The 56459-nt window shown below is 71.3% G+C and carries 53 protein-coding genes, 5 tRNA genes and 1 pseudogene (1 of these 59 running past the window's edge); 42 read left to right on the plus strand and 17 right to left on the minus strand.

Annotated elements, in window-relative coordinates:
• Positions 1-153: 153 nt before the first annotated feature.
• The gene (locus tag ACGFRF_RS30670) at positions 154-438 is read right to left on the minus strand and encodes a hypothetical protein (RefSeq protein ID WP_393745499.1); all 285 of its coding nucleotides are present in this window, start codon (positions 436-438) and stop codon (positions 154-156) included.
• Between the two features lie 40 nt (positions 439-478).
• Here ACGFRF_RS30670 and ACGFRF_RS30675 point away from each other — a divergent pair, with 40 nt between their 5' ends.
• From ACGFRF_RS30675 to ACGFRF_RS30700, 6 genes are all read left to right on the plus strand, one after another.
• Positions 479-1210, plus strand: coding sequence for an HAD family hydrolase (locus ACGFRF_RS30675; protein WP_393745501.1), 732 nt, complete (start codon positions 479-481; stop codon positions 1208-1210).
• Positions 1211-1301: 91 nt separating this feature from the next.
• Positions 1302-1373: transfer RNA gene (locus tag ACGFRF_RS30680), tRNA-Gln, on the plus strand.
• A gap of 21 nt (positions 1374-1394) precedes the next feature.
• Positions 1395-1467, plus strand: a tRNA-Glu gene (locus ACGFRF_RS30685).
• Positions 1468-1496: 29 nt separating this feature from the next.
• Positions 1497-1569 (plus strand) — tRNA-Glu (locus ACGFRF_RS30690).
• Between the two features lie 21 nt (positions 1570-1590).
• A tRNA-Gln gene (locus ACGFRF_RS30695) sits at positions 1591-1662 on the plus strand.
• Positions 1663-1690: 28 nt separating this feature from the next.
• Positions 1691-1766: transfer RNA gene (locus ACGFRF_RS30700), tRNA-Glu, on the plus strand.
• A gap of 50 nt (positions 1767-1816) precedes the next feature.
• Here the strand turns inward: ACGFRF_RS30700 and ACGFRF_RS30705 are convergent.
• Positions 1817-2461 (minus strand): MerR family transcriptional regulator, encoded by a 645-nt coding sequence (locus ACGFRF_RS30705; RefSeq protein ID WP_393745503.1) that lies wholly within the window; start codon positions 2459-2461, stop codon positions 1817-1819.
• Between the two features lie 80 nt (positions 2462-2541).
• Between ACGFRF_RS30705 and ACGFRF_RS30710 the strand changes: the two genes are divergently transcribed.
• A complete protein-coding gene (locus ACGFRF_RS30710) occupies positions 2542-3051 on the plus strand; it encodes a DUF4188 domain-containing protein (protein ID WP_393745505.1) in 510 nt (169 codons plus the stop codon).
• A 78-nt stretch (positions 3052-3129) separates the two neighbouring features.
• Here the strand turns inward: ACGFRF_RS30710 and ndgR are convergent, their stop codons facing one another.
• Entirely contained in the window at positions 3130-3846 is a 717-nt protein-coding gene (ndgR, locus tag ACGFRF_RS30715; protein ID WP_009320373.1) for an IclR family transcriptional regulator NdgR, read from the minus strand.
• 207 nt (positions 3847-4053) lie between these two features.
• Here ndgR and leuC point away from each other — a divergent pair, with 207 nt between their 5' ends.
• The 4 genes from leuC (at position 4054) to ACGFRF_RS30735 (ending at position 7366) form a co-directional block, all read left to right on the plus strand.
• On the plus strand, positions 4054-5478 hold the full coding sequence (gene leuC, locus ACGFRF_RS30720) for a 3-isopropylmalate dehydratase large subunit (RefSeq protein ID WP_393745507.1): 1425 nt from the start codon (positions 4054-4056) through the stop codon (positions 5476-5478).
• Positions 5479-5483: 5 nt separating this feature from the next.
• On the plus strand, positions 5484-6077 hold the full coding sequence (gene leuD, locus ACGFRF_RS30725) for a 3-isopropylmalate dehydratase small subunit (protein ID WP_393745509.1): 594 nt from the start codon (positions 5484-5486) through the stop codon (positions 6075-6077).
• Positions 6078-6342: 265 nt separating this feature from the next.
• Entirely contained in the window at positions 6343-6573 is a 231-nt protein-coding gene (locus ACGFRF_RS30730) for a hypothetical protein (protein ID WP_393745510.1), read from the plus strand.
• Between the two features lie 136 nt (positions 6574-6709).
• Positions 6710-7366 carry an HU family DNA-binding protein gene (locus ACGFRF_RS30735; protein ID WP_393745512.1) on the plus strand — a complete coding sequence of 219 codons (657 nt, stop codon included), beginning with the start codon at positions 6710-6712 and terminating at the stop codon, positions 7364-7366.
• A 71-nt stretch (positions 7367-7437) separates the two neighbouring features.
• On the opposite strand, the gene ACGFRF_RS30740 is transcribed toward ACGFRF_RS30735, so the two are convergent.
• Together ACGFRF_RS30740 and cofC are read right to left on the minus strand one after the other, a co-directional pair.
• Entirely contained in the window at positions 7438-7641 is a 204-nt protein-coding gene (locus tag ACGFRF_RS30740) for a hypothetical protein (protein WP_393745514.1), read from the minus strand.
• 135 nt (positions 7642-7776) lie between these two features.
• Positions 7777-8415 carry a 2-phospho-L-lactate guanylyltransferase gene (gene cofC / locus ACGFRF_RS30745; protein ID WP_393745516.1) on the minus strand — a complete coding sequence of 213 codons (639 nt, stop codon included), beginning with the start codon at positions 8413-8415 and terminating at the stop codon, positions 7777-7779.
• A gap of 154 nt (positions 8416-8569) precedes the next feature.
• Here cofC and ACGFRF_RS30750 point away from each other — a divergent pair, with 154 nt between their 5' ends.
• The 3 genes from ACGFRF_RS30750 (at position 8570) to ACGFRF_RS30760 (ending at position 11593) form a co-directional block, all read left to right on the plus strand.
• Positions 8570-9358, plus strand: a complete 789-nt coding sequence (locus ACGFRF_RS30750) for a lysophospholipid acyltransferase family protein (RefSeq protein WP_393745518.1) — start codon at positions 8570-8572, stop codon at positions 9356-9358.
• On the plus strand, positions 9355-10365 hold the full coding sequence (locus ACGFRF_RS30755; protein ID WP_393745520.1) for an NAD(P)H-dependent glycerol-3-phosphate dehydrogenase: 1011 nt from the start codon (positions 9355-9357) through the stop codon (positions 10363-10365). The genes ACGFRF_RS30750 and ACGFRF_RS30755 overlap by 4 nt, the downstream gene beginning before the upstream one ends.
• 70 nt (positions 10366-10435) lie before the next feature.
• Positions 10436-11593 carry a D-alanine--D-alanine ligase family protein gene (locus ACGFRF_RS30760; RefSeq protein WP_393745522.1) on the plus strand — a complete coding sequence of 386 codons (1158 nt, stop codon included), beginning with the start codon at positions 10436-10438 and terminating at the stop codon, positions 11591-11593.
• A 16-nt stretch (positions 11594-11609) separates the two neighbouring features.
• Here the strand turns inward: ACGFRF_RS30760 and ACGFRF_RS30765 are convergent, their stop codons facing one another.
• Positions 11610-12128 (minus strand): DUF3515 domain-containing protein, encoded by a 519-nt coding sequence (locus ACGFRF_RS30765; RefSeq protein WP_393745524.1) that lies wholly within the window; start codon positions 12126-12128, stop codon positions 11610-11612.
• A gap of 20 nt (positions 12129-12148) precedes the next feature.
• Positions 12149-12382, minus strand: a complete 234-nt coding sequence (locus tag ACGFRF_RS30770; RefSeq protein WP_003997603.1) for an Lrp/AsnC family transcriptional regulator — start codon at positions 12380-12382, stop codon at positions 12149-12151.
• A 248-nt stretch (positions 12383-12630) separates the two neighbouring features.
• Between ACGFRF_RS30770 and ACGFRF_RS30775 the strand changes: the two genes are divergently transcribed.
• Both ACGFRF_RS30775 and thiD read left to right on the plus strand, forming a co-directional pair.
• A complete protein-coding gene (locus tag ACGFRF_RS30775; protein ID WP_393745526.1) occupies positions 12631-13596 on the plus strand; it encodes a thiamine-phosphate kinase in 966 nt (321 codons plus the stop codon).
• Positions 13593-14384 (plus strand): bifunctional hydroxymethylpyrimidine kinase/phosphomethylpyrimidine kinase, encoded by a 792-nt coding sequence (thiD, locus tag ACGFRF_RS30780; protein WP_393745528.1) that lies wholly within the window; start codon positions 13593-13595, stop codon positions 14382-14384. Before ACGFRF_RS30775 ends, thiD begins: the two co-directional genes overlap by 4 nt.
• A 214-nt stretch (positions 14385-14598) precedes the next feature.
• Here the strand turns inward: thiD and rpmB are convergent, their stop codons facing one another.
• Positions 14599-14784: a 50S ribosomal protein L28 gene (gene rpmB / locus ACGFRF_RS30785; protein WP_003993230.1), complete on the minus strand. Its 186-nt coding sequence runs from the start codon at positions 14782-14784 to the stop codon at positions 14599-14601.
• A 259-nt stretch (positions 14785-15043) separates the two neighbouring features.
• On the opposite strand from rpmB, the gene ACGFRF_RS30790 reads away from it, so the two are divergent.
• Positions 15044-16846 (plus strand): DAK2 domain-containing protein, encoded by a 1803-nt coding sequence (locus tag ACGFRF_RS30790; protein ID WP_393745530.1) that lies wholly within the window; start codon positions 15044-15046, stop codon positions 16844-16846.
• Positions 16847-17268: 422 nt separating this feature from the next.
• On the opposite strand, the gene ACGFRF_RS30795 is transcribed toward ACGFRF_RS30790, so the two are convergent.
• Positions 17269-20190, minus strand: a complete 2922-nt coding sequence (locus ACGFRF_RS30795; protein WP_393745532.1) for a tetratricopeptide repeat protein — start codon at positions 20188-20190, stop codon at positions 17269-17271.
• The gene (locus tag ACGFRF_RS30800; protein WP_393745534.1) at positions 20190-22025 is read right to left on the minus strand and encodes an HSP90 family protein; all 1836 of its coding nucleotides are present in this window, start codon (positions 22023-22025) and stop codon (positions 20190-20192) included. The genes ACGFRF_RS30795 and ACGFRF_RS30800 overlap by 1 nt, the downstream gene beginning before the upstream one ends.
• Positions 22026-22247: 222 nt before the next feature.
• Here ACGFRF_RS30800 and recG point away from each other — a divergent pair, with 222 nt between their 5' ends.
• The 8 genes from recG to mutM all read left to right on the plus strand — a co-directional run bounded on the left by recG (position 22248) and on the right by mutM (position 29580).
• A complete protein-coding gene (recG, locus tag ACGFRF_RS30805; RefSeq protein WP_393745536.1) occupies positions 22248-24467 on the plus strand; it encodes an ATP-dependent DNA helicase RecG in 2220 nt (739 codons plus the stop codon).
• A gap of 104 nt (positions 24468-24571) precedes the next feature.
• Positions 24572-25159 carry a 16S rRNA (guanine(966)-N(2))-methyltransferase RsmD gene (gene rsmD / locus ACGFRF_RS30810; protein ID WP_393745538.1) on the plus strand — a complete coding sequence of 196 codons (588 nt, stop codon included), beginning with the start codon at positions 24572-24574 and terminating at the stop codon, positions 25157-25159.
• Positions 25160-25185: 26 nt separating this feature from the next.
• Complete coding sequence (coaD, locus tag ACGFRF_RS30815) at positions 25186-25665, plus strand: pantetheine-phosphate adenylyltransferase (RefSeq protein ID WP_393745540.1); 480 nt, start codon at positions 25186-25188, stop codon at positions 25663-25665.
• 57 nt (positions 25666-25722) lie between these two features.
• Positions 25723-26808, plus strand: a complete 1086-nt coding sequence (locus ACGFRF_RS30820; RefSeq protein ID WP_393745542.1) for a cell division initiation protein — start codon at positions 25723-25725, stop codon at positions 26806-26808.
• Positions 26809-26950: 142 nt separating this feature from the next.
• Positions 26951-27595 (plus strand): YceD family protein, encoded by a 645-nt coding sequence (locus tag ACGFRF_RS30825; protein ID WP_393745543.1) that lies wholly within the window; start codon positions 26951-26953, stop codon positions 27593-27595.
• Between the two features lie 2 nt (positions 27596-27597).
• On the plus strand, positions 27598-27771 hold the full coding sequence (gene rpmF, locus ACGFRF_RS30830; RefSeq protein WP_003951102.1) for a 50S ribosomal protein L32: 174 nt from the start codon (positions 27598-27600) through the stop codon (positions 27769-27771).
• 8 nt (positions 27772-27779) lie between these two features.
• Complete coding sequence (gene rnc, locus ACGFRF_RS30835) at positions 27780-28628, plus strand: ribonuclease III (protein WP_393745545.1); 849 nt, start codon at positions 27780-27782, stop codon at positions 28626-28628.
• 91 nt (positions 28629-28719) lie between these two features.
• Positions 28720-29580 carry a bifunctional DNA-formamidopyrimidine glycosylase/DNA-(apurinic or apyrimidinic site) lyase gene (mutM, locus tag ACGFRF_RS30840; RefSeq protein WP_393745547.1) on the plus strand — a complete coding sequence of 287 codons (861 nt, stop codon included), beginning with the start codon at positions 28720-28722 and terminating at the stop codon, positions 29578-29580.
• On the opposite strand, the gene ACGFRF_RS30845 is transcribed toward mutM, so the two are convergent.
• The 3 genes from ACGFRF_RS30845 to ACGFRF_RS30855 form a co-directional block, all read right to left on the minus strand.
• On the minus strand, positions 29553-29948 hold the full coding sequence (locus tag ACGFRF_RS30845) for a winged helix-turn-helix transcriptional regulator (protein WP_393745549.1): 396 nt from the start codon (positions 29946-29948) through the stop codon (positions 29553-29555). The two genes, mutM and ACGFRF_RS30845, sit on opposite strands and share 28 nt — an antisense overlap.
• Positions 29949-30087: 139 nt before the next feature.
• Positions 30088-30555 (minus strand): hypothetical protein, encoded by a 468-nt coding sequence (locus ACGFRF_RS30850; RefSeq protein WP_393745551.1) that lies wholly within the window; start codon positions 30553-30555, stop codon positions 30088-30090.
• Between the two features lie 74 nt (positions 30556-30629).
• Positions 30630-31757: a CAP domain-containing protein gene (locus ACGFRF_RS30855; RefSeq protein WP_393745791.1), complete on the minus strand. Its 1128-nt coding sequence runs from the start codon at positions 31755-31757 to the stop codon at positions 30630-30632.
• Between the two features lie 181 nt (positions 31758-31938).
• Between ACGFRF_RS30855 and ACGFRF_RS30860 the strand changes: the two genes are divergently transcribed.
• The 4 genes from ACGFRF_RS30860 to ACGFRF_RS30875 all read left to right on the plus strand — a co-directional run bounded on the left by ACGFRF_RS30860 (position 31939) and on the right by ACGFRF_RS30875 (position 38303).
• Positions 31939-32220, plus strand: a complete 282-nt coding sequence (locus tag ACGFRF_RS30860) for an acylphosphatase (protein ID WP_393745553.1) — start codon at positions 31939-31941, stop codon at positions 32218-32220.
• A 382-nt stretch (positions 32221-32602) separates the two neighbouring features.
• Positions 32603-32806: a hypothetical protein gene (locus ACGFRF_RS30865; protein WP_031167290.1), complete on the plus strand. Its 204-nt coding sequence runs from the start codon at positions 32603-32605 to the stop codon at positions 32804-32806.
• A 245-nt stretch (positions 32807-33051) separates the two neighbouring features.
• The gene (smc, locus tag ACGFRF_RS30870; protein ID WP_393745555.1) at positions 33052-36660 is read left to right on the plus strand and encodes a chromosome segregation protein SMC; all 3609 of its coding nucleotides are present in this window, start codon (positions 33052-33054) and stop codon (positions 36658-36660) included.
• Between the two features lie 224 nt (positions 36661-36884).
• Positions 36885-38303 carry a sugar porter family MFS transporter gene (locus ACGFRF_RS30875; RefSeq protein ID WP_393745557.1) on the plus strand — a complete coding sequence of 473 codons (1419 nt, stop codon included), beginning with the start codon at positions 36885-36887 and terminating at the stop codon, positions 38301-38303.
• Positions 38304-38483: 180 nt separating this feature from the next.
• Here the strand turns inward: ACGFRF_RS30875 and ACGFRF_RS30880 are convergent.
• Both ACGFRF_RS30880 and ACGFRF_RS30885 read right to left on the minus strand, forming a co-directional pair.
• A pseudogene (locus ACGFRF_RS30880) lies at positions 38484-39389 on the minus strand (LLM class flavin-dependent oxidoreductase); the annotation flags it as partial.
• 61 nt (positions 39390-39450) lie between these two features.
• Positions 39451-40914 (minus strand): cytosine permease, encoded by a 1464-nt coding sequence (locus tag ACGFRF_RS30885; RefSeq protein WP_393745559.1) that lies wholly within the window; start codon positions 40912-40914, stop codon positions 39451-39453.
• 171 nt (positions 40915-41085) lie between these two features.
• Between ACGFRF_RS30885 and ftsY the strand changes: the two genes are divergently transcribed.
• Positions 41086-42288 carry a signal recognition particle-docking protein FtsY gene (ftsY, locus tag ACGFRF_RS30890; RefSeq protein WP_393745561.1) on the plus strand — a complete coding sequence of 401 codons (1203 nt, stop codon included), beginning with the start codon at positions 41086-41088 and terminating at the stop codon, positions 42286-42288.
• 141 nt (positions 42289-42429) lie between these two features.
• On the opposite strand, the gene ACGFRF_RS30895 is transcribed toward ftsY, so the two are convergent.
• Entirely contained in the window at positions 42430-43092 is a 663-nt protein-coding gene (locus ACGFRF_RS30895; RefSeq protein WP_393745563.1) for a bifunctional DNA primase/polymerase, read from the minus strand.
• A gap of 458 nt (positions 43093-43550) precedes the next feature.
• Between ACGFRF_RS30895 and ACGFRF_RS30900 the strand changes: the two genes are divergently transcribed.
• The 5 genes from ACGFRF_RS30900 (at position 43551) to ffh (ending at position 51156) form a co-directional block, all read left to right on the plus strand.
• A complete protein-coding gene (locus ACGFRF_RS30900) occupies positions 43551-45026 on the plus strand; it encodes a hypothetical protein (RefSeq protein WP_393745565.1) in 1476 nt (491 codons plus the stop codon).
• Positions 45027-45368: 342 nt separating this feature from the next.
• Entirely contained in the window at positions 45369-46709 is a 1341-nt protein-coding gene (locus ACGFRF_RS30905; protein WP_393745567.1) for an ammonium transporter, read from the plus strand.
• Positions 46706-47044, plus strand: a complete 339-nt coding sequence (locus tag ACGFRF_RS30910) for a P-II family nitrogen regulator (RefSeq protein ID WP_030990174.1) — start codon at positions 46706-46708, stop codon at positions 47042-47044. The genes ACGFRF_RS30905 and ACGFRF_RS30910 overlap by 4 nt, the downstream gene beginning before the upstream one ends.
• Before the next feature lie 26 nt (positions 47045-47070).
• Positions 47071-49521 carry a [protein-PII] uridylyltransferase gene (locus tag ACGFRF_RS30915; RefSeq protein ID WP_393745569.1) on the plus strand — a complete coding sequence of 817 codons (2451 nt, stop codon included), beginning with the start codon at positions 47071-47073 and terminating at the stop codon, positions 49519-49521.
• Between the two features lie 84 nt (positions 49522-49605).
• Positions 49606-51156, plus strand: coding sequence for a signal recognition particle protein (ffh, locus tag ACGFRF_RS30920; RefSeq protein WP_393745571.1), 1551 nt, complete (start codon positions 49606-49608; stop codon positions 51154-51156).
• 238 nt (positions 51157-51394) lie between these two features.
• On the opposite strand, the gene ACGFRF_RS30925 is transcribed toward ffh, so the two are convergent.
• Positions 51395-52219 (minus strand): class I SAM-dependent methyltransferase, encoded by an 825-nt coding sequence (locus ACGFRF_RS30925; RefSeq protein ID WP_393745573.1) that lies wholly within the window; start codon positions 52217-52219, stop codon positions 51395-51397.
• 577 nt (positions 52220-52796) lie between these two features.
• Here ACGFRF_RS30925 and ACGFRF_RS30930 point away from each other — a divergent pair.
• The 7 genes from ACGFRF_RS30930 to lepB all read left to right on the plus strand — a co-directional run.
• Entirely contained in the window at positions 52797-53393 is a 597-nt protein-coding gene (locus ACGFRF_RS30930; RefSeq protein WP_393745575.1) for a hypothetical protein, read from the plus strand.
• Positions 53394-53725: 332 nt separating this feature from the next.
• Positions 53726-54145, plus strand: coding sequence for a 30S ribosomal protein S16 (gene rpsP, locus ACGFRF_RS30935; RefSeq protein ID WP_030785131.1), 420 nt, complete (start codon positions 53726-53728; stop codon positions 54143-54145).
• A 5-nt stretch (positions 54146-54150) separates the two neighbouring features.
• Complete coding sequence (locus ACGFRF_RS30940; RefSeq protein ID WP_005479813.1) at positions 54151-54390, plus strand: RNA-binding protein; 240 nt, start codon at positions 54151-54153, stop codon at positions 54388-54390.
• An 82-nt stretch (positions 54391-54472) separates the two neighbouring features.
• Positions 54473-55018: a ribosome maturation factor RimM gene (gene rimM / locus ACGFRF_RS30945; RefSeq protein ID WP_393745577.1), complete on the plus strand. Its 546-nt coding sequence runs from the start codon at positions 54473-54475 to the stop codon at positions 55016-55018.
• Positions 55015-55848: a tRNA (guanosine(37)-N1)-methyltransferase TrmD gene (gene trmD, locus ACGFRF_RS30950; RefSeq protein ID WP_393745579.1), complete on the plus strand. Its 834-nt coding sequence runs from the start codon at positions 55015-55017 to the stop codon at positions 55846-55848. The genes rimM and trmD overlap by 4 nt, the downstream gene beginning before the upstream one ends.
• A 135-nt stretch (positions 55849-55983) precedes the next feature.
• A complete protein-coding gene (gene rplS, locus ACGFRF_RS30955; protein ID WP_393745581.1) occupies positions 55984-56334 on the plus strand; it encodes a 50S ribosomal protein L19 in 351 nt (116 codons plus the stop codon).
• Between the two features lie 45 nt (positions 56335-56379).
• Positions 56380-56459 carry the beginning of a signal peptidase I gene (lepB, locus tag ACGFRF_RS30960; RefSeq protein WP_393745583.1) on the plus strand. 622 nt of this gene lie beyond the right edge of the window, so the window shows 80 of its 702 coding nt (coding positions 1-80); the start codon lies at positions 56380-56382; the stop codon falls past the right edge of the window.

Below are 56459 nucleotides of genomic sequence, written 5' to 3' on the forward strand. Positions count from 1 at the left end.
CAACGGCTCGATCCGGTCCCACATCGCATCAGTGATCACTAATCGGACAGGCATATCCGATCAACTGACTTACCGACCAAAGAGACACGCGCTAGTCGACCCATGCGTGAGGGGCGGCACCCGGGATCCTGGGTGCCGCCCCTCACGCATGGGTCACTGGGCGTCGGGTTCGTCGATCAGGTAGTGGTTCTCGTCGAAGATCTCCAGGACGACGATGACCATGATCGCGCCGGCCACCATGTACTCCAGCATCACGCCGGGGGCCACGTACGCCTTGCGCAGGTGCTCGTCCGGGCCGAGCTGGGCAGTCGAGTTCTTCCGGAACGGGTCGCGCGCCAGTACGCGTACCGCCCTGTCCAACTGCGCTCGGCGTTCCGCGGGCAGGGCGTCGTAGGTCGCACGGGCCTCGACGGTGAACTGGACGCGGTACTCGCTCATGGCCCCAGTCTGCCAGCCGTCCGGCGGTACCGTCGGTGTCATGACGATCAGAGCAGTGGTCTGGGACGTGGACGACACCCTGTTCGACTACACGACCGCGGACCGTGAGGGCATGCGGGCGCACCTGGTGACCGAGGGGCTGCTCGCCGGGTACGACAGCCCCGAGCAGGCCCTGGTGCGGTGGCGCGAGATCACCGACCGGCAGTGGGCGCGGTACGCGGCGGGGGAGTGCTCCTTCCAGGACCAGCGGCGTGACCGCGTCCGCGTGTTCCTCGGCGCGGAACCGACCGACGACGAGTGCGACGCCTGGTTCCAGCGTTACATCGGTCACTACGAGGCCGCCTGGAGCCTCTTCCCGGACGTCCTGCCCGCCCTGGAGGCCCTGGCCGCCAGCCACCGGCACGCGGTGCTGTCCAACTCCAGCATCACCGTCCAGGAACACAAGCTGCGCACCCTCGGCCTGCTCGACCGCTTCGAGGTCGTACTGTGCGCCGCCGAGCTGGGCGTCTCCAAGCCGGCGGCCCGCGCCTTCCTCGCGGCCTGCGAGGCGCTGGGCCTGCCACCGCACGAGGTGGCGTACGTCGGCGACCACCCGGAGATCGACGGACGGGGCGCCGCCGAGGCCGGGCTGCTGTCCGTGTGGATCGACCGCGGCGCCGCCTACGCGCGGGCCGTCGGGCAGGTGGTCGCGCACCGGATCTCGACCCTCGCCGAACTCCCGGCGCTCGTCCGCGCGGATACCCGTTTTGGAGCCCCGTCCACCTTCGGGTAATGTTCTTCCTGCGCCGAGGGGAGCAGGCCGGAAGGTCGGAGCCCCGAGGAGCAGACTAGAACGAGATCCCCGCAGCGGGCTTGAGTTCCAGTGGCCTATGGTGTAATTGGCAGCACGACTGATTCTGGTTCAGTTAGTCTTGGTTCGAGTCCAGGTAGGCCAGCTCGCAGAGCTTATCTGCAAAGCCCCCGTTGTGTAGCGGCCTAGCACGCTGCCCTCTCAAGGCAGTAGCGCCGGTTCGAATCCGGTCGGGGGTACTGATCCTGATCCGTTCGGGATCGCTAGGGCCCCCGTTGTGTAGCGGCCTAGCACGCCGCCCTCTCAAGGCGGTAGCGCCGGTTCGAATCCGGTCGGGGGTACTGACTGGTCTAAACCATCATTGGTCTATGGTGTAATTGGCAGCACGACTGATTCTGGTTCAGTTAGTCTTGGTTCGAGTCCAGGTAGACCAGCTCGGACCTGCGGAAACGCAGTGTCCATGCCCCCGTTGTGTAGCGGCCTAGCACGCCGCCCTCTCAAGGCGGTAGCGCCGGTTCGAATCCGGTCGGGGGTACCACAGGAAGGCCCTTCGCTTCGGCGGAGGGCCTTCGTCGTGCCCGGCGCCGGCTACCCGAAGCCGTACCGCCGCGTCGACTCCTCCTCCTGGGCCAGCCGGTGCAGCGCCTGCAGCAGTGGCTCGTTGAGGATCGCCCCCAGGATCGCGAACTCGATCCGCTCCGCCTCCGACGGGTGCGTCTCCATGTTGTCCAGGTCGAGGACGGCTGTCCGGTGCATCAACTCGGCGTAGGGCGCGAGTTGTTCGGCGCCCCAGCCGTAGCCGATCCGGCGGAACGCGGCCACCGCCACCACCAGCGAGCGGTACGCGGGGGAGATGCTCGAGAGCAGCTTGGCGTTCTGCCAGCCGAGCCGGTCCAGGAGCGCGGCGACCTCCTGGTGCGCGGCCCGGATGCACTCGTCGTCCTCGTCCGGCTCCGGCACCTGCGGCAGCGCCCACAGTGCCGCGCCCAGGCGCATCGAGCGGCCCAGGGACTCGTCGTCGACGTGCCCCAGCACCTCCCGGACCGTGGCCACCGGAATCCGGCCGACCTGGATCATCGCGCGCACCAGCCGCAGCCTGCGCAGGTGCTCCTCGTCGTACTCGGCGGTCGTCTGGTTGATCTGGCGGCCCGGCGGCAACAGCCCCTCGCGCAGGTAGTACTTGATCGTCGCGGTGGACACACCACTGCGCTCGCTCAGTTCGGCCAGCCGCATCTCTTGCGCTCCTTCTTGGATAACGGCACTATCCAAACACCGGGAGTTGGATAGCGCCGCTCACCTACGAGGGGGATCTCATGGTGTCCCGTACGACCGCCGACGCGCAGGGTGACGTCGTCGTCCTGCTGATCGGCATGCGCATCAACCGTTTCCGGGCCGTGCGCCTGTGGCTGCCCGTGATGCTCGCGATGGTCCGCATGCTGCGGGAGCTGGAGAAGGACCCCGCCCGAGGGCTGCGCGCCAAGGTGCTGCTGACGGCCTCGCCGCGCACGTACTACGTCGTGCAGTACTGGGAGTCCAAGGAGAAGCTCTACGCCTACGCGACCGCGCCGGACGCGTTCCACCACCGGGCGTGGGCCACGATCAACCGCAAGGAGCGCAGCGGCACGCTGCGCGGGCAGGTCGGGATCTGGCACGAGACGTACGTCGTGCCGGAGGGGTCGTACGAGTCGATCTACGCGGACATGCCGGCGTTCGGTCTGGCTGCCGCACACGGCCAGGTACCGCTGGAGAAGCGGGGCCGGTACGCCAAGGACCGGTTCGCCCACCGGTCGCGGCAGGCGCCGGTCACCGAGAAGACCGGCTGACACGGGGGACGGGGGAGCGAGGAGGGCCTGCCGCGGCGTTGGGGCAGGCCCTCCTCAATGTTCCGGACGGTGCGGGGCTCAGCCCGAGCGGCGCAGGGCCTCGGACAGGCGGGCCGCGGCGTCGATGACCGCCTGGGCGTGCATCCGGCCCGGGTGGCGCGTCAGGCGCTCGATGGGGCCGGAGACGGACACGGCGGCCACCACACGGTTGGAGGGGCCGCGTACCGGCGCCGAGACGGACGCGACGCCCGGCTCGCGCTCGCCGATGGACTGGGCCCAGCCGCGCCGCCGTACGCCCGACAGGGCCGTCGCCGTGAAGCGGGCGCCCTGGAGGCCGCGGTGCAGGCGCTCGGGCTCCTCCCAGGCCATCAGGATCTGCGCCGAGGAGCCGGCCTTCATCGTGAGGGTGGAGCCGACCGGGACGGTGTCCCGCAGGCCGGACAGGCGCTCCGCCGCGGCCACACAGATCCGCATGTCACCCTGGCGCCGGTACAGCTGTGCACTCTCGCCGGTGACATCGCGGAGGTGGGTGAGCACGGGGCCCGCCGTCGCGAGCAGGCGGTCCTCGCCCGCCGCCGCCGCAAGCTCCGCGAGGCGCGGTCCGAGGATGAACCGGCCCTGCATGTCGCGTGCCACCATGCGGTGGTGTTCCAAGGCCACGGCCAGGCGGTGGGCCGTGGGTCGTGCCAGTCCGGTGGCCCCGACCAGACCCGCGAGGGTGGCCGGACCGGACTCCAGGGCGCTCAGGACGAGGGCCGCCTTGTCCAGAACGCCGACGCCGCTACTGTTGTCCATGCAACGATACTCACGTCTCACTCTGTGAAACGCAAGTTCAATTTTCCGTGGAACGCGCCACCCTGGAACCACACAGCGGCCCGCAGACCAACGGGCCTGGCGGTGGGCGCCCGGAATCACGACTTCAGGGGCCCCGAAAAGGGCAGCCGCCGCTTCCTCAAGATCTCTAGTTGGGCCGGTGGACGTTTGCCGGCCGGAGGGAAAGCGATGGGTAGGACACTCGCGGAGAAGGTCTGGGACGACCATGTCGTCCGGCGCGCCGAGGGCGAGCCCGACCTCCTCTACATCGATCTGCACCTGCTGCACGAGGTGACCAGCCCGCAGGCCTTCGACGGGCTGCGCAAGAACGGCCGTCAGGTGCGCCGCCTCGACCTCACCATCGCGACCGAGGACCACAACACCCCCACCCTCGACATCGACAAGCCCATCGCCGACCCGGTCTCCCGGGCCCAGCTGGAGACGCTGCGCAAGAACTGCGCCGAGTTCGGGGTGCGCCTGCACCCGCTGGGCGACGTCGAGCAGGGCGTCGTGCACGTCGTCGGCCCGCAGCTGGGTCTGACCCAGCCCGGCACGACCGTCGTCTGCGGTGACTCGCACACCTCCACGCACGGTGCCTTCGGCGCGCTGGCGTTCGGCATCGGCACCTCCCAGGTCGAGCACGTGCTGGCCACCCAGACGCTGCCGCTGGCCCGCCCCAAGACCATGGCGATCACCGTCGAGGGCGAGCTGCCCGACGGCGTCACCGCCAAGGACCTGATCCTGGCGATCATCGCGAAGATCGGTACGGGCGGCGGCCAGGGCTACATCCTGGAGTACCGCGGCTCCGCCATCGAGAAGCTCTCGATGGAGGCCCGGATGACCATCTGCAACATGTCGATCGAGGCCGGTGCCCGCGCGGGCATGATCGCCCCCGACGAGACCACCTTCGCCTACCTCCAGGGCCGCCCGCACGCCCCCGAGGGCGCCGACTGGGACGCGGCGGTCGCGTACTGGAAGACACTGAGGACGGACGAGGACGCGGTCTTCGACGCCGAGGTCGTCATCAACGCCGACGAGCTGTCCCCGTTCGTCACCTGGGGCACCAACCCCGGCCAGGGCGCGCCGCTTTCGGCGGACGTCCCCGATCCGGCTTCGTACGAAGACGCTTCGGAGCGCCTCGCCGCCGAAAAGGCCCTGGAATACATGGGGTTGGAGGCCGGACAGCCGCTGCGCTCCATCAAGGTGGACACCGTCTTCGTAGGCTCCTGCACCAACGGCCGCATCGAGGACCTGCGCGCCGCCGCCGGGATCCTGAAGGACCGCAAAGTCGCCGACGGCGTACGGATGCTGGTCGTCCCGGGCTCCGCGCGGGTCGGTCTGCAGGCCGTCTCCGAGGGCCTGGACGTGGTCTTCAAGGAGGCCGGCGCCGAATGGCGGCACGCGGGCTGCTCGATGTGCCTCGGCATGAACCCCGACCAGCTGGCCCCGGGCGAGCGCTCCGCGTCCACCTCCAACCGCAACTTCGAGGGCCGGCAGGGCAAGGGCGGTCGTACGCACCTGGTGTCGCCGCAGGTCGCGGCGGCCACCGCCGTCCTGGGCCACCTGGCCTCCCCGGCCGACCTGACCGACGTCCCCGCGCCCGCTGGAGTCTGAGAACCATGGAAGCCTTCACCACCCACACCGGCCGGGCCGTGCCGCTGCGCCGCAGCAACGTCGACACCGACCAGATCATCCCTGCTCACTGGCTCAAGAAGGTCACCCGGGACGGCTTCGAGGACGGGCTGTTCGAGGCCTGGCGCAAGGACCCGGAGTTCATCCTCAACCGCCCCGAGCGGCAGGGCGCCACGGTCCTGGTCGCCGGTCCCGACTTCGGCACCGGCTCCTCCCGCGAGCACGCCGTCTGGGCGCTGCAGAACTACGGCTTCAAGGCCGTGATCTCCTCCCGCTTCGCGGACATCTTCCGGGGCAACTCGCTGAAGAACGGCCTGCTCACGGTGGTCCTGGACCAGAAGATCGTGGACGCGCTGTGGGAACTGACCGAGAAGGACGCGACTGCTGAGGTCACTGTGGACCTCGAGGCGCGTGAGGTGCGGGCCGAGGGCATCACCGCCTCCTTCGAGCTGGACGAGAACTCCCGCTGGCGGCTGCTGAACGGCCTGGACGACATCTCCCTCACCCTCCGGAACGAGGATGAGATCGCCGCCTTCGAGGCCAAGCGTCCCGCCTACAAGCCGCGGACGCTGCAGGTCTGATCCACCCGCCCTGAGCGGGTCGGGTTTCGGCCACCTCAACACCCCCTCTGTACCCCCGGTCGCCACGATTGGGGGTACAGCCGTGTCTGCACCCGAACGGCCCTGCCCGGCTCCGGCAGCTCGCTCAACTCCCCACGTTAAGAGGGATGTTGTGCGGGTACGTGAGTGCTGTGTTCGCGTTCTCCGCAAGTGCCTAAAAGGCCGTTTGCGGCGGCAGTTGCACCCTGCGCAGGCGACAACTCGCCCCAGATGGCACAATCTGTGCATGGAACACGACGGCCAACTCCAGCTCTATACGGCGGTCGCGAACCAGCTCAAGGAAGCACACCGAAGGGTGCGCGCACTGCAAGTCCCGGAGGGCGTACGGATGGCGCTGACCCGGAAGCTGCTGGTCATTACGGCCGCGGCCAAGCACGATCTCGCCGACGCGGCAAGGCGGCTCGAGCGGTTCACCGCGGACCTCGACGCGGGTCGGATCCCCGACGAGGACCGCTGAACCGTCCGAGGCGGCCGAGTCCGTTGCGGCACAAGGGTGATTAGCCCGTTTCGTGTTTGATTTGCGGTATATATCTGCCTAACGTGCGAAAAAGCTTGAACACTTTCGTTCTGGCGATGTCTCCGAAGGGGAAGACGTGAACAAGGCGCAGCTCGTAGAAGCGATTGCCGACAAGGTGGGTGGCCGCCAGCAGGCCGCCGACGCTGTCGATCATGTCCTGGACGCCATCGTCCGCGCGGTCGTCGCGGGCGAGCGGGTCTCGGTCACCGGCTTCGGGTCCTTCGAGAAGGTGGACCGCCCCGCCCGTTACGCCCGTAACCCTCAGACGGGCGAGCGGGTTCGGGTCAAGAAGACCTCCGTTCCCCGCTTCCGCGCCGGTCAGGGCTTCAAGGACCTGGTGAGCGGGTCGAAGAAGCTGCCGCGCGGCGGCGAGGTCGCCGTCAAGAAGGCGCCCAAGGGCAGCCTGTCCGGCCCGCCGCCCACCATCGCCAAGGCTGCCGGCAAGAAGGCCGCCGCCAAGAAGACGGCGGGTGCGGCGAAGAAGACCACGGCGAAGAAGGCGGCGGCCAAGAAGACCACCGCCACCGCCAAGAAGACGACGGCGCAGAAGGCGCCCGCCAAGAAGACGACGGCGACCGCCAAGACCACCGCGGCGAAGAAGACCACCGCCAAGAAGGCGACGGCCCAGAAGGCCCCGGCGAAGAAGGTCACCGCCAAGAAGGCCCCGGCCAAGAAGTCGACGGCCCGCAAGACCACCGCCAAGAAGACCACCGCCCGCAAGGCGACGTCGTAAGGCCGCCAGGGCATTCACGCGCCGGGCCGGACTCCCCTCGGGAGCCCGGCCCGCGGCGTGTGTAAGGGCAGTTACAGGGTCTGAAGGGTTACGAGGGTGATCCGCAGGCCCTCAGCGGCACCCTCGGTCTCGATCCGCACACGCTGACCGGGCCGCAGCAGCCTGAGCCCGCCGGCGTCGAACGCGGCGGAGTCGTACGGCACGGGGGTTCCGTCGTCGAGGAGCACCTGTCCGCTGCGGGTCTCGGGGTCGTAGGTGTATGCGGTGGCCTGCATGGCGGCCAGCGTAGTGCCTCCGCCGGATCGCCGCCGGGCCGCGGGCCGTCCGCGGGCTGCCGCTGCGTACCGCGTGCTCGCGCCGTGTACCGCGCCCCCGGGGCAACCGCCTGGCCGGCACCCGTATCGGGCGCCTCAGGACCCAGGAATCAGCAACCCCGCCGACACCGCCGCCGTATGGGGCCCCACCCCCAGCGCCAGCGCCGCTCGCAGATCCGCGCCGGTGTCCACGTCCTGCCGTACCGAATCGACATCCGCCAGCACGAGTTCGGCCGCACCCGAGGTCCGGTGCCGGGAACGGGAATCAATGCCGAACGCCGGTCGCAATTCCCGGCCCGGGCCCGCGGCCAGCAGAGTCGTACCCAGCGCCGCCGCATCCGCGAGAAAGGCCCGCGGGAATTCAGCCGCGGCATCCAGCACCCGCCCCAGTTCCAGCGGTCGCAGCGCCGGCAGATCGGCGTTCAGGGTCGCGACCGCCGCGAAGGGGCGCTTTTCCCGTACGACGGAGGCGCCGTGCGCCAGAGCGGCGTTCAGGCCGCCCGCGGGGGTGTCCGGGACGATCCGCGCGCCCAGGGCCGCCAGCTCGCGGGCGGCCAGCCCGTCGTCCGTGACGACCGCCACATCCGCCACCGCCGTACAGGCCAGCGCGGCGGCCACCGTGTCCTGTGCGAACGCGAGGGCCAGCCCCGGGCGAACCCCGTCCGCAGCGGTGTCCGCGAGCCTGCTCTTGGCCCGCGTGAGGGGCTTCAGGGGGATGACCAAGGTCCACTGCACCGGCGTACCGTCCCTCTCTTGTCCGGCCCATTGTCACCTGGGGCATCTGGCGGTCCGGGTGTCGGGGCGTACGGTGTCCTCGACAGACCGGCGGCCCGGGGCCACACTTGTGCGGCCCCCCGCCGGGGTGGCGTCCCTAGAGGAAGGTGTCCTTGTGCCCCGCCGCAGAATCGGCTTCTGGTACCGCTTTGCCGCGGTGATCTGCAAACCGCCGCTGGTGATTCTGATCAAGCGGGACTGGCGTGGAATGGAGAACATTCCGGCCGAGGGCGGATTTATCACCGTGGTGAACCACAATTCCCACGTGGACCCCTTCGCGTACGCGCACTATCAGTACAACACCGGACGGGTTCCGCGATTCCTGGCGAAGAGCGGGCTTTTCAAGAAGGGATTCGTCGGCGCCGCCATGCGCGGCACCGGGCAGATCCCCGTCTACCGCGAGAGCACGGACGCGCTCAGCGCCTTCCGGGCCGCGATCGACGCCGTGCAACGCGGCGAGTGCGTCGCCTTCTACCCCGAGGGCACCCTCACCCGCGACCCGAACGGCTGGCCCATGACCGGCAAGACCGGCGCCGCCCGCGTGGCCCTGCAGACCAAGTGCCCGGTGATTCCGGTCGCCCAGTGGGGCGCCAACGAACTGCTGCCGCCGTACGCCAAGAAGCCCAACCTCTTCCCGCGCAAGACCCACCACGTGCTGGCGGGCCCGCCCGTGGACCTCTCCCGCTTCTACGACAAGGAGATGACCCCGGACCTGCTGAAGGAGGCGACCGAGGTCATCATGGCGGCCATCACCCGCCAGCTGGAGCAGATCCGCGGCGAGAAGGCCCCGAAGACGCCCTACGATCCGCGCCGGGAGCGGATCGAGCAGCGGCGCCGCACCCAGGCGCAGACCAGGGAACGCACCGAGGCGCCGACCGGCAAGGAACAGGAGACCGGCACGTGAGCAAGCCTGTCCGGGCGGCCGTCATGGGCACCGGCTCATGGGGCACCGCCTTCGGCATGGTCCTCGCCGACGCGGGCTGCGAGGTGACCCTGTGGGCCCGCCGGCCCGAGCTGGCCGAGGCGGTCAACTCCACCCGGACCAACCCCGACTACCTGCCCGGCGTGGAACTCCCGGAGAACCTGCGCGCCACCTCCGACGCGGCCGAGGCACTCGGGGACGCGGACTTCACCGTCCTCGCGATCCCCTCCCAGACCCTGCGCGCCAACCTCGCCGAGTGGGCCCCGCTGCTCGCGCCCGGCACCGTGCTCGTCTCCCTGATGAAGGGCGTCGAACTCGGCTCCGCCATGCGCATGAGCGAGGTGATCGACGACGTCGCCAAGGTCGGCGCCGACCGGATCGCGGTGGTCACCGGACCCAACCTGGCCCGCGAGATCGCCGCCCGCATGCCCGCCGCCGCGGTGGTGGCCTGTACCGACGAGTCCGTCGCCCAGCGCCTCCAGGCCGCCTGCCACACGCCGTACTTCCGGCCGTACACGGAAACCGACGTGGTGGGCTGCGAGCTGGGCGGTGCCGTGAAGAACGTGATCGGGCTCGCCGTCGGTATCGCGGACGGCATGGGGCTCGGCGACAACGCCAAGGGCTCGCTCATCACCCGGGGCCTGGCCGAGACCGCGCGGCTCGGTGTCGTGCTCGGCGCCGACCCGCTGACCTTCTCCGGACTCGCGGGCCTGGGCGACCTGGTGGCCACCTGTTCCTCGCCGCTGTCCCGCAACCACACCTTCGGCACCAACCTCGGCAAGGGCATGACCCTGGAGGAGACCATCGCGGTCACCAAGCAGACCGCCGAGGGCGTCAAGTCCTGCGAGTCGGTGGCGGATCTGGCCCGCCGGCACGGCGTGGAGATGCCCATCACCGAGACGGTCGTGGACATCGTGCACGAGGGCAAGCCGCCGGTGGTCGCCCTCAAGGAGCTGATGTCGCGCAGCGCGAAGCCCGAACGACGCTGAGCGACGCCCTCCTTTCGGCGGCCCGTCGACGCTGTATCCGGGGTCTACCAACGGGTACTCTCAACGCGATATGAGCACCGAGAACCTCCCCCAGAGCCCTGAGCAGCCGTCGCGCAAGCCGCGCGTGGCCGTCGTGTTCGGCGGACGCAGTTCCGAACACGGGATCTCCGCGGTCACCGCGGGCGCCGTCCTGAGCGCCATCGACCGGGCGAAGTACGACGTCCTGCCGATCGGCATCACCCGGGAAGGCCGTTGGGTGCTGACGGCCGACGAGCCGGAGCGGATGGCCATCGCCGACCGCCGCACCCCGGAGGTCGCGGACCTGGCCGAGTCGGTCGAGGGCGGCGTGGTGCTCCCCGTCGACCCCGGCAGCCGCGAGGTCGTCTACAGCGAGCCCGGCTCCGTGCCCAAGGCGCTCGGCGAGGTCGACGTGGTCTTCCCGGTGCTCCACGGGCCCTACGGCGAGGACGGCACCCTGCAGGGGCTCCTGGAGCTGTCCGGGGTGCCGTACGTGGGCTCCGGTGTACTCGCCTCGGCCGTCGGCCAGGACAAGGAGTACATGAAGCGGGTGTTCACCTCCTTCGGGCTCAAGGTCGGCCCGTACGTGGTGATCCGGCCCCGCGAGTGGGCCCAGGACGAGTCCGCCGCCCGCAAGAAGATCGTCGACTTCGCCGGCGAGCACGGCTGGCCGCTGTTCGTGAAGCCCGCGCGCGCGGGTTCGTCCATCGGCATCACCAAGGTCGACGACCTCTCCGGCCTGGACGAGGCGATCGCCGAGGCCCAGTCGCACGACCCGAAGATCCTGATCGAGGCGGCCGTGCGGGGCCGCGAGATCGAGTGCGGCGTCCTGGAGTTCGAGGACGGCCCGCGCGCCTCCGTCCCGGCCGAGATCCCGCCGCCGGACGCGCACGCGTACTACGACTTCGAGGCCAAGTACATCGACTCCACGCCCGGGATCGTCCCGGCGCCGCTGAGCGAGGAGCAGACCGCCGAGGTGCGGCGGCTCGCGGTCGAGGCGTTCGAGGCGGCCTCCTGCGAGGGCCTGGTCCGTGCGGACTTCTTCCTCGACGAGGACGGCGAGTTCGTCATCAACGAGATCAACACCATGCCCGGTTTCACGCCGATCTCGATGTACCCGCAGATGTGGCAGGCCACCGGTGTCAGCTACCCGGAGCTGATCGACCGACTGGTGCAGGCGGCGCTGCGCCGCTCGACCGGGCTGCGCTGACCGGGCGGCACGGTGTTCACCGCATGGAGGCGATCCCCTTCGGGATCGCCTTCCTGACGGCGGCCGCGAGGTCCGTGAGGACCGCGGTGCCCTCCTCCTGCGCGGACATCCCCTCGGGCAGGCTCACCTGCACATAGGCCACGCGGTTGGCCGTGGTGAACCGCCAGGTGCCGTCGCCCTGCTTCTCCATCAGCCAGTCGACGCCGTTCACCCCGCCCGCGAGCGCGTCCGGGTCGCCCCCCTCGGCCACCTTGGGATCGATCATCTTCGGCGGCCGTACGACACCGCAGCGCAGTATGATCGCCGGGTTTCCCCAGCCCGCCGTGTAGGCGGACCGGGGCTCGGGGTCGTTGCGGCTCCGTCCGTCGAGCTTCCCGGGCAGCACCCGGTGCAGATCCCGGCACACCTTCGCCGTCTTCGCGTCGGGGCTGGGAACCGCCACCGTGGCGCTGTCGTCGCTTGCGGAGCAGCCCGCGACCGCGACCAGCAGCGCGGGCGCGAGCAGGCCGAAGGGCCGGTGACGGAAGATGTTCACCGGCCAAGGGTAGACGGGGGCTACAGATGCACGACCGGACAGGTCAGGGTGCGGGTGATGCCGTCCACTTGCTGGACCTTCGCGACCACCATGCGGCCGAGGTCGTCGACCGTGTCGGCCTGGGCGCGCACGATGACGTCGTACGGTCCCGTCACGTCCTCGGCCTGGATCACTCCAGGGATCTTGCTGATCGTCTCGGCGACGGTCGACGCCTTGCCGACCTCCGTCTGGATCAGGATGTACGCCTGTACCACGGAACCTCCAGGGCGGCCACGAGGATCATGTGGGGAAAAGGAACGCCACGGTATCGCGTCGCCGCTCCCCACGGGGAGACCTGCGGGAACCGGGCTTGCGCGCCAGGGTGCGGGCACGACGGAAGTTGACGGTCGCCTCGACCGCGACGAGGGTCGTCCCGACCGCGGCGACGGTCACCTCGACGGTATCGGGGACACTGATGACGCGCGACCGGGCACGGCACGGCAGAGAAGGGGAGCGAAGGGAAATGAAGGGCACTGTTGGTGAGCTCGGGGAGTTCGGGCTCATCAGGGAGCTCACCTCCCGTCTCACCACCACTTCGGCGGTCCGGGTCGGCCCCGGCGACGACGCCGCGGTGGTCGCCGCGCCCGACCGCCGGGTGGTGGCGAGCACCGACATCCTGCTGGAGGGGCGGCACTTCCGCCGCGACTGGTCCACGGCGTACGACGTCGGACGCAAGGCGGCGGCGCAGAACCTCGCGGACATCGCCGCCATGGGTGCCGTACCGACCGCGCTGCTGCTCGGCCTGGTCGTCCCGGCCGAACTCCCGGTCACCTGGCCGAGCGAGCTGATGGACGGCCTGCGCGACGAGTGCCAGGTCGCGGGCGCCGCCGTGGTCGGCGGGGACGTCGTACGCGGTGACACGATCATGGTGTCGATCACCGCGCTCGGCGATCTGCGCAACCAGGAGCCGGTGACCCGCGCCGGTGCCCAGCCCGGCGACCTCGTGGCCGTCACGGGCTGGCTGGGCTGGTCCGCGGCCGGTTACGCGGTGCTCTCCCGGGGCTTCCGCTCACCGCGCGCCTTCGTGGAGGCCCACCGGCGCCCGGAGCCGCCGTACCACGCGGGTCCGGCCGCCGCCGCCCTCGGCGCCACCGCCATGTGCGACGTCAGCGACGGGCTGATCGCCGACCTCGGGCACATCGCCGAGGCCAGCAAGGTCCGCATCGACATCCGATCCGGGGCCATCGACATCCCGACGCAGATGAACGACATCGGGCAGGCCGTCGGCGTGGACCCGCTGCAGTGGGTGCTGACCGGCGGAGAGGACCACGCGATCGTGGCGACCTTCCCGCCGGACACCAAGCTGCCGGCCCGCTGGAAGGTCATCGGCGAGGTCCTCAACCCCTCCGCGCTGCCCCAGGTGACGGTCGACGGGGCGCCCTGGACCAGCAAGGGCGGCTGGGACCACTTCGGGGACATCGAGTCATGATCCCCAGGGTTCTCACGGTGGCGGGCTCGGACTCCGGCGGCGGCGCGGGCGTCCAGGCCGACCTGAAGACGATGCTGGCGCTCGGCGTGCACGGGATGAGCGTGATCACGGCGGTGACCGCGCAGAACTCCCTGGGTGTGCAGGGCGCCTGGGAACTGCCCGTGGAGGCGGTACGGGCCCAGTACCGCAGTGTCGTGGACGACATCGGCGTCCAGGCCGTCAAGACCGGCATGCTGGCCTCGGCCGAACTGGTCGAGGCGGTCGCCGAGTTGATCTCCGGCACGGACGCGCCCGCCGTGGTCGACCCGGTGGGGGTCTCCAAGCACGGTGACCCGCTGCTCGCGGCCTCCGCCCTGGACTCGGTCCGCACCACGCTGCTGCCGGCGGCGACCGTGGCCACCCCGAACCTGGATGAGGTGATCCAACTCACCGGGGTACGGGTCGAGTCGGAGGACGATCTACGACGGGCCGCGGCGGCCGTGCTGGCGTACGGGCCGCGCTGGGTGCTGATCAAGGGCGGCCATCTGCCCGGGGACGCCGTGGACCTGCTCACGGACGGCTCGGTGGAGCACTGGCTGCGGGCCCCGCGCCACGACAACCGGCACACGCACGGCACGGGCTGCACGCTGGCCTCCGCGATCGCGTCGGGGCTGGCGAAGGGGCTGTCCGTGCCGGAGGCGGTCATTCAGGCCAAGGAGTACGTCACCGGGGCGATCGCGGCCGGCTTCGCGCTGGGGGCGGGAATCGGGCCGGTGGACCACGGCTGGCGGTTCAGGTCGCCGGAGTGATCGCGTGAGTACACCCAGGTGACCCTGTGGGCACAGCCAAGTGATCTTGTGGTGCGGCCAGGTGGTCGTGATCCGGCCAAGTGATCGTGAGTCCGGCCAGGCGCTCGTGGGTCCGGCCAAGTGATCTTGCGGGCACGGCAAAAAGCCGGCCCACCCGGAGGTGGACCGGCTCAGTGCAGCGAACCAGGCAGTGGCCGCGCGCTCAGCTGTAGCGTCAGCGCGAGACCTTGCCGGCCTTGATGCACGAGGTGCAAGCGTTCACGCGCTTCGGCGTCCCGCCCACCACGGTACGCACACGCTGGATGTTCGGGTTCCAGCGGCGGGACGTACGGCGGTGCGAGTGCGAGATGTTGTTGCCGAAGCCCGGCCCCTTGCCGCAGACGTCGCAGTTGGCAGCCACGGGTCACTCCAAAGACTTCAGATGCACTTACGGTTGATCCCGGCATGCCGGGATCGAGATCCTAAGACCTGAGATCTTGAGTGGCGCTGCCAGGGGGAATGGCCCGATCGGATCGGGCAACCGGAGCAGCATACAACGGCTGCGCCCGTACAACGAAACTACCATGGCAGCTCAGGCCCCCGCTCCCGGCCCTCTTCCGGTGCACCCCGCCTCGGGGTCTACGCTGCGTCCCACGTCCAGCCGGCTCAGGGAGGCGCAGGTGGCGCAGGTGCCGCAGACATTCTTCGATGCTCTCGCGGTGCGCACCTGGTGCGGTCTGGCGCTCCGGGCACTGGGGCGGGCTCGCGAGGAGATCGACGCGATCAACGTCTATCCGGTGGCCGACGGCGACACCGGAACCAACCTGTATCTGACCCTGGAGTCGGCGGCGACGGCCGTGGAGGCCGTGTTCGCCGGGTACGAGACGGGCTCCGGGGAGCCGTCCCTCGCGGACGCGGTGCGCGCCATGGCGCACGGGGCGCTCATCGGGGCGCGGGGCAACTCCGGGACGATCCTCGCGCAGCTGCTGCGGGGAATGGCGCAGGTCCTCGCCGACGATTCCGGCCGTGAGGCGCCGCACATCGACGGTACGGGGCTGCGGCTGGCCCTGCGGCGGGCCGCCGACTCCGCGCGGCAGGCCGTGGCCCATCCCGTCGAGGGCACCGTGCTGACGGTCGCCTCCGCCGCCGCCGACGCGGCCGAGGGCGCCGAGGGCGACTGCGGAACTGTGGCGCGGGCTGCCTACGCGGGCGCGCGGGCGGCCCTGGCGGCGACTCCCGGCCAGCTGGCCGTGCTGGAGCGGGCCGGGGTGGTCGACGCGGGCGGCCGGGGACTGGTGGCGGTGCTGGGTGCGCTGGTGGAGGCGTTCACGGGGGAGACCCCGGGGGCGGTGCCCGGCCGGCAGGCTTCCACGGGCGCTCCGGACGCCGCGTCCGTCACCGTCACCGTCTCCGACGCGCGTGCGCACGCGTGCGTGCCGGGCGGTGGTGCGGCTGCGGGGACCGGACCGCACGTGCGTGCGGGGGCCGTTCCCGAGGACGTCGCGCACGCGCGCGTGGCCGCCCCTGACGCCGGCCTGTGCGCCGACGGCGCCGAGGCGGGTGGCCCCGCCTTCGAGGTGATCTACCTGCTGGAGGCCGACGACGCGGCCGTGGCCCGGCTGCGCGCGCGGCTCGACGCCCTCGGGGACTCCCTGGTCGTCGTCGGCGGCGACGGGCTGTGGAACGTCCATGTGCACGTGGACGACGCGGGCGCCGCCGTGGAGGCGGGTGTGGAGGCCGGACGGCCGTACCGGATCCGGATCACGCACTTCGGGCTCGGCGACGTCCACACCGGCGCCGAGCGGCCGCCGCGCGAGCGTGCCCAGCGGGCCGTCGTCGCCGTCGTACCGGGGGAAGGGCTGGCCGCGCTGTACACCGAGGCCGGGGCGACCACCGTCCTCGCGCGCCCGGGGGAGCCGCCCGCCAGCGGCGAGCTGGTGCAGGCCGTACGGCGCGCCCACGCGCACGAGGTCGTGCTGCTGCCCAACGACGCCGAACTGCGCCACACGGCGGCCGCGGCGGCCGAGCAGGCCCGTACCGAAGGGATCCGCGTGGCCCTGATCCCGACCCGCTCGGCGGTCCAGGGCATCGCCGCGCTGGCGGTGCACGAGCCGGAGCGCCGGTTCGACGAGGACGTCGTCCAGATGACCTCCGCGGCGGGCGCCACCCGGTACGCCGAGGTCGTAGTCGCCGAACACCAGTCGTGGACGACGGCCGGCGTCTGCCAGGCCGGGGACGTCCTGGGGCTGATCGACGGCGACGTGGCGGTGATCGGCGCGGACGTCACCGCCACCGCCGAGACCGTCCTGGACCGCATGCTCCAGGCCGGCGGCGAGCTGGTCACCCTGGTCGTCGGCGACGAGGCACCGCACACCGCCGCCGAGCACCTTCAGACCCGGGTGCGCGATGCCTACCTCGCGGTGGACACCGTGGTCTACCGGGGCGGCCGACAGGGCGCGCTGCTGCTCATCGGCGTGGAGTGAACGACGGCCGCGCCCAGGCCTCGGCCTGACCCTCCTGGGGGCGCGCTTGCGTCTCACCGTGCGCGGCCTGGGCACTCACGCCGCGCCCTGGGGCACGCCCACGCCCCGGACCGTGCCGCTGGGGCGTGCTCATGCGTTGCCCTGCGTGCCGCCCTGGGCGCGCTCACGCCTCGCCTGCGTGCGGCCTGGAGCACGCTCATGCTGCGGCCTGACCACCTGGGGTGCGCTTTTGCCTTGTGTCCTGCGTGCGGCATGGGCAGGCTCACGCCTTGCCCGCGCGCCGCCTGGAGCGTGCTCAGGCCCGTGCCGCGGGGGGGCGTGCTCATGCGTTGCCCTGCGTGCGGCCTGGAGCACGCTCATGCTGCGGCCTGACCACCTGGGGCGCGCTTTTGCCTTGGTCCTGCGCGCCGCCGGGGGCAGGTTCAGGTGTCGGCCTGTGTCGCCTGGAGCATCTGGGTGGCCTCCGCGCGTCGGGCCTGCGCGGTCTCGTCGTCGTCGCCCGTACCTTCGTAGGCCGCGAGTACCGCACGCGCGCGTGCCGCCGCCTCGGCGGGACGCCCTAGGTCGGTCTCCAGCCAGCCCGCGGCGAGTTCGGCGCCGGTACGGCCGTGCAGCCCGTCGGCGCCGAGCATGCCGAACAGCGCGGCCGCCCGGTCCATCTGGACCAGGGCCGCCTCGAACGCGGCCCGGATCACGTCGTCTTCGGCCTCCTCGGCCGCCGAGCGGGCCAGCAGGTCGCCGAACTGTCGGTGAGTGTTGCCCAGTTCGCCGGTGAGCTGGTCCCGGGCCACCGGGTCCGGCGCGGACTCCAGGGCCTGCTCACACGCGCGCACCGCGTCCGTCATCAGCTGCCGCGCGCTCTCCGCGCCGGACTCCCCGCGCAGCGCCAGCCAGCCGCGGGCACGCAGCGAGCGGACCAGGAACTGCGGGTTGCCGAGCGCGCGCCACAGCTCGCCCGCGCGCGCGTAGGCCTGCTCCGCCTCGTCCGTCAGCCCGGCGTTGCTCAGCGACTCGGCGGCGAGGTGCGCGAGCGTGGCGTGGTCCTGCTGCTCGGGCCAGTGCCGGGCTACGTCGGCGGCCCGCAGCCGGTGTTCGGCGGCCGCCCGGTGCTCACCCAGCTCGCCCAGGCAGTCACCGAGCCACCAGCGGGCCTGGACGACCGCCCCGTCGCCGTGCGTCTCGGCGCTCAGGTCCGCCAGCGCCGACTCCAGCACCTCGGCGGCCTCCGCGTACCGCCCCTGGCGCAGCAGGAAGCCGCCCAGCTGCTGCCGCGCCCAGGCGCCCAGCGTGCCGCCCTCGCCGGCCTCGTCGGCCCAGTGCGCGGCCTCCAGGGCGTGCTCCGCCGCCTCCACGGCCTCGCCCCGGCCGCCGACCACCTCGGCGAGCTGCAGGTGCAGCTGCGCCCGCCCGATCGGCTCCACGTACGGCCCGCCGTGCTCCAGTGCCGCGCGCAGCGCCCGCTCGGACCCGGCCAGATCACCGGCCGAGTGGGCGAGGGCGGCGACCTGCACCTCGTACTCGACCGCGAACCACGGGAGCCCCGCGGCCACGTACTCGGCGGCGGCCCGCCGGAACAGCTCCGCGGCCCGCCCGGCGTCCCCGGCGTGCGCGGCCAGCTCGGCGAGCATCGCCCGTGCCTCGGCGGCCCGTGCCGCCAGCCGGACCTCGTCCCCGGCCCGCCCGTCGACCAGGGCCAGCACTTCGCGCACCGCCTGCTCGGCCTCCGTGAGCGCCGCCCGGGCGGCCGGGCCGGCTGTGTCCTCGTGCACCCGCCGCATCAGGATCCGGGCCCGGCTCATCACCACCGACGCCGTCTGCCGTACCCCGGTGGCCTCGTCGGCGTACAGCGCGAGCACCTCGTCGTACAGGCTCGCCACCATGGCCTCGGCCGCGTCCACCGCACCCCCCAACGCGCGGACGTACGCCCCACGCGCGCGTGCCGCGAGCGCCTCGCCGGGGTCGCCCGCCTCCGCGTACAGCGCGGCCGCCCGCTCGAACAGCTCGACGCCGTCGGGGCCCAGGCCCATCGCCTCGTGGTCGGCGATCTCCGCCCGGTCGCGCGGTTCCAGGTCGGCGTCCCGCGCCGCCTGTGCGACCGCCGCCCAGGCCTCCAGCGCGTGCGGCCGCAGGGTGTCCGACAGTCGCCGGGCCTCGGCGAGCAGGGCCGCCAGGTCGGGCTCGGCGGGTACCTGCGGCGCCGGGGGAGCGGCCACCGGCGCGGGCCCGGGGCGCACCGTGCGCACGCCCAGCGCAAGGCGTTCCACCAGCGGGCGTTGTGCCATGCGCGCGCGGACCCGGTCGCCGACGTACGAGGTGCCGTTGCGGCGGTCGAACCGCTCGGCCAGTTCCATGGCCTCCGCGCGCGCGTGCGCGGCGAGTTCCCGCGCCGTCCACGTCCGCCCGGCGGGCCCCGGCACCCGCCGCTCGCCGAGCCCCAGCCCGGTCAGCCGGTCCATCAGCAGCGTCACGACGGCCATGAAGTCGAGCCGGCTGCGCGGATGCCCGGTGTCCGTGAAGTACGCCGGCCGCTCGGCGAGCAGCTCCAGGCCGCGGGCCTCGTTGCCGGTCAGCGCGCAGAACTCCACGTGGTCCGCGTAGGCGCCGCGCATGCTCTCCATGGGGCGCACCAGCCGGAAGCCCCGCAGGTGGTTCGCGCGGGCCTCCTCCACCCGGCCGAGGCGCAGCAGCGGGGTCAGTGAGGAGGCGAGGACGGTGTGCGGCTCGTGCGCGCAGCTGTACTCGCCCGCCAGCACCGGCTCCCACAGCGCGAGGGCATCCGCGTCCCGGCCCCGCCTGACCTGCCAGGTGCCCTGCCCGTGCAGCTCGCAGGCGTGGCAGTCGGCCATCCGGTCCCGGTCGGCGGCCAGCCACGCGGCGTACGCCCGCTCGGCCCGCGCCAGGTCGCCGATGTGCGCGGCCACGCTGAACTCGGCGCTGCGCACGGCCCGTTCGGAGTGCCCGGCGAGCCGGTAGCGGTGCTCCATCTCGCCGAGCCACTTCTCGATCGAGGCGAGCGGGATGTGCGGCTGGTCCAGCATGCCCACCGACATCCACTTGAAGACCCAGTGCAGCGAGTGCGTCTCGTAGTCGTCGAAGTCCTCGGGCCGTTCGTCCCACATGCGCAGCAGCCGCGCGAACGGGACGAACATCTTGTCCTTCTCGGAGCTGTAGTTGTAGACCTTCAGCTGGTGCCCGAGCGCCTCGATCACGGCGAGCGGGATGTCCAGCTTCTCCGCCTCGGCGAGCAGCTGTTCCGCGCGCGCGTTGCGGGCCGGGCCCTCCGGCTGCTCGGAGTTCTCGGCCATCGCCCGGCGCAGCGCGTCGAAGTCCGTGATCTCAGCCATCAGTGACCGTTCCCCCCATGCGTGGCCCACTCCAGCAGGCCGATGAACGCCCGGTTGAGCAGCGCCGAGTCGGCCGGCCTGAGCGGACGCTGCGCCCTCAGCAGCGCCTGCCCGTACAGCGACTCGGTGGCGGTGCCGATCAGCTCCGGGTCTCCCAGTGAACCGATCCGCCGGATCAGCGGATTGAGGTGGTTGAGCACCAGACGCGCGCGCGGGGCGCTGCCGCGCAGCGAGCCCAGGATGCCCGCCCACAGGTCGTCGGCCCGCTCCTCGGCCTCGGCCCGCGCCTGCTCGTGCCGCGCGGCCCGGTCGTCCAGGTGCAGCGCGGGCACGGACAGCGGGTGGAAGGCGCGCAGCACGACGTCACAGCCCAGCGGGTCGAGCTTCGCCCGCGCGGCCGCCAGGAAACCCGACAGCGCCAGCTCCTCGGCCGGCTCCACCGCGTCCAGGTGCGCGGTCACGGTGTCCGCGTCCAGCTCGGCGACGACCGTCCCCGGCCGCACCCGCGGCAGCGCCTCGATCAGCTCGCTGTCGTAGGTGTAGCCGCCGTTGACGACGCCGACGCCCTGCGCGGAGGCGATCGGCGCGACCTGCCGGTACTCCTCGACGGTCCGCGTGAAGTGCACCACCGGGTGCCGCTGAGCGAACTCCTCCAGGGACAGCTGCCCGTCGGTCGTCTCGAACGGCAGCCACGGCAGCATCGTGCGCAGCATGTCGCCGTCGTGCCGGGCGAGGGACTTCACCCCCAGGTGGTGCACGGCGAGGAAGGCCGCGAGCCGCTCGGGATCACCGGCGGCGAGCCCGGTCAGCCAGGACCGGATCCTTTCGCCGAGCGCGTCCCGCACGGCGGCCAGGGTCTCGTCCTCGTACAGCGACTCGCGCGAGGCGGTCGGCCGCAGGCTGTCGGTGTCCAGCACGCAGCGCACGAAGAACGCCCAGTCCGGCAGCAGCTGTTCGGCCCGCTCGGTCAGCAGCATGCCCTTCAGGTGCACCCGGTGGGTGGCCCGCTGGGCCGGGCTGACCGCCGAAGGCAGCACATACGCCACCCCGCGGACCCCGGCCACCGGCACGTCCAGGTCGATCGAGTCCAGCGGGGTGAACCCGAACAGCTCGTGACAGTGCCGGGCCAGCGCCACCCGCCGGGTGGCCGGACTCGGGTACGGGCGGTCCCAGGGTGCCGGCAGATCGGTGATCCGCTCCTCGCCCACCCGGACGTCGTACGGCAGCAGCGAGCCGAAGTCCCGGGCGAGGGTGCGGACCCGCTCGGGCGACAGCCACTCGGCCGCCCCGGCCCGCGCGGTCAGGTACACCGTCGTGCCCGGCTCGGGGCGCTCGGCGCCGGGCAGCGTGCGCACGGTGTACGACCCGTCGTCCCGGGCGGTCCACTCCACCGGCGGGGCGTCGGGCGTACGGGCGCTGCGGCTGACCACCCGGATCCGCTCGGCGACCACGAAACAGGCGAGCAGCCCGATGCCGAACTGGCCGAGGAAGCCGGACCGGGCCTCCTGCAGCCCCTCGGCCCGCTTGGAGCTGCGGCCGATGGTCGCCAGCAGGTCGTGCACGTCCGACTCGGTGAGCCCGACGCCGCTGTCCTCCACGCGCAGACCCCCGTCCGCCGCGTGCAGCCGCACCCGTGCCGGGGCGTCGGGCTCCGCGGCCCGCCGGGCGGTGACGGCGTCCACGGCGTTCTGCAGCAGCTCGCGCAGATAGACCTTGGGGCTGGAGTAGAGGTGATGGGAGAGCAGGTCCACCAGACCGCGCAGGTCGACCTGAAACGTATGAGGTGGGTGAGGTGACTGGGATGTCTGGGATGACTGCGAGCTCTGGGAGTCCATCGTCACTGCGCCGGAGGGGGGAGTGCGTACGGCGCGGGGTCGGGCGGTCCCGGATGGGGCGGTGACCGCGAAGGATGGCCGGAGCGCGCCATCCTAGAGCTGAACAGCAAGCCTGACCAGGGGTTTCCCGGATCTGTCGGACAGCACCGGACGAATCGCGGGGGCGGCGCCCGGCGAATCCGCAGGGCAGCGTGTGCGGCATTGTCAGTGCCGTGGTGTGCAATGGATCTCGTGCCCGCACTGGAAGAACCGCTGAAGCAACCCCTGAAGTCAGTGCTCGGCCCCGCCACCGCGAAGGTGATGGCCGAGCACCTCGGCCTGCACACCGTCGGCGACCTCCTGCACCACTACCCGCGCAGATACGAGGAGCGCGGCCAGCTCACCCACCTCGCCGACCTCCCGATGGACGAGCACGTCACGGTGGTCGCCCAGGTAGCCGACGCCCGCCTGCACAGCTTCGCCTCGGCCAAGGCCCCCCGGGGCAAGGGCCAGCGTCTCGAGGTCACGATCACCGACGGCAGCGGCCGGATCCAACTGGTCTTCTTCGGCAACGGCGTCCACAAACCCCACAAGGAGCTGCTGCCGGGCACCCGCGCGATGTTCGCCGGCAAGGTCTCCGTCTTCAACCGCCGCCTCCAACTCGCCCATCCGGCCTACGAGTTGCTGCGCGGCGACGGCGAGGAGGCGGTCGAGACCTGGGCCGGCGCCCTCATCCCGATCTATCCCGCCACCGCCAAACTGGAGTCCTGGAAGATCGGCAAGGCGGTCCAGACGGTGCTGCCCAGCGCCCAGGAAGCCCTGGACCCCCTCCCGGACTCCCTCCGCGAGGGCCGCGGCCTGCTCCCGCTCCCCGAAGCCCTCCTCAAGATCCACCGCCCGCACACCAAGGCGGACATCGCCGACGCCCGCGCCCGTCTCAAGTGGGACGAGGCCTTCGTCCTCCAGGTCGCCCTGGCCCGCCGCCGGCACGCCGACACCCAGCTCCCGGCCGTACCGCGCGCCGCCAAGCCGGACGGCGTCCTCACGGCCTTCGACGACCGGCTGCCCTTCACCCTCACCGAGGGCCAGCAGAAGGTCTCCGAGGAGATCTTCGACGACCTCGCCACCGACCACCCGATGCACCGCCTGCTCCAGGGCGAGGTCGGATCCGGCAAGACGCTCGTGGCCCTGCGCGCCATGCTCGCCGTGGTCGACGCGGGCGGCCAGGCCGCGATGCTCGCGCCCACCGAGGTCCTCGCCCAGCAGCACCACCGCTCGATCACCGAGATGATGGGCGAACTGGCCGAGGGCGGCATGCTGGGCGGCGCCGAGCACGCCACCAAGGTGGTCCTGCTCACCGGCTCGATGGGCGCCGCCGCCCGCCGCCACGCCCTCCTGGACCTGGCCACCGGCGAGGCCGGCATCGTCATCGGCACGCATGCCCTGATCGAGGACAAGGTCCAGTTCCACGACCTGGGCCTGGTCGTGGTCGACGAACAGCACCGCTTCGGCGTGGAACAGCGCGACGCCCTGCGCGGCAAGGGCAAGCAGCCCCCGCACCTCCTCGTCATGACGGCCACGCCCATCCCGCGCACGGTGGCCATGACGGTCTTCGGCGATCTGGAGACCTCGGTCCTCGACCAGCTCCCGGCCGGCCGCTCCCCGATCGCCAGCCATGTCGTCCCGGCCGCCGACAAGCCCCACTTCCTCGCCCGCGCCTGGGAACGGGTCCGCGAGGAGGTGGCGGGCGGCCACCAGGCGTACGTCGTCTGCCCCCGCATCGGGGACGAGGAGGACGACCCGAAGAAGGCGAAGAAGTCCCCCGAGGCCGAGGCCGAGGCGGAGAAGCGTCCGCCCCTGGCAGTGCTGGACGTGGCCGACCAACTGGCCCGCGGCCCGCTCCAGGGCCTCAAGGTCGAGGTCCTGCACGGCCGTATGCACCCCGACGACAAGGACGCCGTCATGCGCCGCTTCGCGGCCGGCGAGACGGACGTCCTGGTCGCCACCACGGTCATCGAGGTCGGCGTCAACGTCCCCAATGCCACGGCCATGGTGATCATGGACGCCGACCGCTTCGGCGTCTCCCAGCTCCACCAGCTGCGCGGCCGCGTGGGCCGCGGCTCGGCCCCCGGCCTCTGCCTCCTGGTCACCGAGATGCCCGAGGCCAGTGCGGCCCGTCAGCGACTGAACGCGGTCGCCTCCACCCTCGACGGCTTCGAACTCTCCCGCATCGACCTCGAACAGCGCCGCGAGGGAGACGTCCTCGGCCAGGCCCAGTCCGGCGCCCGCTCCAGCCTCCGGGTCCTCGCGGTCATCGAGGACGAGGAGGTCATCGCGGAGGCGCGACAGGAGGCGGCGGCGCTCGTGGCGGCGGATCCGGAGCTACAGCGTCTTCCCGGCCTGCGCACCGCCCTGGACGCCCTGTTGGACGAGGAGAGGGAGCAGTACCTGGAGAAGGGATGAGGGAGACTTCCCACGGCGCGCGGGACAATGTGGACGTGCGGCTCCGCCGCGTGGGCGCGACCAGCCACACTGAACGCGAAGGCACTCATGACCAAGGACCGAAGATGACCCGCGTGATCGCCGGCGCAGCCGGCGGACGTCGACTGGCCGTCCCGCCGGGCACCGGCACCCGCCCCACCTCCGACCGCGCACGCGAGGGCCTCTTCTCCACCTGGCAGTCCCTCCTGGGCGGCCCGCTGGACGGCGAACGAGTCCTGGACCTGTACGCGGGTTCCGGCGCCGTCGGCCTGGAGGCACTGTCCCGGGGCGCGAGCCACACCCTCCTGGTCGAGGCCGACGCCCGCGCGGCCAGGATCGTCCGCGAGAACGTGCGGAATCTGGGCCTGCCCGGCGCGGAGGTCAGGGCGGGCAAAGCGGAACAAGTCATCCGGACGGCACCCCCCGCCGAGCCGTACGACCTGGTCTTCCTGGATCCCCCGTACGCCGTCACGGACGACGATCTTCGGGAGATTCTGCTCACACTCCGCTCGGAAGGCTGGCTCGCCGAGGAAGCCCTCGTCACCGTGGAGCGCAGCACCAGGGGCGGCGAATTCCGCTGGCCGGACGGCTTCGAGGCGATCCGGTCCCGTCGCTACGGCGAGGGAACGTTTTGGTACGGTCGCGCCGCCTCTACGTGCGAAGACGCACGATGACCGGACCGGAGAGCGAGGGATCACAAGTGCGCCGCGCCGTCTGTCCCGGGTCGTTCGACCCGATCACCAACGGACACCTCGACATCATTGCCCGAGCCTCCCGTCTGTACGACGAGGTCTATGTCGCGGTGATGATCAACAAGTCCAAGAAGGGCCTGTTCGAGATCGAGGAGCGGATCGAGCTGATCCGCCAGGTCACCGCCGAGTACGCCAACGTCCGCGTGGAGGCATTCCACGGCCTCCTCGTCGACTACTGCAAGCAGCGCGACATCCCCGCCATCGTCAAGGGCCTGCGCGCCGTCAGCGACTTCGACTACGAACTCCAGATGGCCCAGATGAACAACGGCCTCACCGGCGTCGAAACCCTCTTCGTGCCCACCAACCCCACCTACAGCTTCCTCTCCTCCTCCTTGGTCAAGGAGGTCGCGGCCTGGGGCGGCGACGTCTCCCACCTCGTCCCGCCGCTGGTCCTGCAGGCCCTGAACGAGCGCCTGCGCAAGGACTGATGGGGCTACAGTCGTCCCGTCCGTCTCCATCCCGGCTGTAGAGAGTGGCGAGCACAGGTGGACGTGCAGAAGAAGCTCGACGAGATCGTCTCCGCGGTCGCCGGCGCCCGGGCCATGCCCATGTCGGCGTCCTGCGTGATCAATCGCGCCGAGCTGCTCGCGATGCTGGAAGAGGTGCGCCAGGCGCTGCCCGGCTCCCTCGCGCAGGCGCAGGAGCTGATCGGCGACCGTGAGCAGATGGTCGAGCAGGCCCGGCTCGAGGCCGAGCGGATCATCGAGAACGCGCACGCCGAACGCGGCTCGCTGATCTCCGACACCGAGATCGCCCGCCGCTCCCAGGCCGAGGCCGACCGGATCCTCGCCGAGGCCCGTCAGGAGGCCGAGGAGATCCGCGCCGAGGCCGACGACTACGTCGACTCCAAGCTCGCCAACTTCGAGGTCGTCCTCACCAAGACCCTCGGTTCGGTCGGCCGCGGCCGCGAGAAACTCCTCGGCACCGGCCCCGGCCTGGACGAGAACGGCTACGAGGACGAGGACGCCCCCGAGCGCAGCCAGGACCCGGAGACCCTGCGCCACAACGCCGACGCGTACGTCGACGCCAAGCTCGGCGCCTTCGAGGCGGTCCTCGCCAAGACCCTGGACGCCGTCGGCCGGGGCCGGCAGAAGCTGCACGGCCGGATCGCCACCGACGACCTGGGCGCGCTCGCCGACGACACCACGACCTACCAGCACTCCAGCGACGCCGACTACCTCGCCGACCTCGCCGCCCTCACCGACACCCCTGCCGAGCGCCCGGCGCAGGCGCAGCAGCCCCAGCAGTCCCCGCCGCAGCCGTCGTACGAGCCGCAGCCCGCCTACGGCTACCAGCAGCAGCCGGACCCGTACGCGGGCTTCCCGCAGCAGCCCGACTACGCCCAGCAGCAGGACCCGTACGGCTACCAGCAGGCCGACCCCTACGCCTATCAGGGCTACGACGCCCAGCAGGCCGCCTACGACCACCAGCAGCCCCAGCAGCCCCAGCAGCCCCACGTGCCGCAGGAGCAGTCGCAGCCGGGCTACGCGCTCGACGAGACCAGCCTCTTCGACACCGGCATGATCAGCGCGGAGCAGCTGAGGGCGTACGAGCAGGGCCGGGGCCTGTAGCCGCGTACCCGAGCCGTACCGGATTGGGTCCTGAGCGGAAGGTCCAGTATCCTGGCTGTTCGGTCGCGCGTATGCCCGCGATCACCGCTGCCCGGAACACCGACGGGCGGCGTCCCTTCGAGTTCGAAGATCGAAAGCAGGAATGGCCTCCAACGCCCGCCTAGACCACCGCAACCCCCTCGTGTTCGACACGCACGAGCTGGGTCGGCGTCCTGGCGCGCTGCAGCGCCTGACCCGCACGATCGACGCCCCTCGGGACCTCGGTATCCAAGGAGTCATCGGAGTGCCGGAAGGCGCCCCGGTGGAGCTCGAACTCCGGCTCGAGTCGGTCATGGAAGGGGTGCTCGTCACAGGCACCGCCCGTGCACAGGCCGAGGGGGAGTGCGTAAGGTGTCTGGAGCCGGTCGAGCTGGAGCTCGAAGCGGACTTCCAGGAACTGTTCTCGTACCCTGACGCCGACGACCGGGGCCGCGTGATCGCGGAACCGGGCGACGACGCCGAGGACGACGAGGACAGGTTCTTCCTCGAGGACGGACTGTTCGACCTCGAACCTCTGCTGCGCGATGCGGTGGTGCTCGCACTGCCGATGCAGCCGGTGTGCCAGGAAGACTGCCCGGGCCTGTGCTCCGAGTGCGGAGCGCGGCTCGCGGACGACCCGGAGCACCATCACGACGCCGTCGACATCCGTTGGGCGGCTTTGCAGGGACTCGCCGGTTCACTCGAAGACGGCGAGAAGGACGAGATGAGCGGCGCCGAAGCGGGCGTCGACGAGAAGCAGGAGAAGTAGCCGTGGCTGTTCCGAAGCGGAAGATGTCGCGCAGCAACACGCGCCACCGCCGGTCGCAGTGGAAGGCTGCGGTCCCCACCCTGGTTGCGTGCGAGCGCTGCCACGAGCCCAAGCAGCAGCACATCGCGTGCCCGTCTTGCGGCACCTACAACAAGCGCCAGGTCCTCGAAGTCTGAGCGGGCTGGTGAGAGGCACTGTGTCCAGTCCCAAGAAGGCGGAAGACGCCAAGGCGGACGGTACCGCCAAGAAGAAATTGGACAACCAGGCCTCGTCCCACACGCTTCTGGAAGGGCGGCTCGGCTACCAGGTCGAGTCCGCCCTTCTGGTGCGTGCGCTGACCCACCGTTCCTACGCGTACGAGAACGGCGGTCTGCCGACGAATGAGCGGCTGGAGTTCCTCGGGGACTCCGTGCTCGGCCTCGTCGTCACGGACACGCTGTACCGCACCCACCCCGACCTGCCCGAAGGCCAGCTGGCCAAGTTGCGGGCCGCGGTGGTCAACTCGCGTGCGCTGGCGGAAGTGGGCCGCGGCCTCGACCTGGGCGCCTTCATCCGGCTCGGCCGTGGTGAAGAGGGCACGGGCGGCCGGGACAAGGCGTCCATCCTCGCCGACACCCTTGAAGCGGTGATCGGTGCGGTCTATCTCGATCAGGGCCTCGACGCGGCGTCCGAGCTGGTGCACCGGCTCTTCGACCCGCTGATCGAGAAGTCCTCCAACCTCGGAGCCGGCCTGGACTGGAAGACCAGTCTCCAGGAGCTGACCGCGATCGAGGGGCTCGGCGTGCCCGAGTACCTGGTCACGGAGACCGGCCCCGACCACGAGAAGACCTTCACTGCTGCCGCCCGCGTCGGAGGCGTCTCGTACGGCACCGGCACCGGCCGCAGCAAGAAGGAGGCGGAGCAGCAGGCCGCCGAGTCCGCCTGGCGGTCCATCCGGGCCGCGGCGGACGAGCGAGCCAAGGTGGCCAAGGAGCCCATCAAGGAGACGGCCGACGAGGCCGTCAAGGGCGACCCGTCGTCCGCCACCGCCTGACCCACAGCTGTACCCGAGCGCCCGCTCCCGGAGCTTTCAGCGGTTCCGGGGCGGGCGCTCGGATCGTCCACCGCTCTGTACGGGGGTCCCCATGCCCGAGTTGCCCGAGGTCGAGGTCGTCCGGCGCGGCCTGGAGCGGTGGGTCGCCCACCGCACCGTCGCCGAGGTCGAGGTGCTGCACCCGCGCGCCGTACGCCGGCACATAGCGGGCGCCGACGACTTCGCGCACCGGCTCAAGGGCCACCACATCGGCACCCCCCGCCGGCGCGGCAAGTACCTGTGGCTGCCGCTGGAGGAGACCAACCAGTCCGTCCTCGCCCACCTGGGCATGAGCGGCCAGTTGCTGGTGCAGCCGCACGAGGCGCCGGACGAGAAGCACTTGCGCATCCGCGTCCGGTTCGCCGACTCCGTCGGTACCGAGCTGCGCTTCGTGGACCAGCGCACCTTCGGCGGCCTGTCGCTGCACGACAACACCCCCGAGGGACTGCCCGACGTCATCGCGCACATCGCCCGCGATCCCCTCGACGAGCTGTTCGACGACGACGCCTTCCATGTGGCCCTGCGCCGCAAGCGGACCACCATCAAGCGGGCCCTGCTGGACCAGTCGCTGATCAGCGGCGTCGGCAACATCTACGCGGACGAAGCGCTCTGGCGCGCCCGCATCCACTACGAGCGCCCGACGGCGAACTTCACCCGCCCGGTGACCGCCGGGCTCCTCGGCCACGTCCGGGACGTGATGCACGCGGCCCTCTCCGTCGGCGGCACCAGCTTCGACAGCCTGTACGTCAACGTCAACGGCGAGTCGGGCTACTTCGACCGTTCCCTGGACGCCTATGGCCGTGAGGGACTGCCCTGCAAGCGCTGCGGGACACCGATGCGCCGACGCCCGTGGATGAACCGGTCCAGCTACTTCTGCCCGAGGTGTCAGAGGGCGCCGCGCGTCTCGTCGTAACGCGCGCGGGCCGCGAGGACGTCGTCCATGGCGCCCTCCACGCAGTGGATGAGGGCGAGCAGGCGTTCGGCGACCTGGCGGCCGAGCGGGGTCAGTTCGTAGTCCACGCGGGGCGGGTTCGTCGGCTGGGCCTCACGGTGCACCAGTCCGTCGCGCTCCAGCGCGTGCAGGGTCTGGGACAGCATCTTCTCGCTCACCCCGTCGACACGGCGGCGCAGCTCGTTGAAGCGCAACGAGCCCTCGTACAGCGCGCCGAGCGTCAGTCCGCCCCAGCGGCCCGTGACGTGCTCCAGCGTGCCGCGGGAGGGGCAGGCCTTGGCGAAGACGTTGTAGGCGAGGTCCTCGTGGTCCTGGGTGGTGACGGTCATATCGCCAAGGGTACGCGGACACAGCGCTACCCGACAGGTTGCACTAACCGCGAGTTAGTTTCCCCGGAGGCCGGCGCGAAGCCCCGCCTCGGCCAGGACCGTCAGGACGAGCCGGCCGCCGGCATCACGGACTCCGGTGTCAGCCGCGCGCCAGCAGATCGATCTTGATGGGAGCCGCAGCTTCGAGGTCGATGGTGTCGCCTTCTTCCTCCGAATGAGGGTCGTGCGGATGATCGACCGGCAACACGATCAACATCGTGTGGGGCCTCGGAAGCCATCCCACGTCTGCCGGTGGGTCGAAGCGGCCGATGTCGATGATCCTCACGAGGCTCTCGGGGATGCCCACCAGGCAGGAGTCGCCGACCTCCAGGTGCCCTGAAGGTGGGTCGATCTGAAAGAGCCCGCCCCACCCATCGTCAGGCGTGGTACGAGGAATCGTCCTGTGGCCGTTCCAACGGATAGCGGAGTCCGGATCAATCTGTGCCCACGGCCACTCGACCGAGATCTCATACGGGGTCACGTGGACGACTCGTGCACGTGCTGACGGGCAGCTGACCCGCAAGACGTCCCCGACCTCGAACTGCTCTCGGTAGATGCCCTCGCTCATGGCGTGCTCCTCGCCCCCCTTGACGGCCCGGCCACGGTCCAGGAGGGTGCTCAGCCGTCTGACCTGCGGTTGTCTCAGTAACCGAAGTCCTGTGTCCACCAGGGCCCGCCCGAGCCGAGGTGGACGCCGACGCCGAGGGTCTTGAAATCGCAGTTCAGTATGTTGGCGCGGTGACCCGGGCTGTTCATCCAGGCCTCCATCACCGCCGCGGCGGTGGCCTGGCCGCGGGCTATGTTCTCGCCGCCGAGGTCGGTGACGCCCGCCTTCGCGGCCCGGTCCCACGGCGTGGCGCCGTCCGGGTCGGTGTGGTCGAAGAAGCCCCGCGCTGCCATGTCGTCGCTGAACGCCTCGGCGAGCCCGGTCAGCGAGGAGTTCGCCGCGAGCGCGCTGCAGCCGACCTTCGCCCGCTCCTCGTTGACGAGCTTGAGCACCTCCGCCCCGGCGGCGGCCTCGGCCGACACGGTCCCCGGTGCGGAGGTCGCGCTCGGCGCCTTGCTCGCCGTACGCGACGGGGTGGTCGTGGGCCTGGACGGCGTCGCCCTGGGCGTCGGCTTCTCGGTGGCCGTCTTCGACGGGGTGGGCGTGGGCGAGGCCGACTTCGAGGCGGAGGCGGAGGCGGAGGGGGAGGCCGAGGCGGACGCGCTCGGGGACTTCGGGCGCTCGGTGTCCCGGCCGGCGGTTCCGGAGCCGGCGCGGCTCTCGGCACTGCCCGAGGTACCGCCCTGCTCGCCGGCCGAGTTGCCGGGGGAGTCCGCTGCCTGCACCTGTTCGCCGCCGGTGGTGTGCGTACCGCCGCCGAACTGGTAGTTCTCCAGGCCCGGCACCACGCCCGTGGCCACCGCGGCCGTGCCGAGGGCGACGGCCGCCGACACGCCGATCAGGCCCCCGCGTACCGGACGTCCGGCCTTCTTCCGGCGCCGGTGACCGGAGGACGGGCCGTCGGCCGGGGTGAACCCGCCACCCGCGGGAGCGGCCGGTGCCGGGCCGTCGCCGTCCGCCGCGAACAGGTACGCCTGCGCCTTGGCATCGGCTTCGGCGTACGCCTCCGGGTTCAGGTACGGCGCGATGCCCACGGGCGCCTGCCCACGTGCGGACGAGTGCGGCGGGTCGTCGCCGGCCGTGGCGGAGCCATGCGCGGGCGTGATCCCTGTGGCGCGGCCCGTGGCGGCGCGGCCGGCGGCTGAGCGTCGGTGGCGTCCCATGTCCTTGCCCTCTTCCTCGTGCTCGCGGTCGACCGGCGCCAGCGCGGTGAGTGGCCCCCTGGGGTCAACCCGACTCACTCGATCGAGTGAGTTTCATATGAGATGCATTGGGTGGGGACGGTACCGCATGCCGCTGGGGCGCGACGTGTCCGGAGCGACACCGGCCGGTTAGGTTGCACCCATGAGCGAGGAAGTACGACTGGTCGCCTGGGTCCGCGGACACGTGCAGGGCGTGGGTTTCCGCTGGTTCACGCGCGCCAAGGCGCTGGAGATCGGCGGCCTGAGTGGTTTTGCTCTCAATTTGGCCGACGGCCGGGTCCAGGTGGTCGCGGAAGGGCCGCGCGAGGACTGCGAGGGGCTGCTCGACTGGCTCGGGGGCGACGACACACCCGGGCGCGTGGACGGTGTCACCGAGATCTGGGACACACCCCGCGGCGGCTACGACGGCTTCGCCATCCGCTGAGCCGGTTCCGTACGCGACGGCGGGGCCGGGGCGTGGGAGGTGCCGCGGGCACGTGCGGAAAGCGGAAACGACCTGGTGGTTGCCAAGAACGGCATGGCGTGGCAGGCTCCGCTGGTACAGCTGATCGCCACGCCCTGAGGGCCCCCGGACGAGTCGCAGCGCCGCCGCTTTCCGGCCGCGCGCCCCGGTTTGCCCGCCAATACGGGGCGTGATCGTGTTGACCGTCAAACTTTTTGGTGAGACGCTGAAAGCCCCGCGCACCTTAGCTGTTTGGCATGGAGCAACAGCAGAGCAACACCCGGATGTGCCAAGCACCGCGGGTGCGAATCCCTCACGACCCACACCGCATCGGTCGGTCACTCATTGTGGAGGACCATCCATCATGGCAAAGGCGCTTCTCGGTTACGTCGGCGGCTCCGACCCTCGACTCCTCGCCGAGATGCGACGGCTGCAGCAGCGCGTCCAGGACCTGGAGTCCGAGCTCGTACGGATCCAGGCGGAGAACGAAGCGCTGTCGGCTGCCGCCTCTCAGGACAGGATCATGGAGAGCATCGACGCACACCAGGCGGAGCCTGCGCTCACCTGATCACTGCATCGCTCCACGACAGCAGTCGCAGTGGTTGGGCTGCCCGTATCAACCGCTCAGTTGAAACAGACGGCTGAGACCCGGCCGTCAGAGTTGCAAGGGACGCTTCGGCGTCCCTTCTTTCTTCCCCCGCGCATCCTTTCACTCTCTTCAACGTCTGGTGTGCCCTGCATGTTCAAGGGCGAAACCGTGCGGTTGCGAGTGTCCGTGGAGTGAGATACCGGCGGCGGGTAGAGTCCAGCGGCGTGCACCTCAAGGCCCTGACCCTCCGCGGGTTCAAGTCGTTCGCCTCCGCGACCACGCTCCGGTTCGAACCGGGGATCACGTGTGTCGTCGGCCCGAACGGCTCGGGCAAGTCCAACGTCGTGGACGCGCTCAGCTGGGTCATGGGCGAGCAGGGCGCCAAGTCCCTGCGCGGCGGCAAGATGGAGGACGTCATCTTCGCCGGCACCACCGGGCGTCCACCGCTCGGCCGGGCCGAGGTGTCGCTGACCATCGACAACTCCGACGGGGCGCTGCCCATCGAGTACGCCGAGGTCACCATCACGCGGATCATGTTCCGCAACGGCGGCAGCGAGTACCAGATCAACGGCGAGACCTGCCGTCTGCTCGACATCCAGGAACTCCTCTCCGACTCCGGCATCGGCCGCGAGATGCACGTCATCGTCGGCCAGGGCCAGCTCGACTCCGTCCTGCACGCCGACCCCATGGGCCGCCGCGCCTTCATCGAGGAGGCCGCGGGCGTGCTGAAGCACCGCAAGCGCAAGGAGAAGGCGCTGCGGAAGCTGGACGCGATGCAGGCCAACCTGGCGCGCGTGCAGGACCTCACCGACGAACTGCGCCGCCAGCTCAAGCCGCTGGGCCGCCAGGCGGCGGTGGCCCGCAGGGCCGCCGTCATCCAGGCGGACCTCCGGGATGCCCGCCTCAGACTCCTCGCCGACGACCTCGTACGCCTGCGCGAAGCCCTGCGGGCCGAGATCGCCGACGAGGCGGCCCTGAAGGAGCGCAAGGAGGCCGCCGAGCTGGAGCTGAAGAAGGCACTCCAGCGGGAGGCCCTGCTCGAGGACGAGGTACGCCGGCTCACGCCCCGCCTCCAGCGCGCCCAGCAGACCTGGTACGAGCTGTCCCAGCTGGCCGAGCGCGTGCGCGGCACCGTCTCGCTGGCCGACGCCCGGGTGAAGAGCGCCACCTCCGCACCCGCCGAGGAGCGGCGCGGCCGTGACCCGGAGGACCTGGAGCGGGAGGCCGCCCGCATCCGCGAGCAGGAGGCCGAGCTGGAGGCGGCCCTGGAGGCGGCCCAGCGGGCCCTGGACGACACGGTCGCCCACCGCGCCGAGCTGGAACGGGAGCTGGCCGTCGAGGAGCGCCGGCTGAAGGACGTGGCCCGGGCCATCGCCGACCGCCGCGAGGGCCTGGCCCGGCTGTCCGGGCAGGTCAACGCGGCCCGCTCGCGCGCGGCCGCCGCCCAGGCCGAGATCGACCGGCTGGCCACGGCCCGCGACGAGGCCCAGGAGCGCGCGGTACGCGCCCAGGAGGAGTACGAGGCACTGAAGGCGGAGGTCGACGGCCTGGACGCCGACGACGCCGACCTGGCCGAGCGGCATGAGACGGCCAGGCGGCAGCTCGCCGAGGCCGAAGCCGCCCTGAGCGAGGCCCGCGAGGCGGCCACCGCGGCCGAGCGCAAGCGCGCCGCGACCCAAGCCCGCCACGAGGCGCTGGCGCTGGGCCTCAGGCGGAAGGACGGCACCGGACTACTGCTGGCGGCCCAGGACCGGCTCTCCGGGGTCCTGGGCCCGGCTGCCGAGTTGCTGACGGTGACGCCGGGGTACGAGGTCCCGCTGGCGACAGCTTTCGGGGCGGCGGCGGACGCGATCGCCGTATCCACCCCCGCGGCGGCGGCGGAGGCGATCCGGTTGCTCCGCAAACAGGACGGAGGACGGGCGGCGCTGTTGCTGGCAGGGGCTGTGGAGCCGACGCCAGGGGCAGCGCACCAAGGGGGCGCGGGCGGCCCCGACGCACCCGCGGACGCCGGACTGCCCGCGACCTCCCTCCCCGCGGCGCGCGCCGTCGACCACGTGCGCGGCCCCGCCGACCTCATGCCCGCCGTCCACCGCCTCCTGCGGGGAATTGTGGTGGTCGACACCCTGGAGGACGCCGAGGACCTGGTCTACGCGCACCCGGAACTCACCGCTGTCACCGCGGAGGGCGATCTGCTCGGGGCCCACTTCGCGCACGGCGGATCCGCCGGGGCGCCCAGTCTGCTGGAGGTGCAGGCCTCCGTGGACGAGGCCGCCGCCGAGCTGGACGGACTGGCGGTGCGCTGCGCGGAGCTGGCCGAGGAGCAAGCGGAGGCGGCCGAGCGGCGCACGCGGGCGGCCGCCCTCGTCGAGGAGCTGGGGGAGCGGCGCCGGGCCGCCGACCGGGAGAAGTCGTCCGTGGCCCAGCAGCTCGGGCGGCTCGCCGGGCAGGCGCGGGGTGCCGCCGGGGAGGCCGAGCGGTCCGCGGCGGCCGCCGCACGTGCGCAGGAGGCGCTGGAGAAGGCCGTACAGGAGGCCGAGGAACTGGCCGAGCGGCTGGCCGTCGCCGAGGAGATGCCGGTCGAGGAGGAGCCGGACACCTCCGTGCGCGACCGGTTGGCGGCCGATGGCGCCAATGCCCGGCAGACCGAGATGGAGGCCCGGCTCCAGGTCCGTACCCACGAGGAGCGGGTCAAGGGGCTGGCCGGGCGGGCCGACGCGCTCGACCGGGCCGCCCGCGCGGAACGCGAGGCACGCGCGCGTGCCGAGCAGCGCCGGGCCCGGCTGCGGCACGAGGCGTCCGTCGCGGAGGCCGTCGCCTCCGGCGCCCGCCAGCTGCTCGCGCACGTCGAGGTGTCCCTCGCCCGGGCCGAGCGGGAGCGCGCCGCCGCCGAGGCCGCCAAGGCGCGGCGGGAACAGGAACTGGCCGCCGCCCGCACGGCCGGACGCGAACTGAAGGCCGAACTCGACAAGTTGACGGATTCGGTCCATCGCGGCGAGGTACTCGGCGCCGAGAAGCGGCTGCGGATCGAGCAGCTGGAGACGAAGGCGCTGGAGGAGCTGGGTGTCGAACCGGCGGGGCTGGTGGCGGAGTACGGGCCGCACCAGCTCGTGCCGCCCTCGCCCCCCGCCGAGGGCGAGGTGCTGCCCGAGGATCCCGAGCACCCGCGCAACCAGCCGAGACCCTTCGTGCGCGGCGAGCAGGAGAAGCGGCTCAAGGCGGCCGAGCGGGCGTACCAGCAACTGGGCAAGGTCAACCCGCTGGCGCTGGAGGAGTTCGCGGCGCTGGAGGAGCGGCACAAGTTCCTCAGCGAGCAGCTGGAGGACCTGAAGAAGACCCGCGCCGATCTGCTCCAGGTGGTGAAGGAGGTCGACGAGCGCGTCGAGCAGGTCTTCACCGAGGCCTACCGGGACACGGCCCGGGAGTTCGAAGGTGTCTTCAGCCGACTCTTCCCGGGCGGTGAGGGGCGCCTCGTGCTGACCGACCCCGACAACATGCTCACCACGGGCGTGGACGTCGAGGCGCGGCCGCCGGGCAAGAAGGTCAAGCGGCTCTCCCTGCTGTCGGGGGGCGAACGGTCGCTGACGGCCGTCGCGCTGCTGGTGTCGATCTTCAAGGCCCGGCCGAGCCCGTTCTACGTCATGGACGAGGTCGAGGCCGCGCTCGACGACACCAACCTCCAGCGGCTGATCCGGATCATGCAGGAGCTGCAGGAGGCGTCGCAGCTGATCGTGATCACGCACCAGAAGCGCACGATGGAGGTCGCCGACGCGCTCTACGGCGTGTCCATGCAGGGCGACGGTGTGTCGAAGGTCATCTCTCAGCGGCTGCGCTAACGCTCCCTCCAGATCAATCAGCTCCACGTTCACTTCTTGAACGTGGAGGGCTTTGGCTTATCTGAAAAGTCACAGCTGTCGAGGTATTGACTTCGAAACTTGAAGGCATAGTCTCTGCAACGTTGCTTTTACCTTCAGGTGTAAGTGGTGTAATCGTGTGCCCCACTGGATACCTGTAGGGCTTACCCCCACCGGCAGCGTTGCCGTGGCCCGAGGAGATACACGTGACCAGCACAGCGCAGGCACCTCAGTCAGGAGCCAGGACGGCTCATCCCGATCATCTCGGGCACGTCATCTTCATCGCGGCGGCTGCCGCGATGGGCGGTTTCCTCTTCGGCTACGACAGCTCCGTCATCAACGGCGCCGTCGAGGCCATCCGCGGCCGCTACGACATCGGCTCCGCGGCGCTCGCGCAGGTCATCGCGATCGCCCTGATCGGTTGTGCCATCGGCGCTGCGACGGCCGGCCGCATAGCCGACCGGATCGGCCGCATCCGCTGCATGCAGATCGCCGCCGTCCTCTTCACGATCAGTGCCGTCGGTTCCGCGCTGCCCTTCGCCCTGTGGGACCTCGCCTTCTGGCGCATCGTCGGCGGCTTCGCCATCGGCATGGCCTCCGTCATCGGCCCCGCCTACATCGCCGAGGTCGCCCCGCCCGCCTACCGCGGCCGGCTCGGTTCCTTCCAGCAGGCCGCGATCGTCATCGGCATCGCCGTCTCCCAGCTGGTCAACTGGGGCCTGCTGAACGCCGCCGGCGGCGACCAGCGCGGTGAGCTGATGGGCCTGGAGGCCTGGCAGGTCATGCTCGGCGTCATGGTCGTCCCGGCCGTCCTGTACGGCCTGCTCTCCTTCGCGATCCCCGAGTCCCCGCGCTTTTTGATCTCCGTCGGCAAGCACGACAGGGCCCGCCGGATCCTCGAAGAGGTCGAGGGCAAGGACGTCGACCTCAAGGCACGCGTCGCCGAGATCGAGACGGCGATGAAGAGCGAGCACAAGTCCACCTTCAAGGACCTGCTCGGCGGCGGCTTCTTCTTCAAGCCGATCGTCTGGATCGGTATCGGCCTGTCGGTGTTCCAGCAGTTCGTCGGCATCAACGTGGCGTTCTACTACTCCTCGACGCTGTGGCAGTCGGTCGGCGTCGACCCGGCGGACTCGTTCTTCTACTCCTTCACGACGTCGATCATCAACATCGTCGGCACCGTGATCGCGATGATCTTCGTGGACCGCGTCGGCCGCAAGCCGCTCGCCCTCATCGGCTCCGTCGGCATGGTCGTCGGTCTGGCGCTGGAGGCCTGGGCGTTCAGCTACCACCTGGTCGACGGCAAGCTGCCGAACACCCAGGGCTGGGTCGCCCTGATCGCCGCCCACGTGTTCGTCCTCTTCTTCGCCCTCTCCTGGGGCGTGGTCGTCTGGGTCTTCCTCGGCGAGATGTTCCCGAACAAGATCCGCGCCGCCGCGCTGGGCGTCGCCGCCGCCGCGCAGTGGATCGCCAACTGGGCCATCACCGCGAGCTTCCCGTCGCTGGCCGACTGGAACCTCTCCGGCACCTACGTGATCTACACGGTCTTCGCCGCGCTCTCCATCCCGTTCGTCCTGAAGTTCGTCAAGGAGACGAAGGGCAAGGCGCTGGAGGAGATGGGCTGAGCCTCCTGGCGAGGTCCCCGATCCCGGGGAGAAGGGCCAAGTCCCCGCTGCCCCTCTCCTCGCACCGTCCGCCGCCCCCGGCCCGGCCACTGCCCGGACCGGGGGCGGCGGTGTCGTACGCGGCCTGCCCGCCGGGTCAGTCGCCGAGCGCGGGCGGTGGAGGAGGGGCGGCGGAGCCTGCGGCGTCCCGCCCGCCGGCGGATGCAGCACCAGGCTGTCCAGGCCCAGCGCCACGCACTCCCGCGGGGTGAGGACGCGGTACACACCCTCCGCGCGCAGCTCCTCCACCGTCGTGGCCGCCGACCGCACGGCGGAGCGGATGTCGCCCGGCTGCCAGGAGGCGTACGTCCGTGCCTCGCGCAGGAAGTGCTCGCCGTACTCGGCCCACGCCCGGTCCGGGTCCACGGCGAGGTGGAGGAGCGCGGTCCCGGCGGCCGGCGTCATCGTCCAGCCCCCGGTGCCGTACTCGGTGAGCTTCTCCGTGTAGTACGCCTCCAGCTCCGGCAGGTGCGCGCTCGGGAAGAACGGCAGGCCCAGCAGGGCGGCCCGGCGGGCGTCGGCCTCGGAGGAACCGCCGACCAGCAGCAGGGGGTGGGGATCGGTGAACGGCCGCGGGGTGAGCCGCACCCTGCGGCCCCGGTACTCGTACCGCGCGCCGGACCACGCCTTCAGCAGCGTCTCCAGCAGCTCGTCCTGGAGCCGGCCGCGTCGCTCCCAGTCGACGCCCGAACAGGGCGTACTCCTCGGGCCGGTAGGCGATCCCGGCGACGGTCACCAGCCGCCCACCGCTGAGCAGGTCCAGGACGGCGATGTCCTCGGCCGGCCGCGGCGGGTCGTGCAGCGGGCCGATCACCGCCGACACCGTCACCGCGATCCGCCGGGTGGCCCCGAACACCGCGTCCGCGAAGGCGAACGGCGACGGCAGCCCGTTGTCGTCCGCGCCGTGGTGCTCCTCGGTCTGCACGGTGGTGTCCCGTGCTCGTCCGCGTACGCCGCCATCTCCAGGGCGGCCCGGTAGCGGGCGGCGAGGCAGGCGGGAGTGGCGCAGGGCTCGACGACATCGAAGCCTACGACCGTGACGGGCACGGAAAGTCCCCCTCCGGTGTGAGCGGTGGAGGGGGACGGTAGCTGACGTGGCGTCAGATCTCTAGGACGCGCTACCCAGGCTCGCGGTCGCGGGTTGCCCGGCGGTCTCCGTCACCTGTGCCGGGGTCCCCACCGCCGGCTTCGGCAGTGCCAGGTACAGCAGGCCCGAGATGACGATCGTCGCGACCCAGCCGAGGCCGTACTCGCCGATGACGTTGCCCTTCGAGAGGGGGCCGGTGAACCAGTCCGAGGTGGTGAACATCAGGCCGCCGAGCAGGCCGACCGCCCAGGCGGCCACGGCCGCGGGGGAGAAACCGCCCCGGTACCAGTAGGCGCTGGTGCGGGTGGTGTCGGCCATGGCCCGGCCGTCGTACTCCGTGCGGCGCAGCATGTCCGCGCCGAAGACGCCGACCCAGGCGGAGAAGGCGACCGCCAGCAGGGACAGGAAGGCGATGAACGAGCCCATGAAGCTCGTCGCCACCAGCATCAGCACTCCGCCGAAGATCAGCGAGATCACGGCGTTGACCGAGACCGCCCAGTGCCGCGGCACCTTGAAGCCGAGGGTCTGCGCGGTGAAGCCCGCCGAGTACATCGACATCGAGTTGATCAGCAGCATGCCGATCAGCGCGATGAACAGGTACGGCACCGCGATCCACGTCGGCAGGATCTCGCCGAGGAAGGACACCGGGTCGGTCGCCGAGGCCAGGTCCGGCGTGGACACCGCCATCACCGCCCCCATCAGCACCATCGGCAGGACGACGACACCGGCGCCACCCACCGCCGTCCCCACGATCGCCCTGGAGGAGGCCGTGCGCGGGAGGTAGCGGGTGAAGTCCGGGGCGGACGGGATCCAGCTGACACCGCCGGCCGCGATCATGCCGATACCGGTGATCACCGCGGCCGTGGAGCCGGCGCTGTGGTCCATCACCTTCGACCAGTCGGTGTTCGCCACCAGGTAGGCCAGGACCAGCACCGAGAAGACGCCGAAGAGGTAGGTCGCGTACGTGTTGCACTTCTGCACGGCGTTGATGCCGAGCCCGGAGATCGCGAACGTCGCGACGACGAACAGCAGCAGCATCACCATGTCCAGCACGCTGTTCGCCTTCAGACCGAACAGGATGTCCAGGATGGTGAGCATCGCGTAGGCGCCGGTCACCGCGTTGATCGTCTCCCAGCCCCAGCGGGCGACCCAGATCAGCGAACCCGGCAGCACATTGCCCCGCTGCCCGAAGACCGCGCGCGACAGCGCCATGCCGGGTGCTCCGCCCCGCTTGCCGGCGATGCCGATGAGCCCGACCAGGCCGTACGACACGACCGGCGCGGCCACCGCGACGACGAGCGCCTGCCAGATGTTCAGGTGGTACGCCACGACGAGGCTGGCGCCCATCGTCAGCAGCAGCACGCTGATGTTCGCGCCCACCCAGGTGGGGAACAGTTCACGCGTCTTCGCGGTGCGCTCGTGGTCGGGGACCTGTTCGATGCCTCGGGTCTCGAGAGCGCCTTCGGTCTCGACGGTTTTGCTCATGAAAGAGGTGCCAGACATGGGGGGACAGGGGGGACGTGGGGACTCTACGCGCGTCAACAGACTCCCCACCATCGTACTTTGCTCCGACTCCTTGCTTTACGTGCTGTTTGTCTCTTAGAGGAATCCACAAACAGGGTCTCGTCGTGGCCCATGGCTGATACTGGACGGGTTATGGAAATCGTCATCCTTGCTGTAGTCATCGCCGTGGTCGTGCTCGGCGCGCTCGGCGGGCTCATCGTCGGCAGCCGGCGCAGGAAGCCGCTGCCCCCGCCGCCCCCCGCAGCACCCGACATCACCGCGCCCCCGGCCGAGCCGCATGTCGGCGACGAGGCCGAGACGCCGCGCGACGAACCGCGCCGGACGATCGAGGAGGTGGATCTTCCAGGCGGCCCCGCCCCGGTCGTCGTGGAGGAGCCTCCCACTGTCGAGGCTCCCGAGATCGAGATCCCGGAGCCCACCGCGGGCCGGCTGGTGCGACTGCGCGCCCGCCTGTCCCGCTCGCAGAACGCGCTCGGTCAGGGCCTGCTCACGCTGCTGTCCCGCGAGCACCTCGACGAGGACACCTGGGAGGAGATCGAGGACACGCTGCTCACCGCCGACGTCGGCGTGCAGCCCACCCAGGAGCTGGTCGAGCGGCTGCGCGAACGCGTGAAGGTGCTCGGCACCCGCACTCCGCAGGAGCTGCGCGGCCTGCTGCGCGAAGAGCTGCTCAAGCTGGTCGGCACCGACCTCGACCGCACCGTGAAGACCGAGCCCGAGGACCGCAAGCCCGGCATCGTGATGGTCGTCGGTGTCAACGGCACCGGCAAGACCACCACCACCGGCAAACTCGCCCGGGTGCTGGTGGCCGACGGCCGCAGTGTCGTGCTCGGCGCCGCCGACACCTTCCGGGCCGCCGCCGCCGACCAGCTGCAGACCTGGGGCGAGCGCGTCGGCGCCTACACCGTGCGCGGGCCCGAGGCCGGTGACCCCGCCTCCGTCGCCTTCGACGCGGTGAAGGAGGGCAAGGAGATGGGCGTCGACGTGGTGCTCATCGACACCGCCGGACGGCTCCACACCAAGACGGGCCTCATGGACGAGCTGGGCAAGGTCAAGCGCGTCGTCGAGAAGCATGCGCCGCTGGACGAGGTGCTGCTCGTCCTGGACGCCACCACCGGCCAGAACGGCCTGGTGCAGGCCCGCGTCTTCGCCGAGGTCGTGGACATCACCGGTATCGTGCTGACCAAGCTGGACGGTACGGCCAAGGGCGGCATCGTCGTCGCGGTCCAGCGCGAGCTGGGTGTGCCGGTCAAGCTGATCGGGCTCGGCGAGGGCGCGGACGATCTCGCGCCGTTCGAGGCGGAGGCGTTCGTGGACGCGCTCATCGGCGACTGAGACCACATCCGGATCTCCGGAGGTGATGGGCACCTGGGAACGTTCCGAGGTGCTCGGCCGCGAACGTTCCGAGAGGCTCACGCAAGAAGCGCCCGCCCCGAGGTGCAGCGGGGGACGGGCGCTTCGCCTTTCCCGGTGCCGTCAGGCCCGGGCCCGCGACCGGTGCGCCACGTAGGCCAGCGTCCCCAGCAGCAGCCGGGCCGCCGGGGGCCTGGTCGCCGAGTCCAGCGCGGGTGGGCGCAGCCAGCGCACCGGGCCGAGTCCGCCCCGGTCGGAGGGCGGCGCGGTGATGTACGTACCCGGGCCGAGGCCGTGCAGGTCCAGCGCGGAAGGGTCGTCCCAGCCCGTGCGGTAGAGCAGCCGGGGGAGTTCCGCGGCGGCGCCGGGAGCGACGAAGAAGTGGGCGCGGCCGTCCGGGGTCGCGGTCACCGGGCCGAGGGGGAGGCCCATCCGCTCCAGGCGGACCAGGGCGCGGCGCCCGGCGGCTTCGGAGACCTCGAGGACGTCGAACGCCTGGCCGACCGGCAGCATCACCGCGGCGCCGGGGAACTCCGACCAGGCCTTGGTCACCTCGTCCAGCGTCGCCCCGGCCGACACCAGGGGCGCGAAGTCCAGCGGATGGGCACCCGGCGCCGGGCAGTCGGCGCGCCCGCACGAACAGGCGCCCGCGGCGGCCCGTGCCCCCGGCGCCACGTCCCAGCCCCACAGCCCGGTGAACTCGGCGACGGCGGTGCACTCCGACGAGCGGCCGCGCCGACGTGTGCCGGAGCGGATCTCGCGAATGCCGCCGATCGTGAAGCCCATGCCCCCTCCAACGGGTCCAGCGCGCCGGTGGTTACGCCACGGAGCGAGACGGAAGCGGAACGTAACGCTACGGCTCCGCCTGCCCACCGCGCCGCAAGGCCAAGGCGGCGCATCGAAGCGCTTCGGGTGGCGCACAGGAGGGAACGCGCCCCCTCATGCATCACTCCGCCCACTTGCGCGACGTCCTATGTCAAGTGAATCGCGCGGAGGCGACCATGAGTTCATTCGAAGGGGTGGCGAATGGTGGCGTTTCCGGGATCCCCGTGGCTGAGGCGGTGATCGTAGGATTACTGTGAGTGTGCGAGTCCTGGGGGCACATGCACTCATGGGTATGCCGGAGGCAAGTCGTCAGCTCGTTCGAAGGGTGAGAACCGGCGGACGGGAGGCCGTATTTACCGGCATTCTGATAGGGCTTGGCGCACTCGGCGACAAGTGGTCTCAGGGATGGGGGCGTTCCAGTGGGCGGCAACGGCGGTAGCGGGACGAACGCTGACAAGCGCCCCAACGAGCTGCTCGGCTCGTGGTTCGTGCGCAGCGGCTGGTCCAAGGGCGAGCTGGCCCGCCAAGTGAACCGCAGGGCACGCCAGTTGGGCGCCAACCACATCTCCACCGACACCTCGCGCGTACGCCGCTGGCTGGACGGGGAGAACCCGCGCGAGCCGATCCCGCGCATCCTCTCGGAGCTGTTCTCCGAGCGCTTCGGCTGCGTGGTCTCCATCGAGGACCTCGGCCTGCGCGCCGCCCGCCAGTCACCCTCCGCGTCCGGCGTCGACCTGCCCTGGACGGGCCCGCAGGCGGTCGCCCTGCTCAGCGAGTTCTCGCGCAGCGACCTGATGCTCGCCCGCCGCGGCTTCCTCGGCACCTCGCTCGCGCTGTCCGCCGGCCCCTCCCTCATCGAGCCCATGCAGCGCTGGCTCGTGCCCACCCCCACCTCCCCGGTCCCGCCCGACCCGGAGCCTCTCGACTCCCGCAGGCCGGGCCGGCTGTCCAAGCCCGAGCTCGACCTGCTGGAGTCCACCACGCGGATGTTCCGCCAGTGGGACGCCCAGTGCGGCGGCGGTCTGCGCCGCAAGGCGGTCGTCGGTCAGCTGCACGAGGTCACCGACCTCCTCCAGGAACCCCAGCCCGAGGCCACCACCCGCACCCTCTTCAAGGTCGCCGCCGAACTCGCCGAACTCGCCGGCTGGATGTCGTACGACATCGGGCTGCAGCCCACCGCGCAGAAGTACTTCGTCCTCGCCCTGCACGCGGCCAAGGAGGCCGGTGACAAGCCGCTCGGCTCCTTCATCCTCTCCAGCATGAGCCGCCAGATGATCCACCTCGGCCGGCCCGACGACGCCCTGGAGCTGATCCACCTCGCCCAGTACGGCAGCCGTGACTGCGCGAGCCCGCGCACCCAGTCCATGCTGTATGCGATGGAGGCCCGCGCGTACGCCAACATGGGCCAGCCCGGCAGGACCAAGCGGGCGGTCCGCATGGCCGAGGACACCTTCGCCGAGTCCGACGAGTGGGACGAGCCGGACCCGGACTGGATCCGCTTCTTCTCCGAGGCCGAGCTGTACGGCGAGAACTCGCACTCCTTCCGCGACCTCGCCTATGTCGCCGGCCGCAGCCCCACCTACGCCTCCCTCGCCGAGCCGCTCATGCAGCGGGCCGTGGAGCTGTTCGCCAAGGACTCCGAGCACCAGCGGTCCTACGCGCTCAACCTGATCGGCATGGCCACCGTGCACCTGCTGCAGCGCGAGCCGGAGCGTAGCGCGGAGTATGCCTCGCAGGCCATGGAGGTCGCCCGGAAGGTCCGCTCCGAGCGTGTGAACACTCGTATTCGAAAGACGGTCGACACGGCCGTACGCGACTTCGGCGATCTCGCCGCCGTCGTCGACCTCACCGACCAGCTGGCCGTAGACCTGCCCGAGACCGCCGAGGCGGTCTGACCCGCTCGGCCCACCATGCCCCGGCCGCGGCCGGTCCTCCCGAACTGCCCGACTCGGCTCCCCCACGCCAGGTCATCGGAAGGCCCGCCGCGGCCGGCCTGTTTCTCCGCAGGAGTCCACCGGAGAAGGTTGCGCCACGATAACGATGCCGCGGCCCGACATCTGGCACTTCATCGACGCGTAACACGCAAGGCGTCTTCGTCACCCCGGCGAAACAACCAGGGGCGTCCACCGAAACCGCGCTGCGCCAATCTCATGGCGCATAACCGGCCCACCCCTCACCCGACCGGACCGCTCAGGCACCGCCCGCACGGGGCCGTACCAATCGACGAGGAGACGCCGATGGCACCAGCCATCACGCTTGCCGCGGAGGCACCCAAGCTGTCATCCGCGAATACAGGCTTCATGCTCATCTGTTCCGCCCTGGTGCTGATCATGACCCCGGGTCTTGCCTTCTTCTACGGAGGCATGGTCCGCGTCAAGAGCACCCTCAACATGCTGATGATGAGCTTCATCAGCATGGGCATCGTCACGATCCTGTGGGTGCTCTACGGCTTCTCCCTCGCTTTCGGCACGAGCAACAGCCTCATCGGCTGGAACTCGGACTGGCTCGGTCTCAGCAACATCGGGCTGACGGAGCTGTGGGACGGCTACACCATCCCGATCTTCGTCTTCATGGTCTTCCAGCTGATGTTCGCGATCATCACGCCGGCCCTGATAAGCGGCGCCCTCGCGGACCGCGTCAAGTTCTCCGCCTGGTCGCTCTTCGTCGTCCTGTGGGCCACGATCGTCTACGTCCCGGTCGCGCACTGGGTCTGGGGCGCCGACGGCTGGGCCTACAAGCTCGGCGTGATCGACTTCGCCGGTGGTACCGCGGTCCACATCAACGCCGGTGCGGCCGCCCTCGGTGTCATCCTCGTCATCGGCAAGCGCGTCGGCTTCAAGAAGGACCCGATGCGCCCGCACAGCCTCCCGCTGGTCATGCTCGGTGCCGGTCTGCTGTGGTTCGGCTGGTTCGGCTTCAACGCCGGCTCGTGGCTCGGCAACGACGACGGTGTCGGCGCGCTGATGTTCGTCAACACGCAGGTCGCGACGGCCGCCGCCATGCTGGCCTGGCTCGCCTACGAGAAGGTCCGGCACGGTGCGTTCACCACGCTGGGCGCCGCCTCCGGCGCGGTCGCCGGACTGGTCGCCATCACTCCGTCCGGCGGCGCGGTCTCCCCGCTCGGCGCGATCGCCGTCGGCGCCATCGCCGGTGTCGCCTGCGCCGCGGCCGTGGGCCTGAAGTTCAGGTTCGGCTACGACGACTCGCTCGACGTCGTCGGTGTCCACATGGTCGGCGGCATCATCGGCTCCCTGCTCATCGGCTTCTTCGCCACCGGCAAGGGCCAGTCCGCCGCCACGGGCGTCTTCTACGGCAACCACTCGTTCGACCAGTTGTGGAAGCAGTGCGCCGGTGTCTTCGCGGTTCTCGCCTACTCCCTGATCGTCTCCGCGGTCCTCGCCTTCCTGCTCGACAAGACCATCGGGATGCGCGTCACCGAGGATGAAGAGGTGTCGGGCATCGACCAGGCCGAGCACGCCGAGACCGCATACGACTTCAGCGGCGCCGGCGGCGGTGTCATCGGCTCCGTCGTCGGCCCGGCCCTGGCCGCCGCGCAGAACAAGAAGGTGGACGCATGAAGCTCATCACCGCCGTCGTCAAGCCCCACCGGCTGGATGAGATCAAGGAGGCCCTGCAGGCCTTCGGCGTCCACGGGCTGACGGTCACCGAGGCCAGCGGCTACGGTCGGCAGCGGGGCCACACCGAGGTCTACCGCGGTGCCGAGTACACCGTCGACCTGGTCCCGAAGATCCGCATCGAGGTGCTGGCCGAGGACGACGACGCCGAGCAGCTGATCGAGGTCATCGTCAAGGCGGCCCGGACCGGCAAGATCGGTGACGGCAAGGTCTGGTCGTTGCCGGTCGAGACGGCCGTACGGGTCCGCACCGGCGAGCGCGGCCCGGACGCGCTCTGACACGGCAGAGAGACAGGAGTCGCTGGGTGACGGGTACGGATGTGCGGAAAGAAGCGGATGACTCGGGACCCAGCGGCTACGCGGCGGCCCGGCTGCGCCTCCTCTCGGAGGGGGCGCGGTCCGGGCCGCCGCGCCGTGCCGCCCTCGCCGGACTGACCGACGACTGGCTCGCCGGGCTGTTCGCGGCGGCGGCCGGGGGACTCAAGGGCGTCTCCCTGGTCGCCGTCGGCGGCTACGGCCGCGGTGAGCTGTCCCCGCGCAGCGACCTCGACCTCCTGCTGCTGCACGACGGCTCCGACCCCGACGCGGTCGCCGCCCTGGCCGACCGCCTCTGGTACCCCGTCTGGGACCTCGGCCTCGCCCTGGACCACTCCGTCCGAACCCCGGCAGAAGCCAGGAAGACGGCCGGAGAGGATCTGAAGGTCCAGCTCGGCCTCCTGGACGCCCGCCACCTCACGGGCGACCTCGGCCTCACCGCGGGTCTGCGTACCGCCGTCCTCGCCGACTGGCGCAACCAGGCCCCCAAACGCCTCCCCGAACTCCAGGAACTCTGCGCCGAACGCGCCGAACGCCAGGGCGAGCTGCAGTACCTCCTGGAACCCGACCTCAAGGAGGCCCGCGGCGGCCTCCGCGACGCCACCGCCCTGCGCGCCGTCGCCGCCTCCTGGCTGGCCGACGCCCCGCGCGAGGGCCTCACGGACGCCCGTCGGCGCCTGCTCGACGTCCGCGACGCGCTCCATCTGGCCACCGGCCGCGCGACCGACCGCCTCGCCCTGCAGGAACAGGACCAGGTCGCGGCCGAGCTGGGCCTGCTGGACGCCGACACTCTGCTGCGACAGGTGTACGAGGCGGCGCGCGTGATCTCGTACGCCAGTGACGTCACCTGGCGGGAGGTGGGGCGCGTGCTGCGCTCGCGCGCCGTCCGCCCGCGGCTGCGCGCCATGCTGGGCGGCGGCAAGCCGGTCGCCGAGCGCTCCCCGCTCGCCGAGGGCGTGGTGGAACAGGACGGGGAGGTCGTGCTCGCGCGCGCCGCGCGCCCCGAGCGCGACCCCGTACTCCCGCTGCGCGCCGCGGCCGCCGCCGCGCAGGCCGGCCTTCCGCTCTCCCTGCACGCCGTACGGCGCATGGCCACCACCGCGCGCCCGCTGCCCACGCCCTGGCCCGCCGAGGCGCGCGAGCAACTGGTGACCCTCCTCGGCTCCGGCCGCCCGACCATCGACGTCTGGGAGGCCCTGGAGGCGGAGGGCCTGATCAGCCGCCTCCTGCCCGACTGGGAACGGGTCCGCTGCCGCCCGCAGCGCAACGCCGTCCACCTCTGGACCGTCGACCGGCACCTGATCGAGACCGCGGTCCGCGCCTCCGAACTGACCCGCCGGGTCAGCCGCCCCGACCTGCTCCTCGTCGCCGCCCTGCTGCACGACATCGGCAAAGGCTGGCCCGGCGACCACTCCCTGGCCGGAGAGATCATCGCCAAGGACGTGGCCGCGCGGATCGGCTTCGACCGCGCCGACGTCGGCGTGCTCTCCACCCTCGTACGGCACCACCTGCTGCTGATCGAGACGGCCACCCGGCGCGACCTGGACGACCCGGCCACCGTCCGCTCGGTCGCCGAGGCGGTCGGCACCCAGAGCACCCTGGAGCTGCTGCACGCCCTGACGGAGGCCGACGCGCTCGCGACCGGCCCCGCCGCCTGGTCCTCCTGGCGCGGCTCGCTCGTCGCCGACCTGGTCCGGCGCGTCTCGGCCGTCCTCGCCGGGGACGCCCCCGACGAGCCCGAGCCGGCCGCGCCCACGGCCGAGCAGGAACGCCTCGCCATCGAGGCCTTCCGCACCGGCGGCCCGGTCCTCGCCCTGCGCGCGCAGGCCGAGCCGATCGCCGACGAGGAGTCCGCCGGCGATCCGGAACCCCTCGGCGTCGAACTGCTCATCGCCGTACCCGACCAGTCCGGGGTGCTGCCGGCGGTCGCCGGTGTCCTCGCCGTGCACCGCCTCACCGTCCGCACCGCGGAGCTGCGCACCCTGACCCTGCCCGACGACGTCGACAACGGCTCGGTCCTGCTGCTGAACTGGCGGGTCGCCGCCGAGTACGGCTCGCTGCCGCAGGCGGCCCGCCTCCGCGCCGACCTCGTCCGCGCCCTGGACGGCTCCCTGGACATCGCGGGCCGCCTCGCCGAACGGGACGCGGCCTACCCCCGCCGCCGCGGCTGGGTCGCCCCGCCCCCCCGGGTGACGGTCGCCCCGGCGGCCTCCCACCACGCCACGGTGATCGAGGTCCGCGCCCAGGACGCCCCGGGCCTGCTGCACCGCATCGGTATGGCGCTGGAGAAGGCGGGGGTGCGGGTGCGCAGCATGCACGTCAGCACGCTCGGTTCCAACGCCGTCGACGCCTTCTACGTCACGACCGGCACGGGTGCGCCGCTGCCGGCGGGGGACGCCACATCGACGGCCAGGACGCTGGAGGAGACGCTGCGCGGATGACCCTGCCCCGGTGACTTCGACGCCGGGATACCCTGGAGGGCGATTCCCTGAAGACCGTCACCGACCCCGAGGACCGCGAGCGCCGTGTTCGACACTCTCTCCGATCGCCTGTCAGCGACTTTCAAGAACCTGCGCGGCAAGGGACGGCTCTCCGAGGCGGACATCGACGCCACGGCGCGCGAGATCCGTATCGCGCTCCTCGAGGCCGACGTGGCCCTGCCGGTGGTCCGCGCGTTCATCAAGAACCTCAAGGAGCGCGCGCTCGGCACCGAGGTCTCCAAGGCCCTCAACCCGGCCCAGCAGGTCCTCAAGATCGTCAACGAGGAACTGGTCACCATCCTCGGTGGCGAGACCCGGCGGCTCCGCTTCGCCAAGCAGCCCCCGACCGTGATCATGCTCGCGGGTCTGCAGGGTGCCGGTAAGACCACCCTGGCGGGCAAGCTCGGCCGTTGGCTGAAGGAGCAGGGCCACTCCCCGCTGCTGGTCGCCGCCGACCTCCAGCGCCCGAACGCCGTCAACCAGCTGAGCGTCGTCGCCGAGCGCGCCGGTGTCGCCGTCTACGCCCCCGAGCCGGGCAACGGCGTCGGCGACCCGGTCAAGGTCGCCAAGGACTCCATCGACTTCGCGCGGTCCAAGGTCCACGACATCGTGATCGTGGACACCGCCGGCCGCCTCGGCATCGACCAGGAGATGATGCAGCAGGCCGCGGACATCCGCGACGCCGTCTCCCCGGACGAGATCCTGTTCGTCGTCGACGCGATGATCGGTCAGGACGCGGTCAACACCGCCGAGGCCTTCCGCGACGGCGTCGGCTTCGACGGCGTGGTGCTCTCCAAGCTCGACGGTGACGCCCGCGGTGGTGCGGCCCTGTCCATCCGGCAGATCACCGGCAAGCCGATCATGTTCGCGTCGAACGGCGAGAAGCTGGACGACTTCGACGCGTTCCACCCGGACCGGATGGCCTCCCGCATCCTCGACATGGGTGACCTGCTCACCCTGATCGAGCAGGCGGAGAAGACGTTCAGCCAGGAAGAGGCCCAGAAGATGGCCTCGAAGCTGGCGTCCAAGAAGGGCCAGGACTTCACCCTGGACGACTTCCTGTCCCAGATGGAACAGGTCAGGAAGATGGGCAGCATCAGCAAGCTGCTCGGCATGCTGCCCGGCATGGGACAGATCAAGGACCAGATCAACAACCTGGACGAGCGGGAGGTCGACCGCATCGCCGCGATGATCAAGTCGATGACTCCGGGCGAGCGCCAGGACCCGACGATCATCAACGGCTCCCGCCGCGCCCGTATCGCCAAGGGTTCCGGTGTCGAGGTCAGCGCGGTGAAGGGCCTGGTCGAGCGGTTCTTCGAGGCCCGCAAGATGATGTCCCGCATGGCCCAGGGCGGCGGCATGCCCGGCATGCCGGGGATCCCGGGCATGGGCGGCGGCCCCGGCCGGACCAAGAAGCAGCCGAAGAAGGCCAAGGGCAAGCAGCGCTCCGGCAACCCGATGAAGCGCAAGCAGCAGGAGCTGGAGGAGGCCCAGCGCCGCGAGGCCGCCGCCCAGGGCGGCAACGCCTTCGGGCTGCCGCAGCAGGGCGGCCAGGACTTCGAGCTGCCGGACGAGTTCAAGAAGTTCATGGGCTGAGCCGGTACAGGAAGTACAGGGGCCGAGCCGGTTCGAGGACTTCACGGCCGGAGCCGGCCCTCCGCACCGCGTCAGGGGCGCCCTTCTCCGGAAGGGCGCCCTTGCGCTGCCGCTCCGCGGACCGAGACGCCGACGGGGGCGGACGCGTACCGGATCACCCGGGGTCACCCGCGGCGACGTCTGGGCAGCACCCGCGCCGCGAGGCGGACGCTCGGGCCAGGGGCCATGCGACGGACGCTCAGGGCACGCGGGCTATCAGGTAGCGGAAGACGTTCGGCATCCACACGGTCCCGTCCTGCCGCCGGTGCGGATGCAAGGCCTCGGCCAGCTCCTTGTCGACCTGCTTGGCGTCGGTCGCCGCGATCGCCGCGTCGAACAGGCCGGTCGAGAGCAGCCCGCGCACGGCGCTGTCGAGGTCGGCGTACCCGAACGGGCAGGCGACCCGGCCCGAGCCGTCCGGTTTCAGCCCGGCCCGCTGGGCGACCTCCTCCAGGTCGTCCCGCCGGGCCGGCCGCCAGCTGCGCGCGCTGCGCAAAGGATCGGCCAGTTTCGTGGCCACCCGCAGTACGGAGGAGGTGGCGCAGCGCTCCGGTGGGCCCCAGCCGGCCAGGACCACGGCGGCCCCGCGCCCCGCGAGCGGCAGCGCGGCCGCCAGCTGTCCGCCGAGCCCCTCGGAGTCGCCCGCGAGGCAGCCGATCGGCTCGAAGACGGTCACCAGGGTGTACGCGGCCGTCTCCGTGCCGGCCGTGTCCTCCGGCGCCCCGTCGACGAGTTCCGTCACCGTACGCGCGCGCGTGCCGCGGCCGCCGTATCTGCCGCGCGCGGTGTCCGGCAGCAGGCGCTCGCGCGCGAGGGCGAGCCGTTCCGGGGAGGAGTCGACGCCGGTCACCGCGGCCGCGCCTCTCGCGGCCGCCATCAGAAGGGCGAGCCCGGAGCCGCAGCGCAGGCCCAGCAGCCGGGTGGCGGGGCCCACGTCGAGCCGCTCGTAGACCGCTTCGTAGAGCGGGACCAGCATCCGCTCCTGGATCTCCGACCAGTCACGCGCGCGTGCGCACGGGTCCACGCGGGGTGCGGAATCCGCGTGAGACCGGTGCTGTCGCACGAGCGTAGGTGTCATAGGTAAGCGCCCCAATCCGCCGACAGTTCGCCGCTGCGCCCGGTTGCGTGGCCCCCGTGCCGTGCGCGCGCACTTCCCACGTATGCCAGGTAACTCCCGGCTCGCTGTGCCGTCCAGGGGTCGTGGCGTCCGGTTTGCGGTCAGGGCGCGAGTGTGGCGAGATTTCACATGCCGGTAATCCAGGGGCCCGTACGGTGTCCGCTCCAGGTGGACGGGGCGGTGCCGGGAGCGGCGGCCGCACGCGGTAACGTCACGACCGTCACGGACGCTGACCAAGGTGAGGCTTCGCGCCGAGAGCGACCGAAACCCGTCTTGCGCACGCGCCGACCACCGTCGCACTCACGTACCACACGCCCGTCGTACCGCGGACTACGCACCAGCTTGGTACGAGCTGTGAGGCTTCTCCGCAGATCAGCGCACCCGCCCTCGTCAGGACGCATCAGCGGCAACTGACGGGTACGTGCAAATTATTTGGGATGCCCCGGAATAGGAACACAGCGGCACCCCCGCTCGTTGTCATTACGTGAGCACGACACAGACACCACCTGTTCTCGCCGCAGAGCTGGCGCAGGCGTGGGCCGACATTCAGCGGTACCACCCCGAGCTGCCGGACCTTGCCGCGCCAGAGTCCCTGATCGGGGAGTCGTCGTCCGCGTGCGGGCACGAACTCTCCTTCGAGCGACTGCTCCATGAGGCAGTCCACGGCATCGCAGCCGCCCGTGGGGTCCGCGACACCTCCCGGGCCGGTCGCTACCACAACCGCCGTTTCCTCGCGATCGCCGAGGAGCTGGGCCTGGACCACCCCGAGGAGCCGCACCCGAGCAGCGGCTTCTCCCTGGTCACGCTCAACCCCGAGGCGAAGCGGCGCTACCGTCCGACCATGGAGCGGCTGCAGCGCGCGCTGAAGGCCCACACGGTGGCCACCTCGTCCGACACCTCCCGTACCTTCCGCGGCCCGGCCGCCCGGCACGGCTCCTCCGGTGGCGGCGTCCGCGTCAAGGCCGTCTGCGACTGCGGCCGCAACGTCCGGGTGGTCCCGTCGGTCCTGGCCCAGGCTCCGATCGTGTGCGGTGGCTGCGGCAAGCCGTTCCGGATCCCGGAGGTCGTGGGAGCGGCGTAGTCGCGTCACCGCGGGAGTGCCGGCATCTCGTGGGTGCCGGTGCGGTGGAGCGACGGTGAGGTGCCAGTGGCAGCGGCACCTCGCGGCGCCGAGCGGCGCACCCGACGTACCTCACCCCCACGCCGGGTGCCCCATCGGCATGCCCAGCCGCAGCCCACCCATCCTTGGCCCGAAGCGACCCGCAGCGTGTGGCACAATGGCTAGCTGTACTCGACAGCCGCACAGGACCCCTCTCTCCTCCGGCTGACGCGTCCATCGGGCATTCGGGTACCGCAACCCCACGCGGCAGCTCGCCGTGCCCAACCACGTCAAATCCAGGAGAACCCACTCCCGTGGCAGTCAAGATCAAGCTGAAGCGTCTGGGCAAGATCCGTTCGCCTCACTACCGCATCGTCGTCGCCGACTCCCGTACCCGCCGTGACGGCCGGGCCATCGAGGAGATCGGCAAGTACCACCCGACCTACAACCCGTCGGTCATCGAGGTGGACGCCGAGCGTGTGGCGTACTGGCTCGGTGTCGGCGCTCAGCCGACCGAGCCGGTCCTCGCCATCCTCAAGAAGACCGGCGACTGGCAGAAGTTCAAGGGCGAGCCGGCTCCCGCGCCGCTGCTCGTCGCCGAGCCCAAGCCGGCCCGTCCGTCGTTCGAGGCTCTCGGCGGTGACGACGAGGGCAAGGGTGAGGCGATCACCCAGAAGAAGAAGGCTGAGAAGAAGGACGAGGCCGCTGCCGAGTCCGAGTCGACCGAGGCCTGAGCAGCATGCTCGAAGAGGCGCTTGAGCACCTCGTGAAGGGCATCGTCGACAACCCTGACGATGTGCAGGTCGCCTCGCGCGACCTGCGCCGCGGACGCGTGCTGGAGGTCCGGGTCCACCCCGACGACCTCGGCAAGGTGATCGGCCGCAACGGCCGTACCGCGCGCGCTCTGCGTACCGTCGTGGGCGCCATCGGCGGCCGCGGTGTCCGTGTCGACCTCGTCGACGTGGACCACGTCCGCTGACGCTTCATCGCAACCGGCTCGGGCCGGGGAGGGCCACTGGGCCGTCCCCGGCCCGCAGTCGTATGACAGGAGATCTGTACACGTGCAGCTGGTAGTCGCACGGATCGGCCGCGCCCACGGCATCAAGGGCGAGGTCACCGTCGAGGTACGTACCGACGAGCCGGAGCTTCGGCTCGCCCCGGGGGCCGTCCTGGCCACCGACCCGGCCTCCACCGGGCCCCTCACCATCGCCACCGGCCGCGTCCACAGCGGCCGCCTCCTCCTGCGCTTCGAGGGCGTCACCGACCGCAACGCCGCCGAGGCCCTGCGCAACACCCTGCTGATCGCCGACATCGACCCCGAGGAACTCCCCGAGGGCGAGGACGAGTACTACGACCACCAGCTCATCGACCTCGACGTGGTCACCGAGGACGGCACGGAGGTCGGCCGGATCACCGAGATCTCGCACCTGCCCTCCCAGGACCTCTTCATCGTGGAGCGCCCGGACGGCAGCGAGGTGCTGATCCCCTTCGTGGAGGAGATCGTCACCGAGATCGACCTGGAGGAGCAGAAGGCCGTCATCGCGCCACCGCCGGGCCTGATCGACGACCGCGCGGAGATCGCCTCGTCCAGGGACGACAGCGCATGAGGCTCGACGTCGTCACGATCTTCCCCGAGTACCTCGAGCCGCTGAACGTCTCCCTCGTCGGCAAGGCACGCGCGCGTGGGCAGCTCGACGTCCAGGTGCACGACCTGCGGTCCTGGACCTACGACCGGCACAACACGGTCGACGACACGCCGTACGGCGGCGGCCCCGGCATGGTCATGAAGACCGAGCCCTGGGGCGACGCCCTGGACACGATCCTGGCCGACGGCTACGAGACCGGGGCCCGGGCCCCCGCGCTGATCGTCCCCACCCCGAGCGGCCGCCCGTTCACCCAGGAACTCGCCGTCGAACTCTCCGAGCGCCCCTGGCTGGTCTTCACACCGGCCCGCTACGAGGGCATCGACCGGCGCGTCATGGACGAGTACGCGACCCGCATGCCCGTCTACGAGGTCTCCATCGGCGACTACGTCCTCGCCGGCGGCGAGGCGGCCGTCCTCGTCATCACCGAGGCCGTCGCGCGGCTGCTGCCCGGCGTCCTCGGCAACGCCGAGTCCCACCGCGACGACTCCTTCGCGCCCGGCGCGATGGCCAGCCTCCTCGAAGGCCCCGTCTACACCAAGCCGCCCGTCTGGCGCGGCCGGGACATCCCCGACGTGCTGCTCAGCGGCCACCACGGGAAGATCGCCCGCTGGCGCCGCGACGAGGCCCTCAGGCGTACCACGGCCAACCGGCCCGACCTGATCCAGCGCTGCGAGCCCAAGGCCTTCGACAAGAAGGACCGCGAGATGCTCTCCATCCTGGGCTGGGAACCGGACCCCGAGGGGGAGCCGTACGGCCGATTTTGGCGCCGGGCCGAGGGCGTGGAAGAATAGGCCGCTGCTGTGCGTCCGTCCGGCGTGCGCCCCTGCCACAGGGGGAGACGACGCCCGCCCCGACGCGCACGGCACACCTCATGTACACCTAGCTCCCGTTGATGACCTGTGGCATCAGCGAAGAAAGCAGACGAAATGTCTCACCTGCTCGACACCGTCGACTCCGCGTCGCTGCGCAGCGACATCCCGGCCTTCCGCCCGGGTGACACCGTCAACGTCCACGTGCGCGTCATCGAGGGCAACCGCTCCCGTGTGCAGCAGTTCAAGGGCGTTGTGATCCGCCGCCAGGGCTCCGGTGTCCGCGAGACCTTCACGGTCCGCAAGGTCTCGTTCTCCGTCGGCGTCGAGCGCACCTTCCCGGTGCACACCCCGATCGTCGAGAAGATCGAGCTGGTCACCAGGGGTGACGTGCGCCGCGCCAAGCTGTACTACCTCCGTGACCTGCGCGGCAAGGCCGCGAAGATCAAGGAGAAGCGCGAGAACTGAGCGCTTCCCCGGCGTCACAGCGGGGCCGGATAGCATCGGGCCCCGATGGACACCGAAGCACAGCCGACGGAACGCGACCGCTCCTCCCACCCGGAGTCTCCGGGACCGGGGGGACGGTCGCGTTT

Source organism: Streptomyces sp. NPDC048521 (assembly GCF_043199855.1).
Taxonomy (GTDB): domain Bacteria; phylum Actinomycetota; class Actinomycetes; order Streptomycetales; family Streptomycetaceae; genus Streptomyces.

What these genes read in the sequence shown, in the direction of transcription:
- ACGFRF_RS30670 (WP_393745499.1), bottom strand. Translation starts at nt 438, where the DNA reads ATGAGCGAGTACCGCGTCCAGTTCACCGTCGAGGCCCGTGCGACCTAC.
- ACGFRF_RS30675 (WP_393745501.1), top strand. Translation starts at nt 479, where the DNA reads ATGACGATCAGAGCAGTGGTCTGGGACGTGGACGACACCCTGTTCGAC.
- ACGFRF_RS30705 (WP_393745503.1), bottom strand. Translation starts at nt 2,461, where the DNA reads ATGCGGCTGGCCGAACTGAGCGAGCGCAGTGGTGTGTCCACCGCGACG.
- ACGFRF_RS30710 (WP_393745505.1), top strand. Translation starts at nt 2,542, where the DNA reads ATGGTGTCCCGTACGACCGCCGACGCGCAGGGTGACGTCGTCGTCCTG.
- ndgR (WP_009320373.1), bottom strand. Translation starts at nt 3,846, where the DNA reads ATGGACAACAGTAGCGGCGTCGGCGTTCTGGACAAGGCGGCCCTCGTC.
- leuC (WP_393745507.1), top strand. Translation starts at nt 4,054, where the DNA reads ATGGGTAGGACACTCGCGGAGAAGGTCTGGGACGACCATGTCGTCCGG.
- leuD (WP_393745509.1), top strand. Translation starts at nt 5,484, where the DNA reads ATGGAAGCCTTCACCACCCACACCGGCCGGGCCGTGCCGCTGCGCCGC.
- ACGFRF_RS30730 (WP_393745510.1), top strand. Translation starts at nt 6,343, where the DNA reads ATGGAACACGACGGCCAACTCCAGCTCTATACGGCGGTCGCGAACCAG.
- ACGFRF_RS30740 (WP_393745514.1), bottom strand. Translation starts at nt 7,641, where the DNA reads ATGCAGGCCACCGCATACACCTACGACCCCGAGACCCGCAGCGGACAG.
- ACGFRF_RS30760 (WP_393745522.1), top strand. Translation starts at nt 10,436, where the DNA reads ATGAGCACCGAGAACCTCCCCCAGAGCCCTGAGCAGCCGTCGCGCAAG.
- ACGFRF_RS30775 (WP_393745526.1), top strand. Translation starts at nt 12,631, where the DNA reads ATGAAGGGCACTGTTGGTGAGCTCGGGGAGTTCGGGCTCATCAGGGAG.
- thiD (WP_393745528.1), top strand. Translation starts at nt 13,593, where the DNA reads ATGATCCCCAGGGTTCTCACGGTGGCGGGCTCGGACTCCGGCGGCGGC.
- ACGFRF_RS30795 (WP_393745532.1), bottom strand. Translation starts at nt 20,190, where the DNA reads ATGGCTGAGATCACGGACTTCGACGCGCTGCGCCGGGCGATGGCCGAG.
- ACGFRF_RS30800 (WP_393745534.1), bottom strand. Translation starts at nt 22,025, where the DNA reads ATGGACTCCCAGAGCTCGCAGTCATCCCAGACATCCCAGTCACCTCAC.
- recG (WP_393745536.1), top strand. Translation starts at nt 22,248, where the DNA reads ATGGATCTCGTGCCCGCACTGGAAGAACCGCTGAAGCAACCCCTGAAG.
- rsmD (WP_393745538.1), top strand. Translation starts at nt 24,572, where the DNA reads ATGACCCGCGTGATCGCCGGCGCAGCCGGCGGACGTCGACTGGCCGTC.
- ACGFRF_RS30825 (WP_393745543.1), top strand. Translation starts at nt 26,951, where the DNA reads ATGGCCTCCAACGCCCGCCTAGACCACCGCAACCCCCTCGTGTTCGAC.
- mutM (WP_393745547.1), top strand. Translation starts at nt 28,720, where the DNA reads ATGCCCGAGTTGCCCGAGGTCGAGGTCGTCCGGCGCGGCCTGGAGCGG.
- ACGFRF_RS30845 (WP_393745549.1), bottom strand. Translation starts at nt 29,948, where the DNA reads ATGACCGTCACCACCCAGGACCACGAGGACCTCGCCTACAACGTCTTC.
- ACGFRF_RS30850 (WP_393745551.1), bottom strand. Translation starts at nt 30,555, where the DNA reads ATGAGCGAGGGCATCTACCGAGAGCAGTTCGAGGTCGGGGACGTCTTG.
- ACGFRF_RS30855 (WP_393745791.1), bottom strand. Translation starts at nt 31,757, where the DNA reads ATGGGACGCCACCGACGCTCAGCCGCCGGCCGCGCCGCCACGGGCCGC.
- ACGFRF_RS30860 (WP_393745553.1), top strand. Translation starts at nt 31,939, where the DNA reads ATGAGCGAGGAAGTACGACTGGTCGCCTGGGTCCGCGGACACGTGCAG.
- ACGFRF_RS30865 (WP_031167290.1), top strand. Translation starts at nt 32,603, where the DNA reads ATGGCAAAGGCGCTTCTCGGTTACGTCGGCGGCTCCGACCCTCGACTC.
- ACGFRF_RS30885 (WP_393745559.1), bottom strand. Translation starts at nt 40,914, where the DNA reads ATGAGCAAAACCGTCGAGACCGAAGGCGCTCTCGAGACCCGAGGCATC.
- ftsY (WP_393745561.1), top strand. Translation starts at nt 41,086, where the DNA reads ATGGAAATCGTCATCCTTGCTGTAGTCATCGCCGTGGTCGTGCTCGGC.
- ACGFRF_RS30895 (WP_393745563.1), bottom strand. Translation starts at nt 43,092, where the DNA reads ATGGGCTTCACGATCGGCGGCATTCGCGAGATCCGCTCCGGCACACGT.
- ACGFRF_RS30905 (WP_393745567.1), top strand. Translation starts at nt 45,369, where the DNA reads ATGGCACCAGCCATCACGCTTGCCGCGGAGGCACCCAAGCTGTCATCC.
- ACGFRF_RS30910 (WP_030990174.1), top strand. Translation starts at nt 46,706, where the DNA reads ATGAAGCTCATCACCGCCGTCGTCAAGCCCCACCGGCTGGATGAGATC.
- ACGFRF_RS30940 (WP_005479813.1), top strand. Translation starts at nt 54,151, where the DNA reads ATGCTCGAAGAGGCGCTTGAGCACCTCGTGAAGGGCATCGTCGACAAC.
- trmD (WP_393745579.1), top strand. Translation starts at nt 55,015, where the DNA reads ATGAGGCTCGACGTCGTCACGATCTTCCCCGAGTACCTCGAGCCGCTG.
- rplS (WP_393745581.1), top strand. Translation starts at nt 55,984, where the DNA reads ATGTCTCACCTGCTCGACACCGTCGACTCCGCGTCGCTGCGCAGCGAC.